General features: G+C 41.7%; 56 protein-coding genes (1 of these 56 running past the window's edge). 40 read left to right on the top strand and 16 right to left on the bottom strand.

Annotation, left to right across the window (positions count from 1 at the left end):
* From pstA to F0227_RS13535, 4 genes are all read left to right on the top strand, one after another.
* A protein-coding gene (pstA, locus tag F0227_RS13550; RefSeq protein ID WP_171753776.1) for a phosphate ABC transporter permease PstA crosses the window boundary here: on the top strand, window positions 1-200 show its final stretch. Its footprint begins 1432 nt before the window's first position; the window shows 200 of its 1632 coding nt (coding positions 1433-1632); the start codon falls outside the window, past its left edge; its stop codon occupies window positions 198-200.
* A gap of 2 nt (window positions 201-202) precedes the next feature.
* Complete coding sequence (gene pstB / locus F0227_RS13545; RefSeq protein WP_171753752.1) at window positions 203-1021, top strand: phosphate ABC transporter ATP-binding protein PstB; 819 nt, start codon at window positions 203-205, stop codon at window positions 1019-1021.
* Window positions 1022-1037: 16 nt separating this feature from the next.
* The gene (gene phoU, locus F0227_RS13540; protein WP_171753751.1) at window positions 1038-1736 is read left to right on the top strand and encodes a phosphate signaling complex protein PhoU; all 699 of its coding nucleotides are present in this window, start codon (window positions 1038-1040) and stop codon (window positions 1734-1736) included.
* 116 nt (window positions 1737-1852) lie between these two features.
* Entirely contained in the window at window positions 1853-2737 is an 885-nt protein-coding gene (locus F0227_RS13535) for a carboxylate/amino acid/amine transporter (protein WP_171753750.1), read from the top strand.
* A 114-nt stretch (window positions 2738-2851) separates the two neighbouring features.
* Here F0227_RS13535 and ppk2 read toward each other — a convergent pair whose 3' ends face one another.
* The 3 genes from ppk2 to F0227_RS13520 all read right to left on the bottom strand — a co-directional run bounded on the left by ppk2 (window position 2852) and on the right by F0227_RS13520 (window position 5339).
* Window positions 2852-3628, bottom strand: coding sequence for a polyphosphate kinase 2 (gene ppk2 / locus F0227_RS13530; protein ID WP_171753749.1), 777 nt, complete (start codon window positions 3626-3628; stop codon window positions 2852-2854).
* 86 nt (window positions 3629-3714) lie between these two features.
* Window positions 3715-4464, bottom strand: coding sequence for a copper homeostasis protein CutC (locus F0227_RS13525; protein WP_171753748.1), 750 nt, complete (start codon window positions 4462-4464; stop codon window positions 3715-3717).
* 269 nt (window positions 4465-4733) lie between these two features.
* Complete coding sequence (locus tag F0227_RS13520; RefSeq protein ID WP_171753747.1) at window positions 4734-5339, bottom strand: peroxiredoxin C; 606 nt, start codon at window positions 5337-5339, stop codon at window positions 4734-4736.
* A 182-nt stretch (window positions 5340-5521) separates the two neighbouring features.
* Here F0227_RS13520 and F0227_RS13515 point away from each other — a divergent pair, with 182 nt between their 5' ends.
* The 3 genes from F0227_RS13515 to aceA all read left to right on the top strand — a co-directional run bounded on the left by F0227_RS13515 (window position 5522) and on the right by aceA (window position 10038).
* A complete protein-coding gene (locus F0227_RS13515; RefSeq protein WP_171753746.1) occupies window positions 5522-6427 on the top strand; it encodes a hydrogen peroxide-inducible genes activator in 906 nt (301 codons plus the stop codon).
* A 572-nt stretch (window positions 6428-6999) separates the two neighbouring features.
* The gene (aceB, locus tag F0227_RS13510; RefSeq protein WP_171753745.1) at window positions 7000-8625 is read left to right on the top strand and encodes a malate synthase A; all 1626 of its coding nucleotides are present in this window, start codon (window positions 7000-7002) and stop codon (window positions 8623-8625) included.
* 102 nt (window positions 8626-8727) lie between these two features.
* Window positions 8728-10038, top strand: coding sequence for an isocitrate lyase (aceA, locus tag F0227_RS13505; protein WP_171753744.1), 1311 nt, complete (start codon window positions 8728-8730; stop codon window positions 10036-10038).
* Window positions 10039-10128: 90 nt separating this feature from the next.
* On the opposite strand, the gene F0227_RS13500 is transcribed toward aceA, so the two are convergent.
* A complete protein-coding gene (locus F0227_RS13500) occupies window positions 10129-10611 on the bottom strand; it encodes a CBS domain-containing protein (protein ID WP_171753743.1) in 483 nt (160 codons plus the stop codon).
* A 255-nt stretch (window positions 10612-10866) separates the two neighbouring features.
* Between F0227_RS13500 and queA the strand changes: the two genes are divergently transcribed.
* From queA to F0227_RS13470, 6 genes are all read left to right on the top strand, one after another.
* Window positions 10867-11937: a tRNA preQ1(34) S-adenosylmethionine ribosyltransferase-isomerase QueA gene (gene queA / locus F0227_RS13495; RefSeq protein WP_171753742.1), complete on the top strand. Its 1071-nt coding sequence runs from the start codon at window positions 10867-10869 to the stop codon at window positions 11935-11937.
* 94 nt (window positions 11938-12031) lie between these two features.
* Window positions 12032-13156, top strand: coding sequence for a tRNA guanosine(34) transglycosylase Tgt (gene tgt, locus F0227_RS13490; RefSeq protein WP_171753741.1), 1125 nt, complete (start codon window positions 12032-12034; stop codon window positions 13154-13156).
* A 134-nt stretch (window positions 13157-13290) separates the two neighbouring features.
* Entirely contained in the window at window positions 13291-13626 is a 336-nt protein-coding gene (yajC, locus tag F0227_RS13485) for a preprotein translocase subunit YajC (protein ID WP_171753740.1), read from the top strand.
* A gap of 21 nt (window positions 13627-13647) precedes the next feature.
* The gene (gene secD, locus F0227_RS13480; protein ID WP_171753739.1) at window positions 13648-15504 is read left to right on the top strand and encodes a protein translocase subunit SecD; all 1857 of its coding nucleotides are present in this window, start codon (window positions 13648-13650) and stop codon (window positions 15502-15504) included.
* Between the two features lie 9 nt (window positions 15505-15513).
* Complete coding sequence (secF, locus tag F0227_RS13475) at window positions 15514-16461, top strand: protein translocase subunit SecF (protein WP_171753738.1); 948 nt, start codon at window positions 15514-15516, stop codon at window positions 16459-16461.
* 166 nt (window positions 16462-16627) lie between these two features.
* Complete coding sequence (locus F0227_RS13470; protein ID WP_171753737.1) at window positions 16628-17320, top strand: glutathione S-transferase family protein; 693 nt, start codon at window positions 16628-16630, stop codon at window positions 17318-17320.
* 79 nt (window positions 17321-17399) lie between these two features.
* Here F0227_RS13470 and suhB read toward each other — a convergent pair whose 3' ends face one another.
* On the bottom strand, window positions 17400-18203 hold the full coding sequence (gene suhB, locus F0227_RS13465; RefSeq protein ID WP_171753736.1) for an inositol-1-monophosphatase: 804 nt from the start codon (window positions 18201-18203) through the stop codon (window positions 17400-17402).
* Window positions 18204-18450: 247 nt separating this feature from the next.
* On the opposite strand from suhB, the gene trmJ reads away from it, so the two are divergent.
* The 20 genes from trmJ to F0227_RS13365 all read left to right on the top strand — a co-directional run bounded on the left by trmJ (window position 18451) and on the right by F0227_RS13365 (window position 36872).
* Complete coding sequence (trmJ, locus tag F0227_RS13460; protein WP_171753735.1) at window positions 18451-19179, top strand: tRNA (cytosine(32)/uridine(32)-2'-O)-methyltransferase TrmJ; 729 nt, start codon at window positions 18451-18453, stop codon at window positions 19177-19179.
* Window positions 19180-19290: 111 nt separating this feature from the next.
* Complete coding sequence (gene iscR, locus F0227_RS13455) at window positions 19291-19794, top strand: Fe-S cluster assembly transcriptional regulator IscR (protein ID WP_171753734.1); 504 nt, start codon at window positions 19291-19293, stop codon at window positions 19792-19794.
* Between the two features lie 30 nt (window positions 19795-19824).
* Window positions 19825-21039 (top strand): IscS subfamily cysteine desulfurase, encoded by a 1215-nt coding sequence (locus F0227_RS13450; RefSeq protein WP_171753733.1) that lies wholly within the window; start codon window positions 19825-19827, stop codon window positions 21037-21039.
* 37 nt (window positions 21040-21076) lie between these two features.
* Window positions 21077-21460, top strand: a complete 384-nt coding sequence (gene iscU / locus F0227_RS13445) for a Fe-S cluster assembly scaffold IscU (protein WP_171753732.1) — start codon at window positions 21077-21079, stop codon at window positions 21458-21460.
* Window positions 21461-21529: 69 nt separating this feature from the next.
* Window positions 21530-21853 (top strand): iron-sulfur cluster assembly protein IscA, encoded by a 324-nt coding sequence (gene iscA / locus F0227_RS13440; RefSeq protein ID WP_171753731.1) that lies wholly within the window; start codon window positions 21530-21532, stop codon window positions 21851-21853.
* A 46-nt stretch (window positions 21854-21899) separates the two neighbouring features.
* Window positions 21900-22403 carry a co-chaperone HscB gene (hscB, locus tag F0227_RS13435; protein WP_171753730.1) on the top strand — a complete coding sequence of 168 codons (504 nt, stop codon included), beginning with the start codon at window positions 21900-21902 and terminating at the stop codon, window positions 22401-22403.
* Between the two features lie 32 nt (window positions 22404-22435).
* The gene (gene hscA, locus F0227_RS13430; RefSeq protein WP_171753729.1) at window positions 22436-24286 is read left to right on the top strand and encodes a Fe-S protein assembly chaperone HscA; all 1851 of its coding nucleotides are present in this window, start codon (window positions 22436-22438) and stop codon (window positions 24284-24286) included.
* Window positions 24287-24308: 22 nt separating this feature from the next.
* Window positions 24309-24647: an ISC system 2Fe-2S type ferredoxin gene (fdx, locus tag F0227_RS13425; protein WP_171753728.1), complete on the top strand. Its 339-nt coding sequence runs from the start codon at window positions 24309-24311 to the stop codon at window positions 24645-24647.
* Window positions 24648-24664: 17 nt separating this feature from the next.
* The gene (gene iscX, locus F0227_RS13420) at window positions 24665-24859 is read left to right on the top strand and encodes a Fe-S cluster assembly protein IscX (RefSeq protein WP_171753775.1); all 195 of its coding nucleotides are present in this window, start codon (window positions 24665-24667) and stop codon (window positions 24857-24859) included.
* Window positions 24860-25093: 234 nt separating this feature from the next.
* On the top strand, window positions 25094-26377 hold the full coding sequence (pepB, locus tag F0227_RS13415; protein ID WP_171753727.1) for an aminopeptidase PepB: 1284 nt from the start codon (window positions 25094-25096) through the stop codon (window positions 26375-26377).
* A gap of 70 nt (window positions 26378-26447) precedes the next feature.
* Window positions 26448-26879 carry a nucleoside-diphosphate kinase gene (gene ndk / locus F0227_RS13410; RefSeq protein WP_171753726.1) on the top strand — a complete coding sequence of 144 codons (432 nt, stop codon included), beginning with the start codon at window positions 26448-26450 and terminating at the stop codon, window positions 26877-26879.
* Between the two features lie 318 nt (window positions 26880-27197).
* Window positions 27198-28316, top strand: a complete 1119-nt coding sequence (locus tag F0227_RS13405; RefSeq protein ID WP_171753725.1) for a bifunctional tRNA (adenosine(37)-C2)-methyltransferase TrmG/ribosomal RNA large subunit methyltransferase RlmN — start codon at window positions 27198-27200, stop codon at window positions 28314-28316.
* A 69-nt stretch (window positions 28317-28385) separates the two neighbouring features.
* A complete protein-coding gene (gene pilW, locus F0227_RS13400; RefSeq protein WP_171753724.1) occupies window positions 28386-29117 on the top strand; it encodes a type IV pilus biogenesis/stability protein PilW in 732 nt (243 codons plus the stop codon).
* Between the two features lie 13 nt (window positions 29118-29130).
* Window positions 29131-30117, top strand: coding sequence for a cytoskeleton protein RodZ (gene rodZ / locus F0227_RS13395; RefSeq protein ID WP_171753723.1), 987 nt, complete (start codon window positions 29131-29133; stop codon window positions 30115-30117).
* Between the two features lie 9 nt (window positions 30118-30126).
* Complete coding sequence (gene ispG, locus F0227_RS13390) at window positions 30127-31254, top strand: flavodoxin-dependent (E)-4-hydroxy-3-methylbut-2-enyl-diphosphate synthase (protein ID WP_171753722.1); 1128 nt, start codon at window positions 30127-30129, stop codon at window positions 31252-31254.
* A gap of 24 nt (window positions 31255-31278) precedes the next feature.
* On the top strand, window positions 31279-32547 hold the full coding sequence (gene hisS, locus F0227_RS13385) for a histidine--tRNA ligase (protein WP_171753721.1): 1269 nt from the start codon (window positions 31279-31281) through the stop codon (window positions 32545-32547).
* A gap of 11 nt (window positions 32548-32558) precedes the next feature.
* Window positions 32559-33173, top strand: coding sequence for a tetratricopeptide repeat protein (locus tag F0227_RS13380; protein WP_171753720.1), 615 nt, complete (start codon window positions 32559-32561; stop codon window positions 33171-33173).
* An 11-nt stretch (window positions 33174-33184) separates the two neighbouring features.
* A complete protein-coding gene (gene bamB, locus F0227_RS13375; protein WP_171753719.1) occupies window positions 33185-34342 on the top strand; it encodes an outer membrane protein assembly factor BamB in 1158 nt (385 codons plus the stop codon).
* Between the two features lie 189 nt (window positions 34343-34531).
* Window positions 34532-36022, top strand: a complete 1491-nt coding sequence (gene der / locus F0227_RS13370; protein ID WP_171753718.1) for a ribosome biogenesis GTPase Der — start codon at window positions 34532-34534, stop codon at window positions 36020-36022.
* A 619-nt stretch (window positions 36023-36641) separates the two neighbouring features.
* Window positions 36642-36872 (top strand): zinc ribbon domain-containing protein, encoded by a 231-nt coding sequence (locus F0227_RS13365; protein ID WP_171753717.1) that lies wholly within the window; start codon window positions 36642-36644, stop codon window positions 36870-36872.
* A gap of 121 nt (window positions 36873-36993) precedes the next feature.
* On the opposite strand, the gene xseA is transcribed toward F0227_RS13365, so the two are convergent.
* Entirely contained in the window at window positions 36994-38334 is a 1341-nt protein-coding gene (xseA, locus tag F0227_RS13360; protein ID WP_253822102.1) for an exodeoxyribonuclease VII large subunit, read from the bottom strand.
* 224 nt (window positions 38335-38558) lie between these two features.
* Between xseA and guaB the strand changes: the two genes are divergently transcribed.
* The 3 genes from guaB (at window position 38559) to F0227_RS13345 (ending at window position 42494) form a co-directional block, all read left to right on the top strand.
* Entirely contained in the window at window positions 38559-40022 is a 1464-nt protein-coding gene (gene guaB / locus F0227_RS13355; protein ID WP_171753715.1) for an IMP dehydrogenase, read from the top strand.
* A gap of 28 nt (window positions 40023-40050) precedes the next feature.
* Window positions 40051-41628 (top strand): glutamine-hydrolyzing GMP synthase, encoded by a 1578-nt coding sequence (gene guaA, locus F0227_RS13350; protein ID WP_171753714.1) that lies wholly within the window; start codon window positions 40051-40053, stop codon window positions 41626-41628.
* A 251-nt stretch (window positions 41629-41879) separates the two neighbouring features.
* Window positions 41880-42494 (top strand): acetate uptake transporter, encoded by a 615-nt coding sequence (locus tag F0227_RS13345; RefSeq protein ID WP_171753713.1) that lies wholly within the window; start codon window positions 41880-41882, stop codon window positions 42492-42494.
* A 121-nt stretch (window positions 42495-42615) separates the two neighbouring features.
* Here the strand turns inward: F0227_RS13345 and F0227_RS13340 are convergent, their stop codons facing one another.
* Window positions 42616-43824, bottom strand: a complete 1209-nt coding sequence (locus F0227_RS13340; protein ID WP_171753712.1) for a multidrug effflux MFS transporter — start codon at window positions 43822-43824, stop codon at window positions 42616-42618.
* A gap of 87 nt (window positions 43825-43911) precedes the next feature.
* Here F0227_RS13340 and F0227_RS13335 point away from each other — a divergent pair, with 87 nt between their 5' ends.
* Window positions 43912-44799: a LysR family transcriptional regulator gene (locus F0227_RS13335; protein WP_171753711.1), complete on the top strand. Its 888-nt coding sequence runs from the start codon at window positions 43912-43914 to the stop codon at window positions 44797-44799.
* Window positions 44800-44875: 76 nt separating this feature from the next.
* Here the strand turns inward: F0227_RS13335 and nqrM are convergent, their stop codons facing one another.
* The 9 genes from nqrM to F0227_RS13290 all read right to left on the bottom strand — a co-directional run bounded on the left by nqrM (window position 44876) and on the right by F0227_RS13290 (window position 52627).
* Window positions 44876-45079 (bottom strand): (Na+)-NQR maturation NqrM, encoded by a 204-nt coding sequence (nqrM, locus tag F0227_RS13330; protein ID WP_171753710.1) that lies wholly within the window; start codon window positions 45077-45079, stop codon window positions 44876-44878.
* A gap of 10 nt (window positions 45080-45089) precedes the next feature.
* Window positions 45090-45611 carry a NifB/NifX family molybdenum-iron cluster-binding protein gene (locus tag F0227_RS13325; protein ID WP_171753709.1) on the bottom strand — a complete coding sequence of 174 codons (522 nt, stop codon included), beginning with the start codon at window positions 45609-45611 and terminating at the stop codon, window positions 45090-45092.
* Window positions 45608-45898 (bottom strand): DUF134 domain-containing protein, encoded by a 291-nt coding sequence (locus F0227_RS13320; RefSeq protein ID WP_171753708.1) that lies wholly within the window; start codon window positions 45896-45898, stop codon window positions 45608-45610. Before F0227_RS13320 ends, F0227_RS13325 begins: the two co-directional genes overlap by 4 nt.
* Window positions 45899-46204: 306 nt before the next feature.
* Complete coding sequence (locus F0227_RS13315; RefSeq protein ID WP_171753699.1) at window positions 46205-46429, bottom strand: hypothetical protein; 225 nt, start codon at window positions 46427-46429, stop codon at window positions 46205-46207.
* A 293-nt stretch (window positions 46430-46722) separates the two neighbouring features.
* On the bottom strand, window positions 46723-48780 hold the full coding sequence (locus tag F0227_RS13310; protein WP_171753707.1) for a methyl-accepting chemotaxis protein: 2058 nt from the start codon (window positions 48778-48780) through the stop codon (window positions 46723-46725).
* A gap of 318 nt (window positions 48781-49098) precedes the next feature.
* On the bottom strand, window positions 49099-49398 hold the full coding sequence (locus F0227_RS13305; protein WP_171753706.1) for a metalloregulator ArsR/SmtB family transcription factor: 300 nt from the start codon (window positions 49396-49398) through the stop codon (window positions 49099-49101).
* Window positions 49399-49671: 273 nt separating this feature from the next.
* Window positions 49672-50913 (bottom strand): HD-GYP domain-containing protein, encoded by a 1242-nt coding sequence (locus F0227_RS13300; protein WP_171753705.1) that lies wholly within the window; start codon window positions 50911-50913, stop codon window positions 49672-49674.
* 281 nt (window positions 50914-51194) lie between these two features.
* Entirely contained in the window at window positions 51195-51884 is a 690-nt protein-coding gene (locus tag F0227_RS13295; RefSeq protein ID WP_171753704.1) for a DUF3313 domain-containing protein, read from the bottom strand.
* Between the two features lie 92 nt (window positions 51885-51976).
* Window positions 51977-52627 carry an HAD family phosphatase gene (locus F0227_RS13290; protein ID WP_171753703.1) on the bottom strand — a complete coding sequence of 217 codons (651 nt, stop codon included), beginning with the start codon at window positions 52625-52627 and terminating at the stop codon, window positions 51977-51979.
* A gap of 289 nt (window positions 52628-52916) precedes the next feature.
* On the opposite strand from F0227_RS13290, the gene F0227_RS13285 reads away from it, so the two are divergent.
* The 3 genes from F0227_RS13285 (at window position 52917) to F0227_RS13275 (ending at window position 57502) form a co-directional block, all read left to right on the top strand.
* Window positions 52917-53864 carry a phosphate/phosphite/phosphonate ABC transporter substrate-binding protein gene (locus F0227_RS13285; RefSeq protein ID WP_171753702.1) on the top strand — a complete coding sequence of 316 codons (948 nt, stop codon included), beginning with the start codon at window positions 52917-52919 and terminating at the stop codon, window positions 53862-53864.
* A gap of 51 nt (window positions 53865-53915) precedes the next feature.
* Entirely contained in the window at window positions 53916-56105 is a 2190-nt protein-coding gene (locus tag F0227_RS13280; protein ID WP_171753701.1) for an EAL domain-containing protein, read from the top strand.
* Between the two features lie 191 nt (window positions 56106-56296).
* Entirely contained in the window at window positions 56297-57502 is a 1206-nt protein-coding gene (locus F0227_RS13275; RefSeq protein WP_171753700.1) for an acetyl-CoA C-acetyltransferase, read from the top strand.
* Window positions 57503-57671 lie beyond the last annotated feature (169 nt).

The raw sequence follows: 57671 nt of genomic DNA, 5'->3' as shown, positions 1-57671 counted from the left end.
TCCATTTGGAGCGAAAATTCATGCATCTGGGATACCATATTTATGATGTTGGTTTTCAGGCTCCAAATACTGAAGCGGCGAGGCCATTGGTCTATGCTACTTCTTTTTTACTGGTTATGGTTGTAGTTGGACTTAACTTAACGGCTATTAATATTAGAAATAATTTACGAGAGAAATATCGCTCTCTAGGACAAGATTAATTATGTATTCGGTTAGTTCAACGCTAGGTTATGAACCACCACTTGATGTCAATAATTTGTCTGATGATGATACTGCTATTGCCATCGATGGCCTGAACTTATTCTATAAAAATAGTCAGGCTCTTGTGGATATATCAATGGGTATACCAAAAGGAAAAGTGACCTCCTTTATCGGTCCATCGGGGTGTGGAAAGTCAACCTTATTAAGGTGTCTTAACCGAATGAATGATCTGGTTGAAGGTTGCCGCATAGAAGGTGATGTTCGTCTTTATGGAAATAATATTTATCATGAAAATGTTGACGTAGCGACCTTGCGAAGACGGGTTGGTATGGTATTCCAGCGACCGAATCCGTTCCCCAAATCTATTTACGAAAATGTGGTGTTCGGCTTAAGGTTACAAGGTGTAAAAAACGCCCGTGTATTGGACGATGCGGTTGAGAAGTCGTTGAAAGCAGCAGCACTATGGGATGAGGTGAAAGATCGGTTACATGAGAGCGCTTTTGGTTTATCTGGTGGGCAACAGCAGCGATTGGTGATTGCCAGAGCCATTGCGATTGAACCGGAAGTGTTGTTATTGGACGAACCAACGTCTGCGCTGGACCCTATTTCAACGTTAACCATAGAAGAGTTGATTAACGAGTTAAAAACCAAATACACCGTGGTGATTGTTACTCATAATATGCAGCAGGCTGCCAGAGTGAGTGACTATACAGCATTTGTACATTTAGGTAAGCTAGTGGAGTACAACGATACCGATTCGATATTTACCTCACCGGTAAAAAAACGAACGGAAGATTACATCACCGGAAGATACGGATAAGGTTACAAGGGCAATTATGCATTTTGGTCGTCATATTTCAGGACAGTTCAATGTAGAGCTAGAATCTATTCGAACCCATGTACTCACTATGGGAGGCTTAGTCGAACAGCAACTCTCTTTTGCTATGCAAGCGCTTAACAAAGAAGATATTGAGTTGGCTAAAAAGGTAGTAAAAGACGATCATAAAGTGAACGCGTTAGAAGTCTCTATTGACGAAGCGTGTACCCGAATTATTGCTAAGCGACAACCGACGGCAAAAGATTTACGCTTGGTAATGGCGATTATTAAGACCATCACTGATTTAGAGAGAATTGGCGATGTCGCTACTCGAATCGCGAGAGTTGCGATAGAAACCCCGTCCACACGTGAACAAAAATTCCATGTGTCGTTAGAACCATTATGCCGGCAAGCGATCTCTATGCTCCATCAAGTTTTAGATGCGTTTGCTCGTATGGATGTCGATGCAGCAGCAGAAGTGTATAAATTAGATAATAAGTTAGATGAAGAGTATGAGGCCGTCATACGACAACTGATGACTTATATGATGGAAGACCCCAAAAATATCCCCAACATTTTGCAAGTGATGTGGTCAGCTAGAGCGATAGAGCGAGTCGGTGACCGTTGCCAGAATATTTGTGAATACATCATTTACTTTGTTAAAGGAAAAGACATTCGTCATCTAGATGAGGACGATATTGATGAGTATATTCGCTAGTCGTTCGTTGTGTTGATAGCTGTGAATGACATTCTAACTTTATATTCAGAGACTTAATTCATTTAAACGGGTACAATCCCAAATGATATCTATTTTCATTTGTATGGACGTTTATTATGTTTTATCTTTCAGCCGTGACCCTACTCTGGGCTTTCTCCTTCAGCCTTATTGGTGTGTATCTCGCAGGTCAAGTTGATTCATGGTTTTCAGTATGGATGCGTGTTGCTCTGGCCGCGGTTGTTTTTTTGCCTTTCTTAAAGTTTCGTCAGGTTACCAAGTTACTCGCTATTAAACTGATGGTTATTGGTGGTATTCAGCTTGGCTTGATGTACTGTTTTTACTATCAATCGTTTTTACTGCTTTCTGTTCCAGAAGTACTGCTGTTTACGGTACTGACTCCCATTTATGTCACTCTAGTTTATGATTTATTCAAGGGGCGCTTTTCATTTTGGTACTTGGTTACAGCGGCTATCGCTGTTGCTGGCGCGATGGTGATTAAATTTTCGGGGGTAAATGAGAATTTCTTATTAGGCTTTTTTGTTGTTCAAGGGGCGAACCTCTGTTTTGCCATTGGGCAGGTCGCTTATAAAGTTGTGATGGAGAATGAGCAAAGCACATTGCCTCAGCATACCGTTTTTGGTTACTTCTATTTAGGCGCTCTGGTTGTCGCCAGTATCGCATTTCTTCTTATGGGCAATATTGAAAAGCTACCAACCACTAATCTACAGTGGGGCATCTTGGTTTACCTAGGGTTGGTTGCGTCTGGCCTTGGTTATTTCATCTGGAATAAAGGGGCGTGTTTAGTTAATGCCGGCGCTTTGGCTGTGATGAATAACGCATTGGTTCCAGCCGGGCTGGTGGTGAATATTTTAATCTGGAACCGAGATGTAGACGTGACTCGTTTATTACTGGGTGGTGGGGTGATTATGCTCTCTCTGTGGATAAACGAAACGATTGTGAAGAAAAAAGTGCAAGCTCAGTTATCTACTGAGACTAGATAAGCGATTTGCACTGCTGACATAATCAAGCCATCGCTATCAAGTTTAGCTTATAAAACTTTGATAATAGCGGTGGCTTTTTGGTATTTAATGCTCTTCATTTACGAGCAGTAAACGCTAGTATTTATCAGGCACATAAGATTGCTCATCAATTGGTGCTCTTATGTAGCCCTCTTTATTGATTTCAGGCAGCTCTATTTTAGGCTGTTTGACATCTTGATAGTCGATACAAGAGAGGAAGTGGCTAATGCAGTTTAATCGAGCCCGTTTTTTATCATCAGATGCAACCACCCACCACGGGGATTGCTTGGTGTCGGTATAATTAAACATCTTATCTTTAGCTTGAGAATATTCGGCCCAGCGGCTTCTTGATTCAAGATCCATTGGGCTAAACTTCCACTGCTTAACTGGAGTGTTGATACGTTCTAAGAATCGTTTTTCTTGCTCTTCGTCGGAAACAGAGAACCAATACTTTATTAAAATAATTCCAGAGCGAATAAGCATACGTTCAAATTCAGGGCAAGAACGTAAAAAATCTTCGTACTCATCATCGTTACAAAAGCCCATTACTTTTTCGACACCGGCACGGTTGTACCAACTGCGGTCGAAAAGCACAATTTCACCCGCGGAGGGAAGGTGGGCTACATAACGTTGAAAATACCACTGTGTTTTCTCTTTCTCTGTTGGGGCTGGCAGTGCGGCAATACGACAAATACGAGGGTTTAGCTTCTCGGTAATACGTTTTATTGCCCCCCCTTTTCCCGCTGCGTCTCGGCCTTCAAATAAAACGACAACTTTGAGCCCTTTATGTTGAACCCAAGATTGTAGCTTAACCAGCTCTATTTGAAGCTGCCTGAGTTCTGACTCATATACTTTTTTATCCAGTTTAGCCATGATTGTTCTCCACATCTTTTCATTTAAAGTCTAGGCTAAACTCAGTTATCCTCAAGGTGGTTGATCCAGTAAAGTTTATATATTTGTCAGCAAGATATAGAACGAAGACGCTCGGCAACCTTCTTGATTTTGTCGGTACTGGTTACAGGAATCGCAAAATCGTCAACATCACTTGCACCCATTTTTGCATTGTCGGCAATGGCGAGCATATGACTGGTGCGAGTTGTTTTACCGGATAAATGAACTTCAGTGATCCCTGTGCAGCGTACAATATTGGTGACGTTGTGAGCATTTACTCCTGCCCCTGCCATAATTGAAAAACGGCCATTTGCCTTTTTAACCATATCCGCTATGACTTCACACCCTTGATCGGCAGAAGCGGCAAGACCAGAGGTGAGAATTCGCTGGCAACCTAGTTCCGCTATCGCTTCAATAGCTTGGTTATAGTCATTACATTGATCAATCGCTCGATGGAAGGTAACGCCTAAACCGGCGGCTGACTGCATAATGCGTTTTGAGCGCTCAATATCGATATCACCCTCTGCGGTAAGTAAGCCAAAAACGATACCTTGGAGTCCTGCCTGTTTGGCTACATGGATATCTTCCAGCATAGAGTCAATATCAGAATCTTGATAAAGAAAATCCCCTTGTCTTGGACGGATCATCGCGTATACCGGAATAGTAGAGAGCTCGGCGGCTTTTTTCATAAGGCCATAGCTTGGTGTTAAACCACCTAATGCGAGAGATGAGCAGAGTTCGATGCGTGTTGCGCCACCTGCAATGGCATTTGGTAAAGATTCTAGATTATCAATACAGACTTCGAGTTGGACATTCATTGTTACACCATTTTATCTACGCTAGATTTTATCCCGTTCAGTGATTTGTTGATGTTATTTATCTGGATAAGGCTAACTGGATATCGTTCTATGGGAGAGTGGAGAAGTATAACAAAAGAGAGGTCACTGTTTGGAGGAAATAAAAAACCCGGAAATATTCCGGGTTTTGGTTTTGGCTAACTTATTACTTTATAACTGATTGGCGTGCGTTTTACGCTTTATATTGTGTCCAACCATCAACCTGTGAGCGCAGGCGAATTAGTAATAGTTTATTTTAAATCATCTTCATGTTCAGATAGGAATGCAGCAACACCTTTTGGTGACGCATCCATACCTGCTTTACCTTCTTCCCACTGTGCTGGGCATACTTCACCATTTGTTTGGTGGAAGTTTAATGCGTCAACCATGCGAAGCATTTCGTCGATGTTACGACCAAGAGGTAGGTCATTAACTACTTGGTGACGAACTAGACCGTCTTCATCAATTAGGAATGAACCACGGAAAGCAACACCTGCTTCTGGATGTTCTACATCGTATGCTTTACAGATTTCATGTTTAACATCAGCAATAAGAGGGTATTTAACTTGACCAATACCACCATCTTCGATTGCAGTGTTACGCCATGCGTTGTGTGAGAATTGTGAATCGATAGAAACACCAATAACTTCAACACCTTTCGCTTGGAAATCTTCGAAACGTTTGTCAAAAGCAATAAGCTCTGATGGGCAAACGAAAGTGAAGTCTAGTGGGTAAAAGAATACAACTGCTTTTTTACCTTTAGTGAATTCTGCAAAGTTAAAGCTATCAACAATCTCACCGTTACCCAATACAGCTGCAGCAGTAAAATCTGGGGCTTGACGACCAACTAGTACCATTTTTTTGCTCCTAAATAGAATTATTATCAAACGTATGTTTGATTCCGTGTTTCGATAACAGAACTATAGTACATAATCATGGATAGAAAAAAGCGAATTAAATAGATTGATTTAATCGAAAAAAGCGATAAGGTTGATTTTCTTTATATTGAGTTATTACCCATTAAGAATAAGTGGTTAGTATGAATAAGTGGCCAAGCCTCAAACAACTGCACTACATAATTACCCTACATGAAACCAGACACTTTAGCGAGGCAGCACAGCGCTGTTTTGTTAGTCAATCTACTTTGAGTAAAGGAATACAAAATTTAGAAGAGATGATTGGCTGTCCACTTTATGAAAAGAAGGACAAAAAAAGCCCATTGGTGTTTACACCTGCGGGCGAGCAAGTGGTCACTCATGGTAGAGAACTGTTGGCAAAGGGACAGGACTTAATGGAGTTAGGTCAACTATGCCAAGGTGACGCAATGCAAGGGCGGTTAAAAGTGGGTTGTATTCCTACCATTGCACCATTTTTATTGTGTGATTTGGTGCAAGAGATAAATCAGCGCTTCCCACAGCTTGATCTATTGCTTAGAGAAGACACCACAAGTAATTTGCTGCAGGCACTAAAACATGGGGATCTTGACGTGTTAATTTTGGCGTTGCCTATGGATATAGGCAATATGCAGAGCCAAATCGTTGGGCAAGACCCGTTTAGAATGGTCATCAGCCGTAATCAAGCTGGCGCAATACGAGTTCCGATTAAGTATGATGATCTTCCTGATGAGTCGGTGTTTTTGTTAGAAAATGAACACTGTTTAACAGAACATGCTGTATCAGCATGTAAGTTAACGGATAAAGATAAAATAAACCCTTTCACTGCGACAAGTTTGCACACTTTGGTGCAGATGGTTGCCAATGGTCTTGGGACCACATTTATCCCTCAAATGGCCATTGAACATGGTCTCTTGGATAATCAAAATTTAATTGTCGTTGATCCTCCCGGACAGCAAGCCTATCGAGATATTGGTCTAGTTTGGCGACCGAGTTCATCTCGTTATGAGACTTTCGAACAACTTGGTGAAGTGGTTTCAGGCCTTTTATAAGTAAACGCATCTAAAAAAGCTCTCTAGTTTTGTAGGGCTTTTTAGATGATTGTACTTTTTTACATGTAAAATTTTACAGCTGTAAAATTTCTCTCTTTTTATGTCACTTTCAACCACAAAGAACAAGAACAATGTTCTGTGTCACATCTTTAATTGTGCTAATCGTTTTGTAAGTAAACATTAGCCACTCATTAATTAAATAGTAATTATAAGGTTAGGGTGTTTTTTTAAACGCTCGTTTAACATATCAAAATTACACATTTGTAATTTTACAACGTAATTTTCATAAAATATTAAACATAATTCAATCGTTTGTTTGAAACAGAGAATCATACTGTTTTTACGGCTAAGCTCTATTTTTTCTTTAGCTAATCCTCTGTTTAAAGTAACGTAAGTAGTATGTTTTACTAATACTTATGTCGGATATCTTGCTAGGTAAAAACGATTATTATGGCAGTGTGAATCGGAATTGCTCTAAAACAGATATCCATAAAACAGACCAAATCTAATCATTTTGACGTTGCTTATATTTTTGGTGTTTAAGTTACAAATGTAATTTTAAGGAAGAAATTATGCTGACAGACACGAAACAGCCATTTAACCCCGACTCTTTAGCTGAACAGCTTAATGTTGTTGGTCATGTAAGCGCGGAGCATCAAGAAATTATTCCTAAGGGAGCCCAAGAATTTCTTGCTCATCTTTGTGAGCAGTACTCATCTCGAGTAGAAGAGTTACTCACTGCTCGTGAAGAGAAACAGCTAAAAATAGATGCGGGTCAACTTCCAGACTTTCTTCCGGAAACTCAAGATATAAGAGAGGGAAGCTGGAAAATTCAGGGCATTCCAAAAGATTTACAAGATCGCCGCATTGAGATCACTGGCCCGACAGATAGAAAAATGGTGATTAATGCGCTTAATGCTAATGTAAAAGTATTTATGGCTGATTTTGAAGACTCTATGTCTCCTGCTTGGAGTAAGGTTCTTGACGGTCAAATAAATTTACGTGATGCCGTTAATGGAACCATCGATTACATCAATCCAGACAATGGCAAGCATTATCAACTGGCAGCGGATCCAGCGGTTTTAATCTGTCGAGTACGTGGACTGCATTTAAAAGAGAAGCACGTCACCTTCAATGGAAAGATCATCCCCGGTGCACTGTTTGATTTTGCCCTCTATTTTTATAACAACTATAAAGCGCTATTAAAGAAATCAAGCGGCCCTTATTTTTACTTACCTAAATTGCAAGATCATCAAGAAGCCAAATGGTGGAGTGACGTTTTTCACTTTACAGAGGACTATTTTGGTTTAGACACGGGAACCATAAAAGCCACGGTGTTGATAGAAACACTGCCTGCGGTTTTCCAGATGCATGAAATTCTATTTAACTTAAAAGAACATATTGTTGGGCTAAATTGTGGTCGTTGGGATTATATCTTCAGTTACATAAAAACCTTGCGAAACTATCCAGACAGAATATTGCCTGACCGCCAAGCGGTCACTATGGAGAAGCCTTTTCTTAATGCCTATTCTCGATTGCTGGTAAGAACTTGTCACAAGCGAGGAGCTTTTGCGATGGGAGGCATGGCGGCCTTTATTCCCGCTAAAGATCCCGTAGAGAATCAAAAGGTTCTCGACAAGATCTGTAACGATAAAACGCTAGAAGTCAATAACGGTCACGACGGTACTTGGGTTGCTCATCCCGGTTTAGCGGATACTGCTAAAGCAGTATTTGATGAGGCATTAGGTGAGCGAAGTAACCAACTTTATATCCGACGTAATGATGATGCTCCAATCACCGCTGAAGAGTTGCTTGCACCTTGTGAAGGCGTGCGCAGTGAAGAGGGGATGCGTCACAATATTCGAGTGACATTGCAATATATCGAAGCGTGGATTTCTGGTAATGGCTGTGTCCCTATTTATGGATTAATGGAAGACGCTGCGACCGCGGAGATTTCTAGAGCTTCTATCTGGCAATGGATTAAACACGGTAAGACATTGGACAATGGAGAAGTGGTGACAAAAGCACTATTTGAACAGTATTTGCAGCAGGAGTTTGAAGTAGTGAAGCAAGAGTGGGGAGCCGATAAATTTGACGCGAGACGTTTTGATGAAGCGGCTGAGCTTATGGCTCGCTTAACCACTAGCGATGAATTAGTAAATTTCTTAACCGTACCGGGCTACGAATTATTAGCCTAACTCAATGATTAAACTGAATTAACAAAACGGCATTTTAATATTCGGCCATAAATGAACATACAGGATGTAGTGCTAAAGCACACAATAAAGAGGGATCAAATCATGACTATGACACGCCAACAACAAATTGATGCACTTGAAAAAGACTGGGCTGAAAACCCACGCTGGAAAAACGTAAAACGAACTTATACCGCGGCAGAAGTGGTGGATCTTCGTGGCTCTGTGCTTCCTGAAAATACCATTGCACAACGCGGCGCTGATAAACTGTGGGAACTGGTTAACGGCTCAGCAAAAAAAGGGTATGTGAACTGTTTAGGTGCCCTAACTGGTGGTCAAGCTGTTCAACAAGCTAAGGCGGGCATCGAAGCGATTTATCTGTCTGGTTGGCAGGTGGCTGCGGATAACAATACCGCGTCTAGCATGTATCCTGATCAGTCACTCTATCCTGTAGATTCTGTTCCGTCCGTTGTGAAACGTATAAATAACTCTTTCCGCCGAGCGGATCAGATTCAATGGTCAAACGGAACCTGCCCTGAAGATGAAGGTGGTATTGATTACTTCTTGCCTATCGTTGCTGACGCAGAAGCGGGTTTTGGTGGAGTGTTAAACGCTTATGAGCTAATGAAATCTATGATTGATGCTGGTGCTGCCGGGGTTCACTTTGAAGATCAGCTGGCTTCCGTTAAGAAGTGTGGCCATATGGGCGGTAAGGTACTTGTTCCGACACAAGAAGCGGTGCAAAAACTGGCGGCGGCTCGTTTAGCGGCAGATGTTGCAGGAACAACCACACTGGTTATTGCCCGTACCGATGCAAATGCGGCAGACCTATTAACGTCAGATTGTGATTCTTATGACAAAGACTTTATTGTAGGTGAGCGAACTCAAGAAGGTTTCTACCGTGTCAATGCAGGTATAGAACAAGCGATTTCTCGCGGACTGGCTTATGCTCCATATGCTGATTTGGTATGGTGTGAAACAGCGAAACCTGATCTGGATGAAGCGAGAAAGTTTGCAGAAGCTATTTTGGCTGAGCATCCTGAGCAACTCTTGGCTTATAACTGTTCGCCTTCGTTTAACTGGGAGAAAAACCTGGATGCCGAAACCATCGCCGCTTTCCAGCAAGAGCTATCGGACATGGGTTATAAGTACCAGTTTATTACTCTGGCGGGTATTCATAACATGTGGTTTAACATGTTTGAGCTGGCTCATGCTTATGCTCAAGGTGAAGGCATGCGCCACTACGTAGAAAAAGTTCAGCGACCTGAGTTCGAAGCGGCAGAGAAGGGCTATACCTTTGTAGCGCACCAACAAGAAGTAGGAACGGGTTACTTTGATAAGATGACCAACACCATTCAAGGGGGCAACTCGTCGGTTACAGCATTGACGGGGTCAACAGAAGAAGACCAGTTCTAAACTGGCGAAATTTAAACTCAAGTGGGCGGATGAGGTTCACTTGAGTTTATCGAGCTTCTGAGCGGCAATGCCGCTCTTTTTTATGCAAAGTTAAAGCTCGTCATCGTACTCATCAAACTCATCCATATCCGCCATATCGTTGTTATCAGGCTCGGTTTCTTCTTGTAACTCTAAAAGATGAATCGCTATCATAACAAAATCACTGTCAGTAATAATACCAACCAGATGACCTTCAGAAACTATTGGTAAACAACCTACTTTATGTTTTTGCATATAGGTTGCACACTCTTTCAATCCTGCATTCGGATCGGCGGTCATGACGTTTTTTCGCATAGCGACTTCGAGTGCTGTTGTGAGAGTATGAGACTGCTCTTCAGGTATTTTTTGTAGGCTAGATTCTTGTGCAGCTAAAACATCTCTTTGGGTAACAACACCGAGCAATTTATGATCTGTATCCACTACGGGTACGTGACGAATATCGTGCTCTTCCATTAAGTGTTTAGCGTCGGCTAGTGAGTGTGAACGCAACAGGGTGTGAGGGTTGCGAGTCATCATGTCTTCAACTTTGATCATCCCGACCTCCTTTTGTTTGTCTAAGTTAAATATAGGTGGTTTTTTTAAAGATATCTGAGAGCTACAGCATTGTTTTGAGGGATAAATTGTCATGGCAAAGTGAATGAAATAGTAAAATCTCAATGGGACGACACGGTAACAAGTTTGTCAGGCAAAAATCCCCATAAAATCGTTAACAAACCTTGCTATTACGGGGATGAAGCCTATACTACTCCACTGCAAAAAATTTAGTCATGAGAGCAAAAGAATACCGCCATGCAAGTTTCTGATTTCAATTTTGAACTCCCTGATGAGTTGATAGCTCGTTACCCAAAAACCGAGCGTAGTGCCAGCCGTTTATTACAGTTGAATGGTAATTCCGGTTCTATCTCTGATGGAACTTTTACTGATGTGCTCAATCTAGTTGAAGAGGGCGATCTGCTGGTATTTAATAATACTCGTGTGATACCAGCTAGAATGTTTGGCCGAAAAGCCACAGGTGGTAAAATAGAAGTTCTGGTTGAACGAATGCTGGATGAACATTCTATCTTGGCTCATGTTCGCTGTTCAAAATCCCCTAAAGTTGGCGCGGCTCTTCTGCTTGGTGAAGAGGATCAATATCAAGCTGAGATGGTTGCGCGGCATGATGCGCTATTCGAAATCCGTTTTAATTCTGAGAAGGTGGTTCTCGATATTTTGAATGATATCGGCCACATGCCACTTCCGCCGTATATTGACCGCCCTGATGAAGACGCAGATAAAGAAAGGTATCAAACCGTCTACAACGAAAAACCGGGAGCGGTAGCGGCACCAACAGCAGGTCTTCATTTTGATGACAAGCTAATGGCAAGCATTAAAGAAAAAGGTGTCGAGTTCGCTTATGTCACTTTGCATGTAGGCGCCGGTACTTTTCAACCTGTTCGTGTCGATAATATTCTCGATCACCATATGCATGCTGAGTATGTGGAAGTTCCTCAAGAAGTGGTTGATGCCATTAAGGCAACAAAAGCGCGAGGCGGACGAGTTATCGCGGTTGGTACAACCTCTGTACGTTCATTAGAAAGCGCGGCGCAGAGTGCGATAAAAAATGGCACAGAGTTGCTGCCATTCTTTGATGATACAGAGATCTTCATTTACCCCGGTTATGAATATCAATTAATTGATTGTTTGATTACCAATTTTCATCTTCCTGAATCAACATTAATCATGTTAGTCAGTGCATTTGCCGGTTATCAGAACATTATGAATGCCTATCATCATGCTGTTAAAGAAAAGTACCGTTTCTTTAGCTATGGTGATGCGATGTTTATCAGCAAGAAAACAAGTGACACCAATCTGAGCAAGTAACGGTTCAGACTGGTGTGCAGATAATGTTAGTGAGATAACTTGCTAACAAAAGTAGAAAACGGCCAGACTGTTTCTCTGGCACATTGGAGGCTTCGTGGAATACGAACTATTTAAAAAACAAGGTAATGCTCGTCGCGGTCAGTTAACGTTTGATCGTGGAACAGTACAAACACCGGCATTTATGCCCGTAGGTACTTACGGAACGGTTAAAGGTATGACGCCTGAAGAAGTCAAAGGAACTGGCGCCGAGATCTTATTAGGAAACACTTTTCATCTTTGGTTACGCCCAGGGCAAGAAGTAATGAAAATGCACGGTGATCTGCATGACTTTATGAACTGGCAGGGACCTATTCTAACCGATTCAGGTGGTTTTCAGGTGTTTAGCCTAGGTGATATTCGTAAGATCACTGAAGAGGGTGTTCATTTTCGTAATCCGGTAAACGGCGACAAAATTTTTATGGACGCAGAAAAATCCATGGAAATTCAGAAAGACCTTGGTTCTGATATCGTGATGATTTTTGACGAATGTACTCCATACCCTGCGACACATGATGAAGCGAAGAAATCGATGGAGATGTCACTTCGCTGGGCTCAACGTAGTAGAGACCATTTCAATAAGCTGGAAAATCCAAATTCTCTTTTTGGTATCGTTCAAGGTGGTGTTTTTGAAGACCTTCGTGATGTCTCCGTTGAAGGGTTAACCAACATAGGTTTTGATGGTTATGCTGTTGGTGGATTGGCGGTAGGTGAGCCAAAAGAAGATATGCATCGTATTTTGGAACATACATGTCCGCAATTGCCAGAAGATAAACCTCGTTACCTTATGGGTGTAGGTAAACCAGAAGATTTGGTTGAAGGTGTGCGTCGCGGGATTGATATGTTTGATTGCGTAATGCCAACTCGAAATGCACGTAATGGACACCTATTTGTTACTGGTGGTGTGATCAAGATCCGTAATGCGAAACATAAAACCGATACAGGACCACTAGATCCTCACTGTGACTGTTACACTTGTCAAAATTATTCAAAGTCATATTTACATCATTTAGATCGCTGTAACGAAATTTTAGGTGCAAGGCTGAATACTATTCACAACTTGCGCTATTATCAGCGTCTTATGGAGAGTATCCGTAAAGCAATTGATGAAGATCGATTTGAACAATTTGTTGAAGAGTTTTATGCACGTAGAGAGCGAGAAGTACCGCCTCTAAGTAAATAAGAATCGTTGAAAACGAGTTTTCCATATCCGGAGCTCGTTTTCTTTTTAAAGTTTTGGGGAACACTCACTTGAAAAGTGCAGAGTACTCCCCAATTTTAGTTAGATACATAAACCTTAATAGAGGAAGTTTCTGAATGAGTTTATTCATTTCTCAAGCTCACGCAGCCGCGGAAGGCGCAGCACCAGGTGGTGGTTTCGAAATGCTGATCATGCTAGGCATGTTTGGTGTTATTTTCTACTTTATGATTTTCCGTCCACAATCTAAGCGTGCGAAAGAACATAAAAACCTTATGGCTTCAATGGGCAAAGGTGATGAAGTTCTTACTGGCGGTGGTCTAGTAGGAAAAATTGCTAAAATTGCTGAAGATAATGACTACATCGTAATTGCATTAAATGACAATAACGAAGTAACAATTAAGAAAGACTACGTAACGGCAGTTCTGCCAAAGGGTACTCTTAAATCTCTATAATACAGCTTAAGGATCCTCGCTGTGCTAAACCGATATCCTTTATGGAAGTACCTGATGGTGATATTTACTCTCGCCATCAGTGCATTATATGCCCTTCCAAATATCTACGGTGAAGATCCGGCTATTCAAATTACAGGGGCGCGTGGCGCCGCTGTTGATATGTCAACGCTGGATTCTGTCACCAATGCTCTTAATGAAAAGAGCCTTTCTCATAAATCCATAGCTTTAGAAAATGGATCGATTCTCGTACGCTTCAATGATACTGATACTCAAATCAGTGCTCGTGATCTTGTTAGCGAAGCGTTAGGCAAAGAGATTATTGTTGCTCTTAACTTAGCTCCAGCGACCCCAACATGGTTAGAAAGTGTTGGTGCGGCTCCAATGAAACTTGGCTTAGATCTGCGCGGTGGTGTTCACTTCTTGATGGAAGTGGATATGGATGCGGCAATGGTTAAATTGCTTGATCAACAAGAAGAGTCATTTCGTTCTGAGCTACGTGAAGAAAAAATTCGTTACCGTGCTATTCGTAAACAAGGTAAAGAGACTGTAGAAGTTGTTCTTCGTAATGCGGAGCAGTTGGCTCAAGCCAAAGCGACATTGTCGAGCAAACACCCTGACATGATTTTTACCGAAGTTGATTCAGGCGGAAGCTTTGTTTTATCTGCTAGCTTTATTGAAGCTCGTCTTGCAGAAGTTCGTAATTATGCTGTTGAACAGAACATTACAATTCTACGTAATCGTGTGAACGAACTGGGTGTTGCAGAACCTTTGGTTCAACGTCAAGGCGCTAGCCGCATTGTTGTCGAACTTCCAGGTGTTCAGGATACTGCCAGAGCGAAAGAAATTTTAGGCGCTACCGCGACGTTAGAATTCCGTGCGGTTGATGAAAAAGCAGATTTAGCGGCAGCAGCAAATGGCCGAGTGCCAGCAGGCAGTGAGCTAAAACTTGACCGTGACGGTCGCCCTGTTGTGCTGAAAAAACGCGTTATTCTTGGCGGAGCAAGTATTACTGATGCGAGTTCCAGTACCGATGAATATGGACGTCCTCAGGTTAATATCTCACTAGATAGTGAAGGTGGCAGCAAAATGTCAGCATTCTCGAAAAAGAATGTGGGCAAGTTGATGGCAACCGTATTTGCTGAATATAAAGATAGCGGTCGTAAGACACCTGAAGGCAAAGTGATTTTGTCTAAAAATGAAGAAGTCATTAACCAAGCGACCATTCAAACCGCTTTGGGACGTAACTTCCGCATTACTGGTATTGACTCTGTAGCCGAAGCGCATAACTTAGCTCTACTACTTCGTGCCGGTGCATTGATCGCGCCAATCTCAATTGTTGAAGAGCGCACAATTGGTCCATCAATGGGTCAGCAGAATATCGATATGGGTATTCAAGCGTGTATCTTCGGTATGGTTGCAGTAATGCTGTTTATGTTGGTCTATTACCGTAAGTTTGGCTTTATTGCTAACTTGGCGTTGGTGGCAAACTTGGTGCTAATTGTTGGTGTTATGTCCATGATACCAGGCGCCACTATGACGCTACCGGGTATTGCCGGTATTGTACTGACAGTGGGTATGGCTGTGGATGCTAACGTTCTGATTTTTGAGCGTATACGTGAAGAGCTTAGAGAGGGCAGAAACCCTCAACAGGCCATACACCAAGGTTATGCTAATGCCTTTAGTACTATCGCAGATGCTAACATCACGACATTGATCACCGCGATTATCCTATTTGCTGTTGGTACGGGCGCCATTAAAGGTTTCGCCGTTACTTTATCAATAGGTATTTTGACCTCTATGTTTACCGCTATTATAGGAACACGTGCTGTTGTGAACCTAATTTATGGTGGCAAACGTATTAAGAAATTGTCGATTTAAGGAAAAGTTATGTTTCAGATAATGAAAGCAGACAAGACCATCGACTTTATGCGTTGGTCAAAGATTGCCTCTGTGTTTTCTGTGTTAATGATTGCCACTGCAATTTTCACTCTGTCAACGAAATGGTTGAACTGGGGACTGGATTTTACCGGTGGTACGCTAATTGAAGTTGGTTTTGAACAACCTGCGGATTTAGAACAAATTCGTACTTCATTAGAAGCCAAAGGCTTTGGTGATGCTACGGTGCAAAACTTCGGTTCTGCTCGTGAAGTAATGGTTCGTCTTCGTCCTCGTGATGATGCTCAAGGTGAGAAACTGGGTAACCAGATCTTAACAGCGTTAGAACAAGGTACTGGTGAAAGCGTTGAAATGCGCCGTATTGAGTTTGTCGGTCCTAATGTTGGTGATGAACTGGCAGAAGCGGGTGGACTGGCGATTATTGCGTCGCTGATCTGTATCTTGCTTTATGTATCAATGCGATTTGAGTGGCGTTTAGCCGCAGGTGCTGTTTTAGCCCTGACGCACGATGTCATCATTACTCTTGGTGTCTTCTCTATCATGCAGATAGAAGTTGACCTCACCATTATTGCAGCGTTATTAACGGTTGTAGGTTACTCACTGAACGATACCATCGTTGTGTTTGACCGTATTCGTGAAAACTTCCGTAAAATGCGTAAAGGTGATTCTGCTGAAGTAATGAACAGCTCAATTACCCAGACATTAAGCCGTACATTAATAACCTCTGCGACAACCTTGTTTGTAGTTATTGCCTTGTTTACTCAAGGTGGTGCGAATATTCATGGTTTTGCTACTGCGTTGTTATTGGGTATCACTGTTGGTACATACTCTTCAATCTATGTTGCGTCGGCACTGGCATTGAAACTGGGTATTCAACGTGAGCACTTAATGCCTCCTCAAATTGAGAAAGAAGGTGCAGAGTTTGATGAGATGCCATAGCAAACATTGCTAATGTCATTTTTGAACTGTGAGAACCGCAACGAAAGTTGCGGTTTTTTTTTGCAATGTTGTTATTTCTTTAAGTAGTCTTTACATTGATGATCTTATTGAAATTAATTAGTCGTTATTTATGGACTAAAAACTTGTCAAGCTAATGGAATATAAAATGCTAATTTTAAAGCAGAGTGCTGTTCGTCTAGATGGAATTAACGCCAGTCCTTTTTGTGCCAAGCTGGAACTTTTTCTTCAGTTTTATCAAATTCCTTACTCAATTAAGCATGCACTTCCAATGCATGGTCCCTATAAGAAAATTCCGTTTGTGGAGTATCAAGGTGAGGTGTTAGCTGACTCGGATCTTATCATTCAGAGGCTGCTAGAGGATTATAAGATCAATGTAGGTTTAAGCGAGCTAGAGCTCAGTCAAGCTCGTGCATGGAAGATGCTGATTGAAGAACACCTTAACTGGATTGTCGTGTACAGCCGTTGGATACCAGAACAGAGTTGGCAGAGATTAAGCACTCTATTCTTTTCTCGGCTCAAATGGCCACTTCGTTCTATCATCGCTCGGGTCTCAAGAAGAAAAGTAGAAAAAGCACTCTATTCTCAAGGGATTGGTCGTTTTGATTTTGAACAAATAATGGCTGAGGGCAACAAAGATCTGATGGCCATTAACAGCTTGCTCTCTGAGCAATCATTTATAGCCGGGGAACAGTTTAGCTATTTTGATTGTTCTGCGTATGCAGTACTAAAAAGCATCTTAAACCAAGATATGCCGACCCCATTAACGGACATTGCTGCTCAATATCCTCATATTAAAACTTACCTACAGCGAGTAGAAGAGAGTCTGCCAAGAGGTTAATAAAAAGCCCCCATCTTTCGATAGGGGCTATGAATTTGTTATTGTGCGTATAATCAGCTGTGACGGGCTAACAAATCGATTATCTTAAAACGGCATTATTGCCGTTTTCACGGATGTGTTTAAGGATAGTCTTAACACCACGCGCACTTGAACCAACAATGTTGCCTGAGTCCATATAGTTTGTGCCACCAGAGAAATCGGTCAAGATAGCGCCTGCTTCACGAGCAATAAGCTCACCAGCGGCCATGTCCCATGGTTTTAGTCCCAGTTCAAAGTAGCCATCTACGCGACCAGCAGCTAAGTAGCATAGGTCAAGGGCAGCAGAACCAGTGCGACGGAAGTCAGCACACTCAGTAAATAGAGCCGTCATGATCTTCATGTAAGATTCGGAGTGTTGCTTTTGCTTAAATGGGAAACCTGTTGCAAGGATAGTACCTTGAAGATCTTTAAGCTGTTTTACTCGAATTCGAGCATTATTAAGCTGAGCGCCAGAACCACGTTGTGCAGTAAATAGCTCGTTTTGCATTGGATCGTATACGCAAGCGACTTCTGTTTTGCCATTAATACGAACGGCAATAGAAACAGAGAAATGCGGAAAACCTTTAAGGAAGTTGGTTGTTCCATCTAATGGGTCGATGATCCACTGAACGCCTGTATCTTTACCTTCTACAACGCCACTCTCTTCTGCAATGATGCTGTGATCAGGATAAGAGCTTTTGATTGTATCAATAATAATGGTTTCGGCTTCATTATCGATGTTAGTAACAAAGTCGTTAAGACCTTTTTGTGAAGCTTCAATTTTATCAGTAGTTTCTAGTGATTTAGCAATATGATTGCCTGCCTTTCGTGCAGCACGAATAGCAATATTTAGCATAGGATGCATAAAAAAATACCCAAAAGATGTTAAAGAACAGAAAGCGGCGGCGAGTATATCAGAGTTCAGCAAAATGTGAAGTGGTTATTTTTTATCCGCTTACTGCTTTATTTAAGAAAAGCGTCGTGATGTTCATTGGCTTGATCTGGCAGCCAGCTCATTTCTGAGTAGTAATTGCCTTGCGAGCGCAGGAGTATCTTGAGGTCAACGGTGTATGTGTTAACATTCGTCAGCTCCTATTTTTTGGTAAATATCCATGCTTAATAATGTAAAAGTAATCCTAGTTGGTACTTCTCACCCTGGAAATATTGGTTCTGCTGCTCGCGCTATGAAGGTAATGGGCCTAAATCAATTAGTACTTGTTGACCCTCAATGTGAAGTGGATGAGCAGACAGTGGCATTAGCTGCTGGTGCTGCGGATATCGCTCAAAATGCGACAGTAGTAGCTACCCTTGAGGATGCTATTGGTGATTGTGGTTTAGTGGTGGGGTCTAGCGCTCGCTCTCGCACACTGGAATGGCCTATGTTAGAGCCAAGAGAGTGCGGTGAAAAATTTGCCATTGAAGGGGAACAACATCCAGTGGCGCTTGTTTTTGGAAGAGAGCGTACAGGTTTAACCAATGATGAACTGCAAAGTTGTCATTACCATGTTTGCATTCCTGCAAACCCAGAATACAGCTCATTAAACTTGGCGATGGCGGTGCAAACATTAGCTTATGAAGTTCGAGTCGCTCATTTGAATCGCAGCCAGATTAACGATTCTAAGCAAGAAGAAGTCTACCCACGTCACAAAGAGCTAGAGATGTTTTATCAACACCTTGAAAAAGTGATAACAGATACCCAATTTATCTCTCAAGACAAACCAAACCAAGTAATGACGAAGTTGAGACGACTATTTAGTCGTTCACGACCAGAAATTGGTGAAATAAATATATTGCGTGGCATTTTATCGTCAATAGAGAAGCAGATAGAGAGTAAAAAATAACCATTTTTTGCGAAAGGTTAAATACTTGACTGTTTTAGTCAAATAAATACTTGACCAATTTAGTCGGGTATGAAAAACTTTGTCCATGTTAACACGTGGATAGAGTGTAGTATGAGACTTACATCTAAAGGAAGATATGCAGTAACCGCAATGCTTGACGTTGCGCTTCACTCGCAAACTAGCCCTGTACCTCTTGCAGATATTTCAGAGCGTCAAGGAATTTCGCTTTCATATCTGGAGCAGTTATTTTCTAAGCTTCGAAAAGCAGGATTGGTAGATAGTGTTCGAGGCCCAGGTGGTGGTTACCGTCTAGGCAAAGACGCATTTAGCATTTCTATCGGCACTGTTATTGCGGCTGTTGATGAATCAGTAGATGCAACAAAGTGTTCTGGCAAAGCTGATTGTCAGGGAGGCACTCGCTGCCTAACGCACACATTGTGGCGTGATCTTAGCTCTCGAATTAGTGATTTCTTAAACAATATCACTCTTGGTCAGCTAATGAATGACAATGAAGTGCTAGAGATTTCAGATCGCCAAGAGCTTAACTTGGTGGTTAATAATGGGTTTTCACAAAATATAACAAGTACTGCCCCCATCAGTACAAATGCTCGCTAATAGCGACAATGTTTTACATTGGAGTAATAAATGAAACTGCCTATTTATTTTGATTACGCAGCTACCTGCCCGGTAGATGAGCGTGTTGCTGAGAAAATGGTTCAATGTATGACGATGGACGGCACGTTTGGCAACCCAGCCTCTCGTTCTCATCGTTACGGTTGGCAAGCGGAAGAAGCGGTTGATACTGCCAGAGAGCAGATCGCTGACTTATTAAATGCCGATCCACGTGAAATAGTCATCACGTCTGGTGCAACCGAATCCGATAACCTTGCTATAAAAGGTGCTGCGCACTTTTATGGCAAAAAAGGTAAGCACATCATTACGTGTAAAACAGAGCATAAAGCCGTTCTGGATACCTGTCGCCAACTAGAGCGTGAAGGGTATGAAGTCACTTACCTCGCTCCTGAAGCTAATGGCCTGATTGACCTTAACAAGCTTCAAGACGCTATGCGTGAAGATACGGTTCTGGTTTCTATCATGCATGTAAATAATGAAATTGGTGTGATTCAGGATATCTCTGCTATTGGAGAGCTATGCCGTGAACGCAAAATCATCTTCCATGTTGATGGCGCACAATCTGTAGGCAAACTGCCTATTGATGTCCAAGAGATGAAAGTGGATCTTATTTCAATTTCTGGTCACAAAATGTATGGCCCGAAAGGTGTTGGTGCTTTATATGTTCGTCGTAAACCACGTATCCGCCTAGAAGCTCAGATGCATGGCGGTGGTCATGAGAGAGGTTTCCGTTCTGGCACTTTAGCCACACACCAGATTGTTGGTATGGGTGAAGCTGCTCGTGTCGCTAAACAAGATATGCAAAAAGATTTTGAACATGCGAAAGCGTTACGTAATCGTATGTTAGAAGGTTTAAAAGAGCTTGAAGCGTTAACAATTAACGGTGATTTAGACCAACGTTTACCAAATAACCTAAATGTTAGCTTCGCCTTTGTTGAAGGTGAATCGCTGTTGATGTCACTGAAAGATCTGGCTGTTTCGTCCGGTTCTGCTTGTACCTCTGCCAGCCTTGAGCCTTCTTATGTGTTAAGAGCGCTAGGCTTGGATGATGAGCTAGCACATAGTTCGGTGCGTTTTTCTTTTGGACGTTACACAACGGAAGAAGAAGTTGATTACGCAGTTGAACAGATAATTGCAGCAGTAAATAAGTTAAGAGACATGTCTCCTCTATGGGATATGTACAAGGAAGGGGTTGATTTGAGCACCGTTGAGTGGGCTCACCATTAATCTCAAGTGTCAAAAATAGAGGAACGAGGAATTAATTATGGCTTATAGTGAAAAAGTGATCGATCACTATGAAAATCCACGTAACGTAGGTTCTTTTGATAAAGAAGATCCTAGTGTTGGTAGTGGTATGGTTGGCGCACCTGCATGTGGTGATGTGATGAAGCTGCAAATTAAGGTAACACCTGAAGGCATCATCGAAGACGCAAAGTTTAAAACATACGGTTGTGGTTCAGCGATTGCTTCAAGTTCACTTGTTACTGAGTGGGTTAAAGGTAAGAGCATTGATGAAGCAGCGGCGATCAAAAACTCTGAAATTGCAGAAGAGTTAGAGCTGCCACCAGTTAAGGTGCACTGTTCGATTCTTGCTGAAGATGCGATTAAAGCAGCCGTATCTGATTATAAAAAGAAGCACCACGAGTAATAAGCTAATGGAGGAAGAACTGATAGCTTCTTCCTCTTATTTTAACGATAAGATGTAAAAGGTTGTAGTATGGCCATCACCATGACAGAAGCGGCAGCAAGCAGAGTTGGAGCATTCCTTGAAAACAGAGGAAAGGGCATTGGTTTGCGTCTTGGTGTAAAAACAACAGGCTGTTCGGGCATGGCATATGTGCTTGAGTTTGTTGACCAATTAAATGAAGAAGATCAAGTTTTTGATATTAGTGGATTAAAGCTTATCGTTGATCCTAAAAGCTTGGCTTACCTAGATGGAACAGAATTAGACTACGCCAAAGAGGGGCTAAATGAAGGCTTCCAATTTAACAATCCAAACGTTAAAGACGAGTGTGGTTGTGGTGAAAGTTTCACTGTCTAAATTTTGTTAATCGGTACTTGATATCGTCATTTAGGTTAAGAAAATAATGAATCATTTTGAATTATTCGGGCTACCAATCCAGTATCAACTGGATGGTAGCCTTCTTTCTAATCAATTTAGAGAGTTGCAGCGTCAATTCCACCCCGATAATTTTTCTACCGCATCAGAAAGAGATCGATTAATGTCGGTTCAAAAAGCCGCTCAAATTAACGATGCCTATCAGGTTCTAAAACAGCCTATTTCTCGTGTTGAATATATACTCGCTCTCCATGATATTGATATTCGTAGTGAACAAAAAACATTGCAAGATCCTCTGTTTTTAATGGAACAGATGGAGCTAAGAGAAGAGTTAGAAGAGATTAATAGCGAAGATGAGCTGTTTGATTTTGACGCCAAGGTAGACAAGATATATAAACAATACTTGCTGGATGTACAAAATCAGCTGGAGGCTTCTTTATGGGAGCAGGCAGCAGAGCAAGTAAGAAAGCTTAAATTTATAGCAAAATTAAAAAATGAGATAGAACAAGCAGAAGACCGTCTATTCGGTTAAGGCTGTTAATATCGAAAGAATAAGGAAGCTTAATGTTACTTCAAATCTCCGAGCCAGGACTAAGCCCTGCACCACATGAACAGAAACTCGCTGTCGGAATAGATTTAGGTACGACTAATTCATTGGTGGCCTCTGTGAGAAGTGGTAATGCTTCACCTTTAGCCGATGAGAGTGGTAATGCGATAATTCCATCAGTGGTTCATTATCAACAGAACGCATTTGATGTTGGTGCTGACGCTCGGAAAAATGCGCAGTCGGATCCTGTCAATACTGTTATTTCGGTTAAGCGACTTATTGGACGTTCGTTGGCTGATATTCAGCAACGTTACCCGTCATTGCCTTATCATTTTCAAGAGAGTGATAATGGACTGCCTTTATTGAAAACCGCTGCGGGAATAAAAAACCCTATCCAAGTCTCTGCTGATATTTTAACTGCGCTAAATGAACGTGCAGTCTCTTCTCTTGGTGGAGAACTAGAAGGTGTGGTGATTACGGTTCCTGCCTATTTTGATGATGCGCAACGAGCAGGCACCAAAGATGCCGCAACATTGGCGGGAATGAACGTACTGCGTTTGCTTAATGAGCCGACGGCTGCTGCGATTGCTTATGGCTTGGATTCTGGTCAAGAAGGTGTTATTGCGGTTTATGATTTGGGTGGCGGAACATTTGATATTTCCATTTTGCGCCTATCTAAAGGGGTGTTTGAAGTTCTGGCTACTGGCGGTGATTCAGCGCTGGGTGGCGATGATTTTGACCATTTAGTCGCAGAGCACATTCTCTCTCAAATCTCTATCCCTACGCCATTAACGGCAGAGCAAAATCGAGAACTGTTGGATGCGGCGACTCAAGCTAAAATTGAACTGGCAAAACAGAACTCAGTGTCTGTTTCTGCATTAGGTTGGCAAGGTGAACTCACTCGAACTGAGTTTGAGCAACTCATCGATCCTTTAGTTAAGAAAACACTGCTTGCGTGTCGACGTGCATTGAAAGACGCCGAGGTTGAGGCTTCAGATGTACACGATGTTGTCATGGTTGGTGGCTCGACACGAACACTTCTTGTCAGAGAGAAAGTAGAGCAGTTTTTTGGACGCACACCATTAACCAGTATTAACCCTGATGAAGTGGTCGCGATAGGCGCCGCAATTCAAGCGGATGTTTTGGTTGGCAATAAACCTGACTCAGATATGCTGCTGCTGGATGTGATTCCTCTGTCATTAGGTATTGAAACCATGGGGGGATTAGTTGAGAAAATTATTCCTCGCAACACCACCATTCCAGTGGCAAGAGCTCAGGAGTTTACCACCTTTAAAGATGGCCAAACCGGAATGTTAGTTCATACGGTTCAAGGGGAGAGAGAGTTAGTGGATGATTGCCGTTCATTGGCCCGATTTTCTCTGAAAGGTATTCCCCCTATGACTGCCGGAGCCGCGCATATACGCGTTACTTACCAAGTTGATGCTGATGGCTTGTTGTCCGTGACCGCGATGGAAAAGAGCACAGGGGTTCAAGCTGAGATTCAGGTTAAACCTTCTTATGGTCTAAGTGATGATGAAATGGCCAATATGCTGAAAGATTCCATGACATTCGCCAAAGACGATATGTTAGCCCGCGCACTGGCGGAACAGCGAGTTGAAGCGGATAGGGTGATTGAAGGTCTGATTGCGGCGATGCAAGCTGATGGTGATGAACTATTGAATAATGAAGAGCGTCAAGCTTTACTGTCATCCATCGAAGCGTTGATTGAACTTCGCAATGGTGACAATGCTGATGCGATAGAACAAGGTATTAAAGAAACCGATAAAGCAAGCCAGGATTTTGCTTCACGTCGAATGGATGTCTCTATTCGCAAGGCTCTTTCTGGTCAGTCTGTCGATAACTTATAGTATCGGTTACAAAGGATAAATTATGCCAAAGATTGTTGTACTACCACATGAAGAACTTTGTCCAGAAGGCGCTGTCTTAGATGCAGTGAGTGGAGAAACGGTATTAGATGTTGCCCTTAAAAACGGTATTGGAATTGAGCATGCGTGTGAGAAATCATGTGCCTGCACCACTTGCCATGTCATTGTTCGCGAAGGTTTTGACTCGTTAGATGAGAGTGATGAACTAGAAGATGATATGTTAGATAAAGCGTGGGGTTTAGAGCCTGAGTCACGTTTAGGCTGCCAAGCTAAAGTGATGGACGAAGATTTAGTGGTAGAGATTCCTAAATATACGTTAAACCACGCATCTGAAGACCATTAATTAAAGAGGGAACGATGATGAAATGGACGGATTCTCGTGACATCGCGATTGAGTTGTGTGATTTGTATCCCGATCTTGATCCTAAAACAGTACGATTTACAGATATGCACAAATGGATCACAGAACTTGAAGAGTTTGATGACGATCCTCAACGTTCAAATGAGAAGATATTAGAAGCCGTGTTGCTCTGTTGGTTAGATGAAGTAGATTAAAAGCAGCTTAGTTGCACTATCTGTTCTTAACCATTATGAATTTGAACACACTATATCTTATTGAAATAGAAGGGCTATGCCCTTCTATTTTTCTTGAAAAGGCTTTTAGAACTCGGATTTTTACATAGAAATACAAGTGATAATCATTATGTGGTTAACATAAGCCCGATGATTCAACGTAGTTAATAAAAAAGGTATACGGTAAGTAAACTGTATATTTGGCAAGGAGAAATCATGTCTACACAGATGTTAGTTAGTATCTCAAATACACCAGCAGCTCCTCATTGGGGAGAAAAAGCCATTCTTTCTTATTCCGAAAATGGTGCCGTTATTCACTTAGATGAAACGCATGATCTTGGTGCTATTCAAAAAGCGGCACGTAAACTTGAAAGCAATGGTATTAAATCTGTACAACTGCACGGAGAAGCTTGGCAGTTAGAAGAGATCTGGGCATTTTATCAAGGTTACCGTTCGGCTAAAAATAGTTCCAAGATGGAGTGGCAACCTCTTAAAGACGATGAACAGAGTGAGTTACAAGCGCGAATTCACGCAACTAACTGGGTAAGGAATATTATTAACTTGCCAGCAGAAGAAGTTGCTCCTCGTCAATTGGCCACAATGGCGGGAGAATTTATCAAAGCTCTGTCGCCAGAAAATGTCTCTTATAAAATCGTTAAAGACAAAGACTTGTTGACGGAAGGTTGGCAAGGTATCTATGCAGTTGGTCGAGGTTCTGAACGCACATCAGCGATGCTGCAACTCGATTACAACCCAACCGGCGATGAGAATGCCCCTGTTTTTGCTTGTTTAGTGGGTAAAGGCATAACCTTTGACTCTGGTGGTTATAGCTTAAAACCCTCTAATTTCATGACGTCGATGAAAGCCGATATGGGGGGCGCTGGAACCATCACAGGCGGATTAGGGCTGGCTATTTCTCGTGGATTAAATAAAAGAGTTAAGCTTATTCTTTGTTGTGCAGAGAATATGGTATCAGGTCGTGCTCTTAAACTTGGTGATGTTATTACCTATAAAAATGGTAAGACGGTTGAGATCATGAATACTGATGCTGAAGGTCGATTAGTTTTAGCTGACGGCCTTATCTATGCGAGCGAACAAGATCCTGAAATGATAGTAGATTGTGCGACATTAACAGGGGCAGCAAAAAACGCCCTGGGTAATGATTTCCACGCTCTACTTAGTTTTGATGATGAACTGTCGAGCAAAGCGCTATCTTGTGCTCAGAGTGAAAAAGAGGGGCTTTGGCCGCTGCCTTTAGCGGATTTCCATCGTGGAATGTTGCCGTCTAGCTTTGCTGATCTCTCTAACATTAGTAGCGGAGATTACTCGCCAGGTGCAAGTACCGCGGCTGCATTCCTCTCTTATTTTGTCGAAGATCACAAAAAAGGCTGGCTACATTTTGACTGTGCCGGTACTTATCGTAAAACTGCTAATGACAAATGGTCTGCTGGTGCAACGGGTATGGGTGTGAAGACACTAGCCCGACTTCTGGTCGATTAAGTAAAACAAATTATAAAAATTGGCGACTCAAGGTGAGTCGTCTATAAGTAAAGTAGTAAAAGGATATTTTATGGCTCTAGAAAGAACGTTCTCTATCGTGAAACCCGATGCGGTAAAAAGAAATTTAATCGGTGAAATATATCAGCGTATTGAAAAAGCTGGTTTACGAGTAATAGCAGCGAAGATGGTTCATTTAACTGATGAACAGGCGAGCGGTTTTTATGCAGAACATGAAGGAAAACCGTTTTTCCCGAACCTTAAAGAGTTTATGACTTCTGGGCCGGTTATGGTTCAAGTGTTAGAAGGGGAAAATGCTATTGAGTCATATCGCGAATTGATGGGGAAAACCAACCCAGAAGAAGCCGCTTGCGGAACTATTCGTTCAGATTACGCATTGAACATGCGATACAATTCAGTTCACGGATCAGATAGTCCAATCTCAGCAGCTCGTGAAATTGAATTTTTCTTTCCTCAATCTGAAATCTGTCCTCGTTCAGAGTAATTTATTGCCTTCAAATCAGTGCCTTGATCAGCAGTCAATACATTCTCGCTGAACAAGCACCTTGAAGTCACTTGAGTATAAAGGGTGAGCAGCTGTTCGCCCTTTACTTCATCTCCGTTATACTCTAATCAACACCAAGATGACTGCTTCGCAGGATTAGATTGGCTGTTGAATCGTTTTTCAAATGAACATACTGGAATGGTTCTCAACCCTGCATCGTGAAGTTACTTGAGTATATGGTTTTGTGGCTCTTGTTGCTCCTGCCTAAACACTGTACAATTCGCGCCCTTATTTGGTTTTCCGTCGTTAAGAGGTCACATGACTACTGCAAAAGTTAATTTAATGGATTTTGATCGCAAAGGACTTCGTCACTATTTTGCTGAAGAACTTGGTGAGAAAGCATTCCGTGCAGATCAAGTGATGAAGTGGATTTATCACTTTGGTATTGATGACTTCGAAAAAATGACCAATATCAATAAGAAATTGCGTGAAAAACTAATCAATATCGCAGAGATAAAAGCACCGTATGTATCTGATGCACAACACTCCTCTGATGGCACCATTAAGTGGGCAATGCGAGTTGGGGATCAAGATGTTGAAACGGTTTATATTCCTGAAGATGACAGAGCGACATTATGTGTCTCTTCTCAAGTTGGCTGTGCGTTAGAATGCAAGTTCTGTTCTACGGCACAACAAGGCTTTAATCGTAACCTAAAAGTGTCAGAAATTATTGGTCAAGTCTGGCGTGCTGCTCGTGAAATTGGTTTAGAAAAAGAGACTGGCCGTCGCCCAATTACCAATGTGGTAATGATGGGAATGGGAGAACCGCTTCTGAATATGAAAAACCTGATACCATCCCTTGAAATCATGCTGGATGACTTAGGTTTTGGCCTGTCTAAACGCCGTGTCACGGTATCAACGTCGGGTGTGGTATCTGGGTTGGACCAAATGACAGACAATATTGATGTCGCTCTGGCTGTTTCTCTTCATGCACCAACGGATGAACTTCGTCGTCAAATTATGCCGATCAATGACCGTTGGAATATTGAAACACTGCTAACCTCTATTCACCGTTACATCGCATCATCAAATGCAAACCGCGGTAAGGTAACCGTCGAATATGTTTTGCTTGATCATGTAAACGACGATATGGAGCATGCAAGGCAGCTCGCAGAACTGCTAAAAGACACTCCGTGCAAGATAAATCTTATTCCATTTAACCCTTATCCTGGGTCACCATACAATAAACCTAGTAACTCAAGAATTGACAGGTTTATGAAAACGCTAATGCAATATGAAAATACGGTGACGGTGCGTAAAACTCGTGGTGATGATATTGATGCGGCCTGTGGGCAGCTAGTTGGTGATGTCATTGATAGGACCAAGCGCACAAAACAGAACTCGCAAGGGGAACCAATTCCCGTAAAATCTATCTGAACAGAGAGATTGAACTAATATCAATAGAATTGATAAAAACCCTTGCCGAAACTCAAGGGTTTTTATGTAATGTATTCAAGGATATTCAAATTACTGTATATTTGTTTTCTAACAAGTTGTGTTACAGTTGTTGAGTCAGTAAAAGAGAGCGAAATTGATCCAATTGCCGCGGCTAATGCGCGTGTTTCATTAGGGTTGCGCTATCTTTTTAACGAAAACTGGTCAAAAGCGAAAGAAAACCTTGAGATAGCGTTAAGTTATGCGCCAAACTACTATCATTCATTGAATTCTATCGCTTATTATTATCAGCAAGTTGAAGAAACTGATTTAGCAGACAAATACTATAAAAAGGCATTAAGGCAGTCTCCAAATAGCGGTGATGTGCTCAATAATTACGGTGTATTCTTATGTGAGCTTGGTCAATATAGCCAAGCAGAAGTGTTATTCACCCGTGCTATTGAGCAAGAAAAGTACTATCGAATCGCGGATAGTTACGAAAATGCAGCTTTGTGTGCACTTCAAGCAGAAGAGCAAGAGAAAGCAACATATTACTTCGAGCGTTGTTTGGATTATGACCCTAACCGGCTATCTCCAATGTTTGAGCTATCTAAGATAGATTTTCAAATGGGAGAGATAGATAAAGCTAGGGATAGACTAGTTAAAATTCACAAGAAGTTTGGTTATCAGCGAAAAAGCTTACAATTGCTTATACACGTTGAACAGAGTGCTGGAAATGCACATTTAGCGGATGAGTATATTAAGCAATTAGAAGCCAGATATCCGAGCTCCAAAGACTATTAGAAGTACATGAATTATGAGTACTGATACAGAAAACAGCAATATTGTAGAAGAAGAAGTTAATCAGGTATTGGCAGGCGATTTACTCCGTCAAGAACGTGAGAAATTAGGTCTGTCACAAAAAGAGATTGCCGATAGATTGAGGCTTAGAGTCTCGATTATCGAAAGTATCGATAATAACAACTACGATTTTGATCAAGTAGCGACTTTTACCCGCGGTTATTTACGCTCTTATGCCAAAGCAGTGTCATTGGATGAAAAGGAGGTATTAGCGGCGCTAAATCATGCCAATGAAGTTCAACACGCAGAGCAAGAAATGCAAAGCTTTTCGCGCAAAACCAAACGCGAAAAAAATGATAGCCGGATAATGAAGCTTACTTGGGCAATATTTGCCGTCATTATTGGTATTTCATCAGTGTGGTGGTATCAAAATCAGCAAGACACATTAACCGATGCCGCCGATGGTATCGAGCTAATAACAGAAGAAGCAACCATTTCAGAACCGTCCGTTGAGCTAAATGCCACAAACAGTTCTGATACAATAGAGCAACCTGTAGTTGAACCTGAGGCTGTAGAAGCGGAGCAACAAACTGAAGCTGTAGATGTAGAGATATCACAAGCACCAGAAAGCGATGTTCAAACTAATGTTGACGTAGAGAATACGCCAACTGAGCAGCCGTCGATGGAAGCTGAGAATACCGCTGACGCAGAAGCTGTTGTCGCTGAAGAGAGTGCGGTTAGTCAACCCGCACCATCAGAAGGTTCATTAACCGATGTCACCATGGCATTTTCAGCAGATTGCTGGATTCAAGTAAAAGACGCAAGTGGTGCCACATTGGCGACTGGTGTTAAGAAAGCGGGACGCGAGTTTTCAGTCGTCGGCGAAGCCCCATTTAGCTTTATTCTGGGTGCACCCGAAGGCGTTAAAATTACAATTGCAGGTGAAGCCGCCGACCTTTCTGGTTATACTTCCGGCAAAGTAGCCCGATTCACTCTACCTTAGAAGCAAATTATGCAACACGAATCTCCTATTAAACGTCGCCCATCAAGCAGAATTTACGTGGGCGATGTGCCTATTGGTGACGGAGCGCCGATTGCGGTGCAGTCAATGACCAATACTCGTACAACCGATGTAGAAGCCACCTTAGCGCAGATTCATGCGTTAGAGAAAGTTGGCGCTGATATTGTTCGAGTATCCGTACCAACAATGGATGCTGCTGAGGCATTCAAACAAATTAAGCAGCAGTGTTCTATTCCTTTGATCGCCGATATTCATTTTGATTATCGAATTGCGCTAAAAGTGGCTGAATATGGTGTAGATTGCTTACGAATTAATCCAGGGAATATTGGCAATGAAGAACGTATCCGTTCGGTTGTTGATTGTGCCCGTGATAAAAATATTCCTATTCGTATTGGTGTTAACGGTGGCTCTCTGGAAAAAGAGATCCAGGTTAAGTACGGTGAGCCAACACCAGAAGCGCTAGTTGAATCAGCCATGCGTCATGTTGATATCTTGGATAGGCTCAATTTTGATCAGTTTAAAGTGAGTGTAAAAGCGTCGGATGTATTCCTCGCAGTTGACTCATATCGCTTATTAGCAAAGCAGATTGATCAGCCGCTCCACCTAGGTATAACCGAAGCAGGAGGAGCGCGAGCGGGATCGGTTAAGTCAGCCGTAGGCTTAGGAATGTTATTGTCGGAAGGTATCGGCGATACATTACGCGTCTCTTTAGCCGCGGATCCAGTCGAAGAGATTAAAGTCGGGTTTGATATTCTTAAATCACTTAGAATCCGCTCTCGTGGTATTAATTTTATTGCTTGTCCTACCTGCTCTCGACAAGAGTTTGACGTGATCAATACCGTTAACGAACTAGAACAGCGACTGGAAGATATTGTTATTCCGATGGACGTTTCTATTATAGGTTGTGTAGTGAACGGCCCTGGTGAAGCTGAAGTCTCACATTTAGGTGTTGCCGGCGGCAATAGAAAAAGTGCCTATTATGATGATGGACAGCGCCAGAAAGAGCGATTTGATAATGACAATCTTATCGACCAGTTAGAAGCAAAGATTCGCGCAAAAGCATCAGTATTAGATACGAATAATCATATTGATATAAACCAAATTATTGATAATAAATAACCTTAACGATTACGGTAAAAGATTGTGGCAAAAACAATTCAAGCAATACGAGGCATGAACGACTGCCTTCCTACAGATTCTCCGCTTTGGCAGAAAGTGGAAGGAACAGTAAAAAAAGTGATAAGTGCGTATGGATATAGCGAAGTACGCATGCCAATCGTTGAGCAGACGCATCTATTTAGCCGAGCCATTGGTGAAGTGACAGATGTTGTCGAAAAAGAGATGTATACATTTGAAGACCGCAATGGTGATAGTTTAACGCTTCGCCCAGAAGGTACCGCTGGATGTGTCCGTTCTGGCATCGAAAATGGTTTACTGTACAACCAAGAGCAGCGCTTGTGGTATATGGGACCAATGTTCCGTCATGAAAGACCACAAAAAGGACGTTACCGTCAATTTCATCAAGTGGGTGCAGAAGTTTTTGGTCTAAATGGACCTGACGTTGATGCAGAAATGATCATGATGACTGCGCGCTTGTGGCGTGAGCTTGGCATTGATGAACATGTTCGATTAGAACTGAATTCCATCGGTTCGTTAGAAGCAAGAGCGAATTATCGCGATGCATTGATCGCTTATTTAGAGCAGCACGAAGATGTGTTGGATGATGACTGTCAACGTCGTATGTATACCAACCCATTGCGTGTATTGGATACAAAAAATCCAGATGTACAAGCCATTTTAGGTGACGCGCCAGAATTGTCGGCCTTCTTAGATGAAGAGTCAAAACAACATTTTTCTGGACTGTGTGAACTTCTTGATGCTGCCGGAATCGAATATCAAGTTAACCAACGATTGGTACGCGGTTTAGATTATTACAACCGAACCGTATTTGAGTGGATCACTGAAAGCTTAGGCGCGCAAGGAACAGTGTGTGGTGGTGGTCGTTACGACGGTTTGGTTGAGCAATTAGGTGGTAAACCAACGCCTGCGGTAGGGTTTGCGATGGGGCTAGAGCGACTCGTATTGCTGCTGGACACATTAGGCCTAAATGATGTTCGCCGTGCGGTAGATGTTTATATCGTCACCGCGGGAGAAGGGACAATGATGGCAGGAATGAAGTTAGCTGAGCAGCTTCGTGAATCAGTGCCTGAACTCCGAGTTATGACCCACTTTGGTGGTGGTAACTTTAAGAAACAATTTAAGCGTGCTGACAAAGTCGGTGCAGCAATCGCATTAGTGCTAGGTGAAAATGAAGTGTCTGAAGGAACAGTAGTGGTTAAAGACCTTGCTGGTGGTGAGCAAAGTACGCTTGCCCAAACTGACGTTGCATCGCACCTAACAAATTTGATTTAAGAGGACAGGACGTGGAACTGTACGATAGCGAAGAACAACAAGTTGAAGCCATTAAAGATTGGTGGAAAGAGAACGGCAAAGCGGTCATTTTAGGTGGCGTTGTTGGATTGGGTGGCATTTTTGGATGGCGTTATTATCAAGATTCTGTAGTCGCAGCGAAAGATGCAGCATCAGACAGCTATACAAAGGTTATTTCTCAGCTCTCTAACGCAGGAAGTGATGCCAGTGACGAGGTTCAGAGTTATATTGACGCCAATAAAGAGACGGAATATGCAGTACTCGCAGCACTGCAGTTAGCGCGAGTTCAAGTCGAAGCTAACGATATTCCTGCGGCATTAGCACAACTTGAGTGGGCGAAAGCCAATACTAAAGATGAAACCGTCAAACCTTTGATCGACTTTCGTATCGCCAGAGTATTTGCTCAGCAGCAGCAGTTTGATCAAGCTATTGCTCAACTTTCAGCAATTACATCATCGGCATGGCAAGGGCGAGTAAACGAGCTTAAAGGTGACATCTTGTTACGTAAGGGCGACAAAGAAGGTGCTTATAGTGCCTATGTTGAAGCTCAGCAAGCTGGTGATGCAAACCAAGGTATTCAATTAAAGCTGGATGACTTGGCGAAATAAGGGCAGAAACCATGAATAAGTTATTCAGCCGAATTTTGCTAGGCTCATTGGCACTGTCCACTATCGTGGGTTGCTCTAGTGAAGAAGATACCGTGGTAATGGCTCCCGTTCCACAAGTATCAAGCCAGTTTACGCCAGATAGCCAATGGACGACTTCTATTGGAAATGGTGTTGGGCATTTCTTTTCTAAGCTTCAGCCAGAATTTGCATATGAAAAAATATTTGTTGCTAGCCGAGATGGAGAAGTTAAGGCTCTTGATCCCGCTAGTGGGGAAACTCTCTGGTCAACGAATGTTAGTGGTGACACTTCTGCACGATTGTCTGGTGGCCTAAATGCCTCATATGGCAAAGTATTTATTGGCTCAGAAAACGGTCAGTTAATCGCCTTAAACGCCGAATCAGGAGAACTTGTTTGGCGTAAAAACGTGTTAGGCGAAGTTCTTGCTAGACCAGCAACTGACAATAGTTTAGTCATGATCAATACCAGTCGTGGCATTTTGGTAGCGTTAGATGCAGAGACAGGTGATGAGGCTTGGAGCATCAGCACAGAGGTGCCAAACCTTACTCTTCGTGGTGACAGCGCCCCTTCAACCGCATCCGGCGGTGTCTTTTGGGGAACCGCCAATGGTAGATTGGCGGCAGCAGTGGTTGAACGTGGTCAGCTAATTTGGCAACAACCTGTAGGTACACCAAAAGGCGCAACAGAAATAGATCGAATTGTTGATGTTGATTCATCGCCGATTATTCTAGGATCCATGCTGTATACCGTTGGTGTTAATGGCCAGTTGATTGCTATTGATCTTCGTTCTGGCGGTCCATCATGGAAGCGAAACTACTCTTCGGCTCTTGATATGTCGACGGATGGTTCGCGATTATATCTGGTAACAGACAATGATTACGTGGCGGCGGTTGATGCTCGTAGTGGCACGGAACTATGGAAAAACAAACAGTTAGAAAACCGTTTGCTGACTTCGCCTACAATTATTGATGATTATATTGTTGTTGGTGATGCAGAAGGCTATCTGCACTGGCTGGATAAAAACAGTGGTGAGTTTGTTGCTCAACAACTTGTTAATGATAGTGGTTTTGCTGTTGCACCCATTGAGCTCGATGATGGATATTTGATCACGACTCGCAATGGTAGGGTTGAGAAATTAACGGTCAACTAGCTGTGTAATCTGACGTAAGTAACCTGATCATAGTGAGTGTTACTTAAGATCAATAGTGTGATAGAATTCACGTTCGGCTCCTGACTTAGCGGTTAGGAGCCGTTTTGTTGACATTAATAAGTGTGGTTATAGGTAAATAGGCAATGTTTACCTATAACTACATATAGAATAAAAATTGTAGAGGTTGTTATGATTCCTGTTGTTGCTCTAGTTGGGCGTCCAAACGTAGGTAAATCAACATTATTTAACCGATTAACCCGTACTAGGGATGCATTGGTTGCCGACTTTCCTGGACTTACTCGAGATCGTAAATATGGTCAGGCTAAGCTAGGAGAGCATGAATTCATCGTGATAGATACCGGTGGTATTGATGGCACAGAAGAAGGCGTAGAAACCAAAATGGCGGCGCAGTCATTAGCGGCTATTGATGAAGCTGATGTTGTGTTATTTATGGTTGATGGCCGCGCTGGACTAACGGTATCAGATGAAGCGATAGCAGAGCATTTGCGTAAAATTGAAAAGCCAGCCATGTTAGTGGTCAATAAAGTGGATGGTGTTGATGCTGACGCAGCAAGTGCTGAGTTTTGGCAGCTTGGTATGGACAATATGTACCAAATAGCCGCTGCTCATGGTCGTGGCGTGAGTGCGTTGATTGATCTAGCGTTAAACCCATTTGCGGAAGAGTTGTTAGAAAAGAATGAAGGTGAGATAGAAGATCTTACCAATTTGGCTGAGCAGGAAGAAGAGCAACTTGAGTATTCTGAGCAAGAAGCAGAAGAAGAGTTTCAGAGGCTTCAAGACCAGCCGATTAAGCTGGCGATTATTGGTCGGCCTAATGTGGGTAAATCAACGCTAACCAATCGTATTCTAGGTGAAGAGCGTGTTGTTGTTTATGATATGCCCGGAACAACACGTGACTCTATCTATATCCCAATGGAGCGTGATGGACGAGAATACGTACTGATTGATACCGCTGGTGTTCGTCGAAGAAAGCGTATCAATGAAACGGTAGAAAAATTTTCTGTGGTGAAAACTTTAAAAGCCATTGAAGATGCTAACGTAGTGCTATTGATAATTGATGCTCGCGAAAATATCTCAGATCAAGATTTAAGCTTACTGGGTTTTGCATTAAACGCTGGACGTTCCATCGTATTAGCCGTTAATAAATGGGATGGACTGGATAGCGATGTAAAAGAGCATGTTAAAAAAGAGCTGGATAGACGTCTGGGCTTTGTTGATTTCGCTCGAATTCACTTTATTTCCGCTCTGCACGGTACTGGTGTTGGTCACTTATTCGAGTCAGTACAAGAAGCTTATAAATCAGCGACAACTCGTGTAGGAACCTCTGTACTTACCCGTATTATGAAGATGGCAACAGATGATCATCAGCCGCCATTAGTTCGTGGTCGTCGTGTAAAACTAAAATACGCCCATGCTGGGGGATATAACCCGCCAATTATTGTTATCCATGGTAATCAGGTAAACGAGCTACCGGACTCTTATAAACGATATTTAATGAACTATTATCGTCGTTCTTTGGAGATAATGGGCACACCCATTCGAATTCAGTTTCAAAGTAGTGAAAACCCATTTGAAAAGAAAGGCGATAAAGAGACACTTTATCAAGACCGTAATCGCAAACGCGTATTAGGTATGATGAAGAACCGTAAGAAAAAGTAGTATCGCCTGAGACTTATTCGATTTAGCGGATAATCGGCTATGACCGACTAGAACGAAAAGCAATAAAAAGCGCCTTAGGCGCTTTTTATTTGCCTAGAGAAGTGATTTGATCCCATCTCAAAATGAGAAATAGAATAAAATAGTTAAAAAATATTATGGAAGTAATCCGGCTAACTATTTGATAGGAAAAGATATATGTCGATTTCTATCTGGAGCTCTAAACTCAGCACAAAAGCGATTACAACAAATGGTTGCTTGAATAATCGCGAACAGGGATCGATTTTATAAAATACCGCGATCTCGGTTACATATCAATGTTGATTAGTTTAATTAACTGTTTAAAATCCAAAAACAGGATATGTAACTTATGCTTTCGGGTTGTGGTTATATAAATATTCTTAATGGGGCAGATCGCTGATCAGATAAGATTAAGCAGATGATCCGATAAAGATCATAGTAACCTAAAAGCAGTAAAAAGATCATCATGTTCTTTATGCAAAAAGATCATGGTAGCCTAATAGTAATCCTGATGAATGTCAGGGATTGGAAACGTCGATCTAACCTTACTAAGTCATAAAGCTATTTAAATTAGATTGAACATAATTAAGAGAGACTCATTATGTCGCCACAAAATATTTGCCCTCAATGTAACCAAGAGCTTGAGTGGAAAGCTGGTGTTTATCACTGTAAGCCGTGTTTAACTAAATACAACAAACTCGCATTTTGTCCGGATTGTGACGCGGAGTTAGAGAAGCTTCAGGCGTGTGGTGCTGCGAACTATTTCTGTAATAGCTGCAATGAGCTTAAATCTAAGTCACGTGTACGATTTCAGTTTGAACAACAGGTATAACGGAGTAAAACAAGTTTAGCCTTACTGAACACGCAATCAGGCGATAAAGCAGTAGAAAATGCCAACAAGTGCTGTCCGAAGGGGAAAAATGGCTACTTGAAAGATCAACGGCCCCTAAATTCTAGCTGACTATGGAGTGAATATTGCCATCGGCTAGCTGAGTGATGATGCGATCTCCTTTGCTAACCTCTTTTGCCTGTGTAATGACTTGGCCATCCTCCCGCTTACTAATACTATAACCTCGCTTGAGTGTTGCCAGCGGGCTTACTGCATCTAATGTTTCTGCGGCGAGTGCCAGTTTATGACGCTCAATCATCAGCTTTTTATCCATGGCATCAATTAAGCTCTGATTAAGTCGAGATAGAGAGTTCTGCTGCTTTTTAATGGTATTGTCTGGCGATAAAAGCTGCAATTGATGATCGAGCTTTCTTATTGATGATTGTTGCTGTTGAAATCTCGTTTGAATGGCAGAAATTAAACGTGATTCTAGCTCATCAAGTTGTTGATTCTGCTTCTCTAATTGGTAACTAGGGTGCTGTTTGTCTAGTAAATGAGAGAGCTTTTGCAAGGTAAATTGTTGCTCAGAAAAGTAATGTTGAATGCTATTTTTTAATGCCAAGACCCGACGAGTAATTGCTTGCTGCTTATGGCTTTGATCCCGACTGACCAGCTCTGCGGCTGCGGATGGTGTTGGTGCTCGAACATCGGCAACAAAATCAGCGATTGTCACATCGATTTCATGTCCGACGGCGCTAACAATCGGAATTTGACTGGCTGCTATTGTCCGCGCAACGATTTCATTATTAAAACACCACAGATCTTCAATTGAACCACCACCACGACCAACTATTAACACATCGCATTCATTACGGCTGTTTGCTCTGCCAATGGCTTGAGCAATCTCTATTGCGGCATTTTCTCCTTGCACAAGGGTTGGGTAAATAACCACCGGCAGGGTCGCGTCTCGTCGTTTTAATACATCGAGAATATCGTATAGTGCTGCACCAGTTTTTGATGTCACAACACCGACTGTACGTGGGTTTTCAGGTAAGCTTTTTTTGGTGGATTGAGCAAATAGTCCTTCGGCCGCTAATTGCATTTTCAGTTCATCAAACTGCTGCTGCAATTTACCGTCGCCTTCCGGTTGCATACTTTCAACAATAAGCTGGTAGTCACCACGAGGTTCATAAAGTGAAAGGCGAGCTTTTACTAATACTTGGTTACCACTGCTAGGTTTAAATGTTACGCGACGATTATTACCGCGAAACATGGCACATTTTACCTGAGCTCGGGCGTCTTTTAGAGAAAAGTACCAATGGCCTGAAACTGGCGCGGAAAAGTTTGATATCTCTCCAACAAGCCAAACAACACCCATTTCGTTTTCAAGTAGAAGACGAACTTCAGAATTGAGTCGGGATACTGTGAAAATATTTTCGTTTCGTTGTTGAAAATTGGATTGCAGAGACACCAGAGATACCACAGAGACGTGAGTATGGAAATTAGCGGCAATATAATACATATCAAGGGGGTAAATGCAAATAAAAATCAAAAAAATGTGTAGCTAACCGATTGCGTCGTGCGTATAATCCGTTTGCAATATTTATATTGATTCACTCTAAGATTCATCCTTTTGACTCGTTGTTAAGGATGAATTTTTGTATTAACCCTATGTTGAGAGATATTGCAATGCTACGAATCGCAAAAGAAGCCCTTACTTTTGACGACGTTTTACTCGTCCCTGCACATTCGACAGTACTTCCAAATACCGCGGACTTGCGTACTAAATTAACCAAAAATATTGAGATGAACATCCCGATGCTTTCTGCATCGATGGATACGGTCACGGAAGCTCGTCTTGCAATCGCTCTTGCTCAAGAAGGTGGCATTGGTTTTATTCATAAAAACATGTCCATTGAACAACAAGCAGAACAAGTTCGCTTAGTAAAAATATTCGAAGCCGGAGTGGTTTCTCATCCTGTTACCGTGAAACCGACGGCTACCATTGCAGATGTGTTGGCTTTAACTGAGAAAAACGGCTTTGCTGGTTATCCTGTTGTTGGTGAGAACAATGAACTGGTCGGAATTATTACTGGACGAGATGTTAGATTTGTTACTGATCTATCCAAAACAGTCGATAAAGTAATGACGCCAAAAGAGCGTCTAGCAACGGTTAAAGAAGGCGCAGCTCCAGAAGTTGTGCAAGAAGAGATGCACCGTTCTCGCGTAGAGAAAGTGTTAGTTGTGAATGATGCATTCCAGCTAAAAGGCATGATTACTGCTAAAGACTTCCATAAAGCGGAAAGAAAACCGCACGCATGTAAAGATGACCAAGGTCGTCTACGAGTGGGGGCCGCTGTTGGCGCCGGCGCTGGTAATGAAGAAAGAGTCGCAGCACTTGTTGAAGCGGGGGTAGATGTACTACTTATCGATTCTTCACATGGTCACTCTGAAGGGGTATTGACTCGAATTCGAGATACACGCGCTGCCTATCCAAATCTGGATATTATTGGCGGTAATGTCGCGACAGGTGCAGGTGCTAAAGCATTAATTGATGCAGGTGTTAGCGCCGTAAAAGTAGGTATTGGCCCTGGTTCAATTTGTACAACGCGTATTGTTACTGGTGTTGGGGTTCCACAAATCACCGCTATCTCAGATGCTGTTGAAGTGGCGGATCAATATGGTATTCCAGTTATTGCTGATGGCGGAATTCGTTTCTCAGGTGATATCTGTAAAGCCATCGTTGCCGGAGCATCATGTGTCATGGTTGGCTCAATGTTCGCCGGTACAGAAGAAGCACCGGGTGAAGTTATTTTGTACCAAGGTCGCTCTTACAAATCATATCGCGGAATGGGCTCTCTAGGCGCAATGTCGCAAGGCTCTTCGGACCGTTACTTCCAAACGGATAATGCAGCAGACAAGCTAGTACCGGAAGGAATAGAAGGTCGTATCGCTTATAAAGGTCGCTTGAAAGAGATTGTGCACCAGCAAATGGGTGGATTACGCTCAAGTATGGGACTTACTGGCAGCGCTACGGTAGAAGAGATGAGAACCAAAGCAGAGTTTGTTCGTATATCTGGTGCGGGTATGAAGGAGTCGCATGTTCATGATGTCCAGATTACCAAAGAAGCACCTAACTATCGTTTAGGCTAGTCAACACACAAGAATTGAGACATTAGAAATGACAAAAAATATTCATGATCAACGTATTTTGATTTTAGATTTTGGTTCTCAGTACACGCAGCTAATTGCTCGTCGTATTCGTGAAATTGGTGTTTATTGTGAGTTGTGGAGTTGGGATGTTGAAGAGTCTGATATTAGAGACTTTAACCCTAACGGTATCATTTTATCTGGTGGTCCAGAGAGCGTAACAGAAGATAACTCTCCACGTGCGCCAGAATATGTATTTGAAGCCGGTGTACCCGTGTTTGGTGTTTGTTATGGTATGCAAACTATGTCCGAGCAGTTAGGCGGTAAAGTTGCTGGTTCAAATGAACGTGAATTTGGTTATGCAAAAGTAGAGGTAGTTGATGACTGCCAACTGTTCAAAAATATAGAAGACGCCATTGCAGAAAATGGTCACCCGCTGCTTGATGTTTGGATGAGCCATGGTGATAAAGTGGTTGAAATTCCATCTGACTTTAAAAAAGTCGCTGAAACAGAAACGTGTCCATTTGCCGCCATGGCGAATGAAGAGAAACAGTTTTATGGCGTTCAGTTCCACCCTGAAGTAACCCATACAAGACAAGGCATGAGAATGCTTGAGAACTTTGTTATCTCTATTTGTGGTTGCGAAAAATTATGGACATCTCAGTCAATTATTGATGATGCGGTTGCTCGTATTAAAGAGCAAGTAGGGAATGACGAAGTTATTCTTGGCTTGTCTGGTGGTGTTGACTCATCTGTTGTCGCTATGTTGGTTCACCGCGCTATTGGTGACAAGCTAACCTGTGTATTTGTTGATAATGGTCTACTTCGTTTAAACGAAGGCCAACAAGTAATGGACATGTTTGGTGACCACTTTGGATTGAATATTGTTCATGTAAAAGCAGAACAACGATTCCTAGATGCACTAAAAGGCCAACAAGATCCTGAAGTGAAGCGTAAAACCATTGGTCATGTGTTTATTGATGTTTTTGATGAAGAGTCGAAAAAATTGGATAACGCCAAATGGTTAGCTCAAGGAACCATTTATCCAGATGTTATTGAGTCGGCAGCGTCTAAAACCGGTAAAGCGCATGTGATTAAGTCGCACCATAATGTTGGCGGCTTGCCAGATGATATGGAAATGGGGTTAGTTGAACCACTTCGTGAGCTGTTTAAAGATGAAGTACGTAAAATTGGTTTGGAGCTAGGTTTACCATATAACATGCTTTATCGTCACCCGTTCCCAGGCCCTGGTTTAGGGGTTCGTGTATTAGGTGAGATTAAGAAAGAGTATTGCGATCTGCTTCGCCGTGCTGACGCCATCTTTATTGAAGAGCTGCATAACGCGGATTTGTACAACAAAGTATCACAAGCTTTTGCAGTATTTTTGCCAGTACGCTCGGTCGGCGTGATGGGCGACGGAAGAAAGTACGATTGGGTCGTCTCTTTGCGCGCCGTAGAAACTATCGACTTTATGACCGCTCACTGGGCTCATCTGCCATATGATTTCTTAGGTAAAGTTTCTAATCGTATTATCAATGAAGTCGAAGGTATATCTCGCGTGGTATACGATATTTCAGGAAAACCACCTGCGACTATCGAGTGGGAATAATAGAGATTAAGTAACAAAAAACTAGGTTATTCAGTCATCAAGTAAACCGGACATGGGTTACTTGATGACTCTCTTTTCAGTTAAATTAATGCCAGTCAAACCCTTCTCGTTATTACTTTGTTGGTTGTCACAAAATTCTTTTGTTGAATATCAATTTTGAGTATTGCAACTAAGTTGATAATAAACTATTATCCGCGCGACTAAAAAATATCTGTATTTTTTCAACTAATTTTGAGTAAGGTTCGCATCGGATGTCAACAAAACTAGCAAACCCAGCACCATTAGGCCTAATGGGCTTTGGTATGACGACTATTCTTCTAAATATTCATAACGCAGGTTATTTCCCTATTGATTCCATGATTCTTGCGATGGGTATTTTTTATGGTGGATTAAGCCAAGTTATTGTTGGCATCATGTGTTTTAAGCGTGGCGATACTTTTGGAACGACTGCTTTCACGTCATACGGTTTGTTTTGGTTAACCCTGGTCGGTCTAATTGTAATGCCTAAAATGGGCTTACCCGCGAGCCCTGCGCCATTTATGGGGTGGTATTTAGCACTATGGGGTGTTTTCACTGCCTTTATGTTTATTGGCTCACTTTGCTACCCAACGGCTAAACAAGTTGTATTTGGTTCTTTGGTGATACTATTTGCTCTACTTGCTATTCGTGACTTCACCGGTAACGAGTTTATTGGTCATATCGCAGGTTATGAAGGTATTTTCTGTGGCGCGAGCGCAATCTATTTTGCCATGGCTCAAGTTTTAAATAATGAATTTGGTCGCGAAATATTACCGGTAGGTAAACCACTGATTGGTCGTGTTAAAGTAGTTGAAGAAGAAGCAGAGACACAACCTGTTACGGCATAAGATGACGCTCTAATCCGTTTTCAGTAGATAGCTATTTTCAGTCCCCGCCATCGTTATGGCGGGGATTTTTGTTTGTGGTTATCAATTTAATCAACAAGAAGAAACTTAGCCTACCAGTAAGCTAACATCCGTTATCTGTTGCTAACTGACGTTGCGATAGTTGACTCGATATTAGAACCAACGCCATTAAACCGCACACGGCTAAATAAAAGAATCCCAATCCAGCTTGATCTGAAACCCACACCTCGACTAAGTAACCACCAAACAAACCGGATAAACACATCTGTACCGATCCAGATAAGGCAGAGACAGAACCTGCCTGCTGTTTGTGAGGAGAGAGCAGCATGCTGATAGAGAGAGGAAATGAGATCCCTTGAGCAACTGCCAGTAATGTAAAGGCAAAGATAAGATTAAACAGCGTCATCTCCGTCGCTAATAACCACGCTCCTGAAAACGTCATCAATGCAATGGCAAATGCCATTAAGATGCTGTTAGAAAAGTAGCGGTTAATAACATTGAGAATGAGACTACCAATTAGTAGGCCCGCCGAGGGAATGATCATCACCGAGCCATATTCGGCTGTAGTGAGACCAAGTTGGTTTTGTAGTAAGAACGGAAATAGCGATAGCGATACAAGGCTAGCAAGGTAGCTCAACCAGTTGTAGCTGGCGCTGCCTATAACTTGAGGGTTACAGATTAACTGCCAATAGGTGCTCATCACCTTTTTAACCTTAAATGGTTTTTGATTGTATGGCAGAGTTTCAGGAAGAATAAACCAGCCTAATACGTATATGCTGCATAGATAAAACAATACAAAAACGAACACAGCCTGCCAACTAAAATGGAAAGCAATCCACCCACCCAATACAGGGGCGAGGATGGGAATAATAGAGGCGGTAATTGAGATGTAGGAGAAGGCTTTTGTTAACTGTGAACCGTCATAACTATCTCGCAACACACTTCTCCCCAGCACTGAGGCGCTTCCTGCTCCAAGTCCTTGCAGTAATCGTCCTATCTCTAAGGCTTGAAAGTGGTCAGAAAAAAATAGACAAACGACAGTACCTAGTAAATATATGCCTTGGCCAAGAATGAATATAGGCCGTCGTCCAATGGCGTCTGACATGGGGCCATAAAAAAGTTGTGATACGCCAAATCCGACCAAAAATAGGGTAACAAGCATTTGAACTTGTGCCTGTCCGATAGCAAGTGACTCGCTAATTAACGGTAATGACGGCAAATAAATACTGACGCCAACCTGCCCTGTAGCAATGATCATCATGGCTAACAGCATGGGTGTTTTTTTAAAGGTGGTTCTCTTTTCTCTTATCATGCTAACAGTGTATATTGATAACCAATGTTTGATAATTACCGCTTTGGGAATTAAATTAATTCCCATTTGGAATTAGTTGAGGTGGCGATGGATTGGATTCAAAGTGTGCAAAGTTATGTTCGTGTTGTTGAAGAGGGCAGTTTTAATGGCGCGGCAAGAAAGCTTAATACGACCGGCTCAGCGATAAGTAAACGAATACACTGGTTAGAGGATCGAGTTGGTGTTCAGCTATTGAAGAGAACAACACGATCTGTGACGCAAACAGAAGCAGGGGTACTGTTTTATGAGCGAGCGAAAAGTCAGCTAGATAGCTGGCAATCAGTTATTGATGAAACACGAAGTGTAAACCAAGCACCTGCAGGGTTACTGCGCATTGGGGCAACATTGGCGGTAGGATCCAAATTTCTGATCCAGTATTTAGATGATTTTTTGCAGCAATATCCAGACATTCGCATTCAGTTGACCACAACAACTCCAGGGCAGTTACCAGAGCTGAGTTTGGATCTATTTATAAGCCGTGAAATCGAGCAATTAAACTCACTAAGCTTTAAAGCCACGCCACTTTTTGAACACCAAGCGGGCTTCTATGTTTCTCCCAAGTATATTGAAGCGTACGGTGAACCAAAAACAATCGATGATCTTGCCTACCACAATATGTTGATTTGGGGAGAGCGCCCGCAACGAGAGATAAAGTTATCTCAAGGTCGGCGACTTCATTTATCTGGAAATTTTGCCACCACTAATCCTGAAGCTCTGTTTTATGCAGGAAAAAATGGCATGGGTATTTTGCTTACCAATAATGTCATGATTAAAGAAGAGTTAAAAAGTGGTGCTTTGGTTAGGATTTTGCCAGAGGTGACAGCTGATGAAGCGACAGTTTTTGCGTATTATCCGAAGCTGGATTATCAACAAACGCGAACGCAGTTATTCTTAAATTACTTGAAACAACGTTTAGAGAAAGAGCAACTAGGGTAGGGTTGTTAAGGACTCTCAGTTAAAACAAACTAGGCGCTCTTAGCTATGGAGCGCCTCAAGGGTCAGACGACTTTTGTTACTTACCGCTCTCTCCTGGCTCAGAGATTTGATACAAGGTATGTTCATCACATGTCTCTTCGCAGTTACATGCTTTGTCGACTCCAACATTGCTTAAGCCTCCACAACTGCCTTTGATTGTTTTTTTATTTAATATGACACCGATTGCCATAAGTAAAATCACAATAAGAAAAACACCGAACGTAATAAGTAGTGTAGTCATAATTTGCCCGTTATTTATTGAAAGGCTTTATTGATGAAATGGAACGAAGGTTTCTTCTCATCATCTGGCCTTTACCTGCACCTTGCTGTAAGTGTACACCATCTTGTTTATGTTCGTGTGCATTTGAACTTCCACATCCGCAGCCACTTCCACTTCCTTTATGAGAGCATCCTCCCTTCTTCGCGTGATTGGTCGAAGGGCGACCTTGCTCTGCGCTTGTCAGTTCAGTCATAGGGCTATTGATAGCACTAGCCAACGGAGTTTGTGCAGTGACTTGAAAGACACGAATACCTGAGCTGAGTAGTTTACCCAGTGCTCTTTCACCGATATTTCTAACAATAACCGCATCTGCTTTCATGCTACTGATCAGAGAAAGCAGCGATTTTTTATCTTGGCAAGAAGAGTTGCCAAGAGCCGCAGGGTTATGCATATAGTCAATGGATGAGTTTTCTTGATTTATAAATGCAAATTGTGATGCTTTCATAAAATGATTCGCAACACAATTACGGTTATGTGGGATCGCATAGATCATTGTTCTGACTCCTTATCTTCTAGAACAAGTGCGTTACCTTCAACCAAACTAGCAGCAACTTTAAACCGAGCACGGCTTACTATATTGCCAAAAGTTTGCCTAGAAACGCCCATTTGATCAGCAGCCTCTTGTTGACTAAGGTTCTGATAATCAGCAAGTCTTAGTGCTTCAAATTCTTCAGAGAGCAAGTCGGTCTTAGTGAGTTTACTCATTGGTATGCCGTTTGGTTTAAAGCAGCTATGAGCTGGTCTTCCACAGATACGGCGACACTTTTTAGGTCTAGCCATAAGCTCTCCTTGGTCGTTTCAATTTTATCATACGATCATTATTGGCATATGCCAATAATTTATGAGAGTTATTTTTGGCATATGCTATTTTAAAGGTATTGTATAGCAAAATTCCTCTGGGGGAACGGTTAATAAGTGTTTGGTTTATTAGTGTCTGTTTTTTAGAGGTATTTACTAAGAAGCTTCTATAGTGGCAAGAGTTAACTCATTGACTGAGGTAAATGACAAACACAGTCAACCTTTAGTGGGTTAACTGTGTTGTTATAATCTGTGTATTTATAAGCTATACCGCTATAAATTATGCCACTATAAAGTAAGTAGTGTTGGATCGGTAAACGTACCAAGCACGGCAGTGGAATGTACGGAAGAAGCGTGAGGATAGAACACTTGTTGTTCGCAGCATGGACAGGTTGGTAGCTTTTCGTCTTCCTGATCGATATCGACAACTATATTACAATTTTTGCAGAGGTAGCTTCCTTTGCCCGGTTCCTGACCTGTGATCAAGCAACAAACATCATCATAGTGATTCATAAGTCTACTCCTTTATAGGTATGAACGTTTGATAAGTTATAGTTGAGAACTGCTTAAAAAGCGAGCAGTAATATGATGAGCTCTACACTCCTTCCCAAACATTTATGTATTGAAATGTAACCATCATGTAAAAACGAGACGATTGAGCTATAAATGTAAGTTGGTTTTATTGTTGGCTCGTTTTTTGATAGTGCCTGTGATTAATTTTTCGGTTGTTTGTAATTGTTATTGCGCTAATAAATAAAGCCTCAAAATTGAGGCTTTACGATGCAAAGCCGTAAATCTGGAGTGATCTAAACTTTAAACTTACTCACTAATGAACTTAACTGCTCGTTCGCTGCTGCAAGGCTTTGTGTGCTGTCTAATGTCGCTTTTCCGTTATCTGTTAGATTTAAAACCATTTCTCTGATGTTCGTCATATTACGATTTACTTCTTCCGTAACGGAGCTTTGTTGTTCTGATGCCGTTGCAATCTGGGTACTGAGATCATTAATCTCCACAATCGAGTTACTGACAGAGTCGAGCCCTTGAGCAACCTTATCGGCATTCTCTGCGGTGGTCTCACAAGTCATTTTTGTTTCATCCATGGCAGAGACAGCTTGTGATGCATCACGTTGTAGTCGATCTAGCAGATCGTTGATTTCTTTAGTACTGGTTTGAGTTCGAGAGGCGAGGGCTCTTACTTCATCAGCCACGACAGCAAACCCTCTTCCTTGCTCTCCTGCTCGTGCAGCTTCTATTGCGGCATTTAGTGCGAGTAAATTAGTTTGCTCAGCGATGTCGCCAATAACGCCAAGTACATTAACAATCTCTTTAGTATTGTTATTCATTGTATGGATATTGGTTGCAGCAGAGTCCACTTCCTGCATCAATGAAGACATGCTAACACTGGCTTCAGTGACGCTTTTCTTCGATGATTGCGCTTCGATACCGGCTTTCTTGGTGTTTTCAGCAGTATCGGCGGCACTTTGTGCCACTGTTTCTGCTGTTGCACTCATTTCGGTTATCGCGGTAACAACTTGCTCGGTCTCTGCTGAATGTGTAACCAAAGCTTGGTTGGTATTTTCAGACTGTATTTTAAGCTCTTCAATGCTGCTCGTTATGTGAGTGGAGGCGGCGGTGACGTCTTTTATCATCGACTGCAGATAGATGATAAAATTATTTACTGAATTTCCAATATCACCAAGCTCATCTTTACTGGTTATCTCAACTCTCGAGGTAAGGTCCGCTTCTCCGGTAGATAAGGTATCAATTCGTGTTCGTAAGCCAACAAGCCCTCGAACTAAGCTGTTTATTGTCCATAGCGTTATTGCTAATGACACTATGATGATGACGCTGCCTACCCCAATTCCTTGATAGACTTTCTGATTAAAGATATCCGCTGTACTGGTGGTTAAAGACTGTTCTATCTCAGTTATGTCACTGGCATAAGTACCGGTAACAATTGTCCATCCCCAATCAGGGAAAATAGTTCTTGAGTAGGCAATCTTTTGTTCGGTCTGTTTGGTTGCTGGGTTTTCAAACTCTATATAGGTAAAGGCTTCCGTTTTTCCTTTGATATCATTTGCTATTTTGCTGGTATTCCCTAATATCTGCCCGATGATCTCTTCTTTTGGGTGAGTTAAGATCGTCCCTTTTTCATCTTGAACCCAAAAATAACCATTTTTGCCATATTTTGATTGTCTAATGGTTTCTAATGCAGAGTCTAGCTTATCCTTTCTCAAGGTATTGATGTACTCACCAGTAGCAATAACCATATTCATCGGGGCAAAATAGATAGAAGCAGAGAGTTTTTCTTCGACTTTACCGGTGGATGGATTGTCAAAATAGTAGCTAGAAAACCCTATTTTTTCTTGTTTAGCTGAAGAGACAATATCTTGAGCAAAATAGATGCCTTTTACATCTTCGCTTTCGGATGCATCGGTACCAATAATGCTTGTATTAGCACCATTGGCAAGATAAACGATAGAGTCCGCATCATAAGCAAAAATATATCGGCCATTCCCCCAACGATAGTTGTTTAAAAAGGCGAACACGGCATCTTCTGAACCACTGTTTTGGTAAATCTGTTCAACGGTGGATGCAAAGGTGCTTATTTCATCCGCTAAACTTGCTTTCACGTTCTCAAATTTGGCACTGTTGTAGTAGTTGGAAACCGACAATGTAACGGTATCTATTTGACCTTTTAGATTATTATCAATGAGTTCAGATACTTTCTCGGTAACATTTTCTTTTTCTGTACCAAGAACAACATCTTTTGTGATAAACATGTTCACCACAAAAAACAGACCAAATATAATAAGGGCGCTACTTACCATCAAAGTAAGCTTGGTTCTAATCGTTATATTCATGATGTCCTCTATTATTGGATGTGAGGTAGGGGGACGATCCAATGACGTAATTTATATTAGTTATATAGTGAATCCTTAAAGAGTATATTATAAATAAGCTAAATATCGTCTCTCATTGGCTGATTATGTTGCGTCAATCAAAGAAGTGAATGAATCATTTGTTGTCGATCAAAGTTTTAGAATTTCTTTGATATGGATAGAGGGAATGAGTTTTGAACAGCAAATAGACGAGGAAAATTCCAACTTATCGCTGGCTGTTTAAGGGGGTATTCATTGTTTGAATGTAGGGGATGAGTCAAGAGAGCAGTAAAACAGCATTTAGCTGCTTAACTGCTCATCGGAACAACATTCATCATTGAGAAAGCCGATGACATTTTCTAGCTTTTGGTACTCTGCAACGCAATAGAGCGTTCTTCCTTCTCTTCTCTGGCTTATCAGCCCAGCAGAAGCTAGGTTAGATATATGGTGCGAAAGTGTTGAGCCGGGAATATCTAGTCTCTGCTGAAGCCCTCCAACAGCAATTCCTTTAAACCCTGCTTTTACAACACACTTATAAATGGTTAACCGTGTAGGGTGACCTAACTCTTTTAAGGCTTTTGCTACATCATCAATGTTCATTTTTATCCGATTTTATATTAAAGCGAGAATATTTTGATAATAATGGAAGTATCACGCTTTCGCAATTTGCCGATGATGAAATAACAAGAGTTTGTACTCAACTAACTTTAAGGTGCCCATATTTTCGTCAGATAGCTTTGAAAGGGGATGCCATGCTTAGATTCTCTTTCTTGAACTGAACCGGTTGATGCCGCTCTCAATTTTTCACTTAAGGTCACTTGAGTAAATTAAGTATATATCGTCAGAAAACGTTGGCTGATAAGCAATAACTCACTAATAAAAATGAGAAATATCGATACCAAGAGATGATGGGGAGATAGCGTGATCGATCTTTAAATCAGACTGGTTAAGGTGAACCGAAGTGACTTCAATAAACTTTTCATATTTATTAGAGTAAAAACATTTTACTTCGGGATTAAGAGGGTGTTTTTTGTTGCTTGCTTCCACTAAACCGACTTTACCGTCGCTAAGTTGCACGAGTGAACCAACAGGATAAATACTGATGCAGTTGATGAATTTATACACCAAATCTTGATCTAGCTGTTTTGGCGTCATTTTTAATAATATTTTAAAGGAATCAGAAGGGCTTAGGCCCGTTTTATAACAACGTTCAGCTGTTAGCGCGTCATAGATATCGACAATACTACTCATTCGTCCGTAGAGAGGAATATCTTTACCACTGAGGCCGAGTGGATAACCTTTACCATCCAGTTTTTCATGGTGCATTAAACAGACCATTTTACTTATCTCAGTAAGACCAGAGATTTGAGGGATCATCTCTGCCGCATAGACCTGATGGAGTTTCATATGATCAAACTCCTGTTCGGTAAGCTTAGCTGGCTTGTTTAGTATTTTGCTTTTTACTTTGGTTTTGCCTATGTCATGCAGCATACCGCCAATGGCTAACTGTTTTAGAATCTCTTTATCGAGCTTTAAGTACTGGCCAAACGTCACAAGCAGGCAGGCAACGTTAACGGAGTGTTCGAGTAGGTAAGTATCTTTACTTCGTAAAGCAGAGACAAACTTAACTGCATCAGGATTTACCAATACGGCATCGACGACATCATCAGCCCACTCTTCAACAATACCAACATCGATAGGAGTATCTTCGAAGGTATCGTGCATAATTTTTGCAGCAAGGTTTCGGGCTTCACCTATCAGCTTTTGTGCTTTCTCTTTTTTAACTGAGCGAGAAGAGTGTGGTACCGCTTTCACCTCTATTTTCTTGCTAACAACGTGTGGTTTATCCACTACTTTGTTAGCGTCAGTTTTTGGTTTTTTCGCCGAGGTAGTTTTCTTCTCTTCAATAAACGTGCATTTTCTTGAGGAAAGTTTGACGTTTACCCATACGAATTTCACTTCGCTATCTATCAACTGCTGTATGCCTTTTTGATTAGCGACGCGTCCGGCATTTCCCAGCGCAATACGAGAACTATGTTCAATAGCGGTCACAAACATCCCTATTTGGACGTTTTTAATCGCTATTTTAATCGAATCTTCTTGCCTGTATTGCATACGATTTACTTAATTAGAGAGTGATTAGGTGTACATAATGATAATAAGTGCAATCATTGAAATCTGCATCCTGAGGTAATTGATTCTTGCTGGCTCTGTGAGCTGTGGCTCATCGGTAGAAGAAAAAATGATGTTAACAGAGTGGGAAAAAGGTTTAATTGCCTGAATATACTATTAATATTTTTATTATTAGTAAAGGCTTTATACTCAAGTGACCTCAAGCTGCCGGACCCAGCGTGGTATCAACAGGGTCTCAGGAATAAACGTGAAGATAGCGCTCACTAGTCTTTCTTGGTCAACTCATCGCGAGACGTTAACGTTGATGCTAAGCGATCTACCCAAGAGTTAATGGCATCTTTTGCATCGTCAAGTGAGTCGATCATTGTACTAAAATCTTTCTCTCCAGCTTGGCGGTCAATGACAGCAATTAAGGGAGTATCTGTCATAGATTCGCTGACGAGCAACTCAATCGTTGCGCTGCCCACGTTGGTGTGTTCGCCCGTGGTGAGTTTAGAAATGGTAGAGATACCTAAACCAAATGGCAGAATAGTGCTGGTAACCGCTAAAATAGGGTTAGGCAGCTCAACATTACTAATTGCGATGCTTAATCGAAGTGTTGTATCACTCGGCTGATCAACTATTTTTTTAGTCGAAGATATCTTATGTTTTAGTCGATCAACTAAATAGGTTGTGAGCTCGTTGATCTCTTCGTCATTCAGTTCTGAGTTATCAACGACAACGTAAACGCGATCGATTAAAACGCTGTCATACTGACTCAGTTTATTTTTTATTCTCTCTTCGCTTGATAAACCAATTCTTGTCCAGACTAAATCAACTCCCCCTTCTGGACCGGGGCGAAAGTTGTCAAATGAGGTGAATTTGGTTGGGTGTTGCAGTTTTCCTGAAGCACAACCAAAGAGGAACAGTGCTGTAAAAAAAATCGCGCAGATTCGTAACAGAGGTAATTTCATTAAATTGAGTTCATATGCAAGGGATAAAACCTAAGATAGCTTAGTTGGCAATAAATTTCATTGGTTATTAACAATGTGAACGTAACAGGTATCTACTTTTTTAACTGATGAAGTACCTTTGTTAAGGATGGTTCAATAGCATGTTCTAATGACACAATTTCTGGCCCAGGAGAGACTAAATCGGGAATTTGAAACATCTGTAACCCCGCAGCTACTCCAGAGCGAACGCCATTATTAGAGTCTTCAAAACCTAAGCATTCTTGTGGTGCAATATTTAAACGTTTTGCTGCCAGTAAGTAAATTTCAGGATGAGGCTTTCCATGTGTGACCTCACAACCACTGGTTATGTCAGTAAAAAAGTGGCTTAATCCTGCTAATTGCAATTTAACATTTGCTAATTTCTGGTCGGTAGAGGTTGCGACAGCCATGGGTATTTTTTTGCTTTGAAACCACTCTAGTAGTTCGATGACCCCCTCTTTTACAGGAATGGCATGATGCTCAACAACTTCATGATAATAACTCATCCATGTTTTTCTTAGCTGAGTGTAGTCAAGCGTCTCTCCATATCCATCTCGAATGGTCTTTTCAATGCCTTGCGCGTTCTGGCCTATGATCCCCAGATAAACTTCCTGTAAAAATGGTAATGAAAGAGTTTGGCACGCTTTTATAAAAGATTGCTGACACACTCTTTCTGTATCGAGTAAAAGTCCATCCATATCAAAAATTGCTGCTTGGTAGTTCATTTTTTTCCTCTCTAAATTGCAGGTGGATAGTACCACGAATTTACTGCGGTAAGGCACAGAATAGATGAACGAAGACAAATAGTTAGCAAGTTAGTTGGCAACAAAAAGTGCCGCTAAAATGAGAGGGTTCTGTTGTGGCTATAATCTTAACTAATTGATAATAAAAGCTTTTGAACTAATGCACCTAGTTTCTTAAATATTCATCAATATTAATATAACTCTGCTAAGCTTAATTATTAAGTATTGTAACAATAATAAACGATAAAACCGTGGCTAGGAGAATATAATCATGTTTCGTCAGTTAACATCAGCTTTGGCTTTTATATTTGCTGTTACCTATGCCAATGGGGGGCTCGCAAATAGCAGCGACAACAGTTTTAGTCATCAAAAGAACACGCTTACTCGAGACTCTATCGTAGTTGGGAGAGTGAGTACTAATCCTAAAAAGCACTTTAAGCACCTTAAACCTATTGCGGATTATCTGGCGGACAATTTGAGTGATTTTGGCATTACGGAAGGAAAAGTACTGTTTGCTAAAGATAATCAGCAAATGATTCGTTTCATACAGCAGGGCAAGGTTGATCTGATCACTGAAACCGTATTTTCGGCTACGGAATTTCAAAATAAAGCCGGCGCCGAAATTGTGCTCCGTCGTTGGAAAAAAGGCGTGGCTGATTACTCTTCGATTATGTTTGCCAGAAAAGACAGTGGCATCACCTCACTTGATGGATTGGTTGGCAAGACGATTGCCTTTCAAGACATGGGGTCCAGTTCCTCTTTTTTTATACCGGCTTCTATCTTAATTCAAAACGGGTACCAGCTAATTCGCTTAGATAGCCCTAGAGAAGTAGCGCCTGAACACGCCATTGGTTATGTGTTTGCTAATAAGGAGCTAAATATATCAGCTTGGGTGAACAAAGGTATTGTAGATGCTGGAGCATTAAGCAACTTAGATTGGAACAATGAAGAAGATATGCCAGAAAGCTTTCGCCAAGTGAACAACATTATTTATCAAAGCATCCCTTTTCCTAGAGGTGTTGAGTTGCTAAGAGCGGATATGGATCCTGCTTTAAAAACGCAAATCGTACAAATACTGCTAAACGCTCATGAGAATGAGCAAGGTAAGAGAGTACTTAAAGCTTATCAAAAAACCTTAAAATTTGATGAACTGTTTGATTCATCTGACAGTGTTAGACGAGCTAAAGAGTTAGCGCAAATCGTAGCAGAACAACTGTAAACCGTATTATTCGACTAATACGTTGCGTAATCATCTAGGTAGGTTTGGCATATGGTGATAAAAAAGATAAAAGTAGGAATTCAAGGGCGTTTTATTGTGGTTAATATCGTATTGGTGACGATAATTATCACTGTGATTTCTATTGTGCAACTTTATAATTTTAACACCACGTCGCAAAAAGTTTTGGAGCTAAGCACAAAAGACACCAGAGCCAGCCTGCTAAAACAAGCCTATAAAAGAGGCAATAGCATATTAGATTACATATCTGAATCTGTTGTTAATCCATTTTATCAGTATGATCTTGATGCGACTTACAACCTTTTACAGCCAGCGTTAACCAAAGAAGAAGTGATATCCATCGTTGTTTTTGATGAGAGTGGTGCGACTTTTCATGACGGAGAAGAAACCATTCCTAGCTATGGTGAAAAACTGCAGGATGAAGATCTGCTTACCAGCGTTATAGACAATAAACGGGTATATACCTCAATCAATAGCCAATACTTGATCATGGCGAAACCCATCTTTATCGATACGGATTTACTTGGTGGAGTAGTGTTAACTCTATCTTTAGAGCCGATTTATCAAGACATGAATAAAATTACGTCCCATATAACAGAAACGAATCAGAGTGGATTGCAGAAAATAACGATAGCGATAGGCATTACTGCACTATTGTTTTGTGTTGGAGGGATTTTTATCTCCGTTCTCATTTCTCGATCACTAGTTTCGCCCATTCATGATCTCGTTTCGCATACAAAAAGTATTGTTAAAGGTGATTTTGAAACAGAGAACAAGATTGATCGTGATGATGAAATGGGCGAATTGGCCGAAGCATTTAATGAAATGGGAAGAAGCTTAAAAGTACAAACCGATGAAATCTCATTCTTGGCCTATCATGACTCGTTGACCAAGCTTCCTAATCGAGCACTGTTTATTAAACAGCTGACTCAACTGATCAGCCGAAAAGCAGTCAATGAACGTTTTTCTGTGCTTTTTCTCGATCTCGATGAATTTAAATTTGTGAATGACAATTATGGTCACAAAGCGGGTGATGAACTGTTGTGTGAAGTGGCTACTCGAATAACGGATAATTTGCGAGTTAACGATTTTATCGTTAGCGGTACTTCATTTTTATCTAAATATGAGCTCGTCGCTAGAATCGGTGGCGATGAGTTTCTGATCTGCCTTCCCGATATTAGCGACGATATTTGCACTGCAAAGATCGCAACACGATTAATCGATGCTATTCAGGTACCAATAACATTAGATAAAGAGGAAGTCGTGATTTCTGGTAGCATAGGTATCGCCAACTTTCCTGAAGATGGTTCAACCGCTGAAGAACTCATTAAAAACGCCGATATTGCCATGTATCAAGCGAAAAGCATGGGGAAAAATATCTACGCGAATTTTGACCAAAAACTAAATGTTCAAATTAAGGCTCGTATGGTGATAGAGCAAGACTTGCGTCGAGCGATGGATGACTTGTCTCAGTTTGAACTCTGGTATCAGCCACAATTCTCTGTCGAAACCTCTGAGCTTGTCGGTGCAGAAGCTTTAATTCGTTGGCGTCACCCAACAAAAGGGCTGATATACCCTAATGAGTTTATTCCAGTGGCAGAAGAGTGTGGTGTCATCATTTCACTTGGAGAGTGGGTTATTGATACCGCTTGCAGGCAGTTAAAAATTTGGCAGGCGCATTATTCTGAAGATTTTTACATTTCCGTAAATCTTTCTGCGCGACAAATATACCGTTCCAATCCAGTGGAACTGTTTTCAGCGATACTTAGTAAACATCAAATTTTACCAAACAGATTACATGTGGAAGTAACCGAAAGCATCTTAATGAAAGATGAGTCTCTTGCAAAAAGTACACTTGCAGATATACGCAGTCTAGGTATTCAACTTTGGCTTGATGATTTTGGTACTGGCTATTCTTCACTCTCTTATCTAAGAACGTTTGAATTTGATGGGGTTAAAATTGATCGTAGTTTTGTATCAGATATTGAGATAGATAATTTTGATAGAGCGTTAACTTCTGCCGTTATTAATATGGCTAAAAGCTTAAATATCTCGGTGGTGGCAGAAGGTGTCGAAACTCAATTCCAATTAGATTTTTTAGCGGAAAATCAGTGTGATGTTGCTCAGGGCTATTTCTACTCCAAACCTGTACCTAGTGATGAATTTGAAACGAACTTCTTAGACATCAACTATTACAATCAATTTCTCAAATCGAATGGTTAACCGCATTGCCTGCCATTTAACCTAAAAGGGTCAGTGATTATAACCAAGGTCATTGCGCATCAGTATTGATGTTGCATATAGGAGATTAAATCCTAGTTGCATTATTGCAATCCGGGTTTGAATTTCTGACTATATCCTCATTCTCGCCCTCTCTTTAGACTAAATGAAAAGTGAAACAAGGAGAGAAAATTATGCAACGAGTATTTATTGTGGCGGCAAAACGTACTCCCATTGGCAGCTTTAATGGTTCGTTGGCGTCATTATCTAGTGTGGAGTTAGGTGCACACGCTGTGAATGCCACGCTGATGCAAGCCAACATTGATCCAGAAGCGATAGATGAAGTCATCGTTGGTAATGTTTTAACTGGGGGCAGTGGTATGGGACCGGGTCGTCAGGTCTCTATAAACGCAGGGATACCAAACACGGTTCCTGCTTATACCATTAATATGATTTGTGGCAGCGGCATGAAAGCGATTATGGATGCCGCTAGCCATATTCGAGCTGGAGATGCGCAGGTTGTAATGACGTGTGGGACAGAGAGCATGTCGAATGCACCTTTTATCTCTTCAGGACAGAGTCGCCGTGGTGTCCGTATGGGACATCAAACCGTAGAAGACAGCATTATTAAAGACGGTTTAACGGATGCTTTTCATCAGTATCACATGGGAGTAACGGCTGAAAACGTTGCTAAGCAGTGCCAAATTAGCCGAACTCAACAAGATGATTTTGCATTGAGCAGCCAGAGAAAAGCGTGTTACGCCATAGAAAATGGTCATTTTGATAACGAAATTAGTGCGGTAACCATAAGCAAACGTCGCAAACAAACCATCGTTGCTCAAGATGAGTACCCGAAAGCGGATTGCACCCTTGAAGGGCTAGAAAAACTGCCAACTGTATTTGAACGGGAAGGGAGCGTAACCGCGGGAAATGCTTCTGGCATTAATGATGGCGCCTCGGCAATTTTATTGGTATCTGAACAGGCACTGAAACACCATAACCTGACACCTCTTGCTGAGCTGGTGGAATATGGGCAGAGTGCCATCGCCCCTGAAATCATGGGACTAGGGCCTGTATCCGCGATTGAAAATACCTTAAAAAAAGCGGAGTTAAAGATTACCGATATTGATGTTTTTGAACTGAATGAAGCGTTTTCAGCCCAAGCTTTAGGTGTTATTCACTCTCTGACTAAACAGCATAATCTTGAGAAAAATTGGTTACTGGAACGCAGTAATTTAAGTGGAGGAGCCATCGCGTTAGGGCATCCTATTGGAGCTTCTGGCAATCGCATCGTCACAACGCTGGTTTATCAGCTTCAAAGAACTCAACGTCAGTATGGTCTCGCCTCATTGTGTATTGGCGGTGGAATGGGCACTGCGTTGATAGTGAAACGTTGCTAGAGATCATATATCGCTCCTTACTTCCATCCCAGTGCAACTATCTCTTCTATACTGAAATAATCTTTTATACTCAAGTGACCTCAAGATGCAGGATTCAGAGCAACATCAACAAGTTCAGTTCAAGAAAGATAATTGAAGGAATGGCATTCCCTTTCAAGATTATCTGACG

It is taken from the genome of Vibrio sp. 99-8-1, assembly GCF_013114595.1.
Taxonomy (GTDB): Bacteria; Pseudomonadota; Gammaproteobacteria; order Enterobacterales; family Vibrionaceae; genus Vibrio.
Note: the sequence above shows the minus strand (reverse complement) of the source record. Positions and strands in the feature narration are given on the sequence as shown.

What these genes read in the sequence shown, in the direction of transcription:
- pstB (WP_171753752.1), top strand. Translation starts at nt 203, where the DNA reads ATGTATTCGGTTAGTTCAACGCTAGGTTATGAACCACCACTTGATGTC.
- phoU (WP_171753751.1), top strand. Translation starts at nt 1,038, where the DNA reads ATGCATTTTGGTCGTCATATTTCAGGACAGTTCAATGTAGAGCTAGAA.
- F0227_RS13535 (WP_171753750.1), top strand. Translation starts at nt 1,853, where the DNA reads ATGTTTTATCTTTCAGCCGTGACCCTACTCTGGGCTTTCTCCTTCAGC.
- ppk2 (WP_171753749.1), bottom strand. Translation starts at nt 3,628, where the DNA reads ATGGCTAAACTGGATAAAAAAGTATATGAGTCAGAACTCAGGCAGCTT.
- F0227_RS13525 (WP_171753748.1), bottom strand. Translation starts at nt 4,464, where the DNA reads ATGAATGTCCAACTCGAAGTCTGTATTGATAATCTAGAATCTTTACCA.
- F0227_RS13520 (WP_171753747.1), bottom strand. Translation starts at nt 5,339, where the DNA reads ATGGTACTAGTTGGTCGTCAAGCCCCAGATTTTACTGCTGCAGCTGTA.
- F0227_RS13515 (WP_171753746.1), top strand. Translation starts at nt 5,522, where the DNA reads ATGAATAAGTGGCCAAGCCTCAAACAACTGCACTACATAATTACCCTA.
- aceB (WP_171753745.1), top strand. Translation starts at nt 7,000, where the DNA reads ATGCTGACAGACACGAAACAGCCATTTAACCCCGACTCTTTAGCTGAA.
- aceA (WP_171753744.1), top strand. Translation starts at nt 8,728, where the DNA reads ATGACTATGACACGCCAACAACAAATTGATGCACTTGAAAAAGACTGG.
- F0227_RS13500 (WP_171753743.1), bottom strand. Translation starts at nt 10,611, where the DNA reads ATGATCAAAGTTGAAGACATGATGACTCGCAACCCTCACACCCTGTTG.
- queA (WP_171753742.1), top strand. Translation starts at nt 10,867, where the DNA reads ATGCAAGTTTCTGATTTCAATTTTGAACTCCCTGATGAGTTGATAGCT.
- yajC (WP_171753740.1), top strand. Translation starts at nt 13,291, where the DNA reads ATGAGTTTATTCATTTCTCAAGCTCACGCAGCCGCGGAAGGCGCAGCA.
- secF (WP_171753738.1), top strand. Translation starts at nt 15,514, where the DNA reads ATGTTTCAGATAATGAAAGCAGACAAGACCATCGACTTTATGCGTTGG.
- F0227_RS13470 (WP_171753737.1), top strand. Translation starts at nt 16,628, where the DNA reads ATGCTAATTTTAAAGCAGAGTGCTGTTCGTCTAGATGGAATTAACGCC.
- suhB (WP_171753736.1), bottom strand. Translation starts at nt 18,203, where the DNA reads ATGCATCCTATGCTAAATATTGCTATTCGTGCTGCACGAAAGGCAGGC.
- trmJ (WP_171753735.1), top strand. Translation starts at nt 18,451, where the DNA reads ATGCTTAATAATGTAAAAGTAATCCTAGTTGGTACTTCTCACCCTGGA.
- iscR (WP_171753734.1), top strand. Translation starts at nt 19,291, where the DNA reads ATGAGACTTACATCTAAAGGAAGATATGCAGTAACCGCAATGCTTGAC.
- F0227_RS13450 (WP_171753733.1), top strand. Translation starts at nt 19,825, where the DNA reads ATGAAACTGCCTATTTATTTTGATTACGCAGCTACCTGCCCGGTAGAT.
- iscU (WP_171753732.1), top strand. Translation starts at nt 21,077, where the DNA reads ATGGCTTATAGTGAAAAAGTGATCGATCACTATGAAAATCCACGTAAC.
- iscA (WP_171753731.1), top strand. Translation starts at nt 21,530, where the DNA reads ATGGCCATCACCATGACAGAAGCGGCAGCAAGCAGAGTTGGAGCATTC.
- hscB (WP_171753730.1), top strand. Translation starts at nt 21,900, where the DNA reads ATGAATCATTTTGAATTATTCGGGCTACCAATCCAGTATCAACTGGAT.
- hscA (WP_171753729.1), top strand. Translation starts at nt 22,436, where the DNA reads ATGTTACTTCAAATCTCCGAGCCAGGACTAAGCCCTGCACCACATGAA.
- fdx (WP_171753728.1), top strand. Translation starts at nt 24,309, where the DNA reads ATGCCAAAGATTGTTGTACTACCACATGAAGAACTTTGTCCAGAAGGC.
- iscX (WP_171753775.1), top strand. Translation starts at nt 24,665, where the DNA reads ATGAAATGGACGGATTCTCGTGACATCGCGATTGAGTTGTGTGATTTG.
- pepB (WP_171753727.1), top strand. Translation starts at nt 25,094, where the DNA reads ATGTCTACACAGATGTTAGTTAGTATCTCAAATACACCAGCAGCTCCT.
- ndk (WP_171753726.1), top strand. Translation starts at nt 26,448, where the DNA reads ATGGCTCTAGAAAGAACGTTCTCTATCGTGAAACCCGATGCGGTAAAA.
- F0227_RS13405 (WP_171753725.1), top strand. Translation starts at nt 27,198, where the DNA reads ATGACTACTGCAAAAGTTAATTTAATGGATTTTGATCGCAAAGGACTT.
- pilW (WP_171753724.1), top strand. Translation starts at nt 28,386, where the DNA reads ATGTATTCAAGGATATTCAAATTACTGTATATTTGTTTTCTAACAAGT.
- rodZ (WP_171753723.1), top strand. Translation starts at nt 29,131, where the DNA reads ATGAGTACTGATACAGAAAACAGCAATATTGTAGAAGAAGAAGTTAAT.
- ispG (WP_171753722.1), top strand. Translation starts at nt 30,127, where the DNA reads ATGCAACACGAATCTCCTATTAAACGTCGCCCATCAAGCAGAATTTAC.
- bamB (WP_171753719.1), top strand. Translation starts at nt 33,185, where the DNA reads ATGAATAAGTTATTCAGCCGAATTTTGCTAGGCTCATTGGCACTGTCC.
- der (WP_171753718.1), top strand. Translation starts at nt 34,532, where the DNA reads ATGATTCCTGTTGTTGCTCTAGTTGGGCGTCCAAACGTAGGTAAATCA.
- F0227_RS13365 (WP_171753717.1), top strand. Translation starts at nt 36,642, where the DNA reads ATGTCGCCACAAAATATTTGCCCTCAATGTAACCAAGAGCTTGAGTGG.
- guaB (WP_171753715.1), top strand. Translation starts at nt 38,559, where the DNA reads ATGCTACGAATCGCAAAAGAAGCCCTTACTTTTGACGACGTTTTACTC.
- guaA (WP_171753714.1), top strand. Translation starts at nt 40,051, where the DNA reads ATGACAAAAAATATTCATGATCAACGTATTTTGATTTTAGATTTTGGT.
- F0227_RS13345 (WP_171753713.1), top strand. Translation starts at nt 41,880, where the DNA reads ATGTCAACAAAACTAGCAAACCCAGCACCATTAGGCCTAATGGGCTTT.
- F0227_RS13340 (WP_171753712.1), bottom strand. Translation starts at nt 43,824, where the DNA reads ATGATAAGAGAAAAGAGAACCACCTTTAAAAAAACACCCATGCTGTTA.
- F0227_RS13335 (WP_171753711.1), top strand. Translation starts at nt 43,912, where the DNA reads ATGGATTGGATTCAAAGTGTGCAAAGTTATGTTCGTGTTGTTGAAGAG.
- nqrM (WP_171753710.1), bottom strand. Translation starts at nt 45,079, where the DNA reads ATGACTACACTACTTATTACGTTCGGTGTTTTTCTTATTGTGATTTTA.
- F0227_RS13325 (WP_171753709.1), bottom strand. Translation starts at nt 45,611, where the DNA reads ATGATCTATGCGATCCCACATAACCGTAATTGTGTTGCGAATCATTTT.
- F0227_RS13320 (WP_171753708.1), bottom strand. Translation starts at nt 45,898, where the DNA reads ATGGCTAGACCTAAAAAGTGTCGCCGTATCTGTGGAAGACCAGCTCAT.
- F0227_RS13315 (WP_171753699.1), bottom strand. Translation starts at nt 46,429, where the DNA reads ATGAATCACTATGATGATGTTTGTTGCTTGATCACAGGTCAGGAACCG.
- F0227_RS13310 (WP_171753707.1), bottom strand. Translation starts at nt 48,780, where the DNA reads ATGAATATAACGATTAGAACCAAGCTTACTTTGATGGTAAGTAGCGCC.
- F0227_RS13305 (WP_171753706.1), bottom strand. Translation starts at nt 49,398, where the DNA reads ATGAACATTGATGATGTAGCAAAAGCCTTAAAAGAGTTAGGTCACCCT.
- F0227_RS13300 (WP_171753705.1), bottom strand. Translation starts at nt 50,913, where the DNA reads ATGCAATACAGGCAAGAAGATTCGATTAAAATAGCGATTAAAAACGTC.
- F0227_RS13295 (WP_171753704.1), bottom strand. Translation starts at nt 51,884, where the DNA reads ATGAAATTACCTCTGTTACGAATCTGCGCGATTTTTTTTACAGCACTG.
- F0227_RS13290 (WP_171753703.1), bottom strand. Translation starts at nt 52,627, where the DNA reads ATGAACTACCAAGCAGCAATTTTTGATATGGATGGACTTTTACTCGAT.
- F0227_RS13285 (WP_171753702.1), top strand. Translation starts at nt 52,917, where the DNA reads ATGTTTCGTCAGTTAACATCAGCTTTGGCTTTTATATTTGCTGTTACC.
- F0227_RS13280 (WP_171753701.1), top strand. Translation starts at nt 53,916, where the DNA reads ATGGTGATAAAAAAGATAAAAGTAGGAATTCAAGGGCGTTTTATTGTG.
- F0227_RS13275 (WP_171753700.1), top strand. Translation starts at nt 56,297, where the DNA reads ATGCAACGAGTATTTATTGTGGCGGCAAAACGTACTCCCATTGGCAGC.